This window comes from Pseudomonas oligotrophica, from assembly GCF_021726475.1.
Taxonomy (GTDB): Bacteria; Pseudomonadota; Gammaproteobacteria; order Pseudomonadales; family Pseudomonadaceae; genus Stutzerimonas; species Stutzerimonas oligotrophica.
In genome coordinates this window covers 56,067-110,971 of record NZ_JAKJRU010000006.1, presented here as the reverse complement: position 1 = coordinate 110,971, position 54,905 = coordinate 56,067, and the positions used below count along the sequence as shown (strand labels likewise).

Below are 54,905 nucleotides of genomic sequence, written 5' to 3'. Positions count from 1 at the left end.
CAAGGTGGCGCCACCGGCATCGGTCCAGGCTGCGCTGATTCCGCCGCTGGCACTCGACGCGCCGGTGCAGGCCGGGCCGCGCTTCGATGTCGCCGCCAATGACATGCCGGCGCGCGAATTCTTCCTCAGCCTGATGGACAGCGCCGGGCAGAACCTGCTGGTACATCCCGAGGTGACCGGCAACATCACCTTCAGCCTGCGCAACGTGACCCTCGAGGAAGTGCTCGCGGCGGTGCGCGACAGCTACGGCTATGATTTTCGCCGCACCAGCTACGGCTACCAGGTCCTGCCCAACCGCGTGGTCACGCGGACCTATGACCTCAACTACCTCAACCTGCAGCGCCAGGGCACGAGCGATACGCGGGTCAGCTCCGGGCAGGTCGCGGTCAGTGACAACACCGGCAGCGCGGCGACCGGAACCACCACCAGCACGACCTCGTCCACGGTCAACGCCAGCCAGTTGCTCACCACCACCAATGCCGATTTCTGGAGCGAGGTGCGCGAAGTCGTCGCGATGATGATCGGCGGCGAGGAAGGCAACAGCGTGGTGGTCAACCCACAGGCCGGGCTGCTCGTGGTACGCGCCTCGGCGACCGACCAGCAAGCCGTCGAGCACTTCCTCGAGCAGGCCCAGCGCAACCTGCAGCGCCAGGTGATCCTCGAGGCGAAGATCCTCGAAGTGAATCTCTCCGACGGCTTCCAGGCGGGCATCAACTGGTCGCAACTGGGCAGCTTCGGCAACGCCGACCTCACCCTCGGGCTGCAGGGCGATGCCCTCGCCGGTGCGCAGGGCATCGGCGGCGTGTTCAGTGCCATCGTGCAGAACGGGGACTTCACCGGCGTGCTGCAGCTGCTCGAGACCCAGGGCGACGTGCGCGTGCTGTCCAGCCCGCGCGTGTCGACCCTGAACAACCAGAAAGCGGTGATCAAGGTCGGCACCGACGAATTTTTCGTCACCGACGTGTCCACCACCACCACGACGCTGGCCGGCGGTACCACCGCCCCGGACCTGGACATCACCCTGACGCCGTTCTTTTCCGGGATCTCGCTCGACGTGACGCCGCAGATCGACGAAAACGACCAGGTCACCCTGCATGTCCGGCCCACCGTCAGCCGGGTCCAGGACCAGAACAAGACCATCCAGCTCGGTAGCGACGACAACGTCTTCAACCTGCCGCTGGCGCTGTCGACCACGCGCCAGTCCGACTCGATCGTGCGCGCCCGCAGCGGTCAGGTCGTGGTCATCGGTGGCCTGATGGAGAACCGCAACACCAATACCGACGCCAACGTGCCCTGGGCATCGAAGCTGCCGGTGGTTGGCGCGCTGTTCCAGCAGCAGCGCAAGGCGCTGCAGCAGACCGAACTGGTGATCCTGCTGCGCCCGCAGGTGATCGATGACCGCGTCTGGCTCGACGACCTGCGCAAGAGCGCCGAGTCGTTCAATCAGGTGGTGAGGTAAGTCCGTGTACGAGGCGTTCTTCGGCCTGCGCGAGAAGCCGTTCGCGCTCACGCCGAACACCGGCTTCCTGGTCCAGCTGGCGCCCTATCAGGCGTGCCTCAACCTGCTGCGCGTCGCCCTGGCCGAGGGCGAGGGCTTCATCAAGATCACCGGCGAGGTCGGCACCGGCAAGACGCTGCTGTGTCGCGCGCTGCTCAACGAGCTGGACCCTTCGCGCTACCAGCTCGCCTGGTTGCCCAACCCGTCGCTCAGCCCGCTGGCGCTGCGCCAGGCGCTGGCCCACGAGCTGCACGTGCCCGATGTCGAACAGCTGGATACGCACGGGCTGCTCGCCGCGCTGCATGCCCGGCTGATCGAGCTGGCTGGCGAGGGGCGCAGCACCGTCCTGCTGATCGACGAGGCTCAGGCGCTGCCGGTCTCGACGCTGGAGGGGCTGCGCCTGCTGACCAACCTGGAAACCGAACAGAACAAGCTGCTGCAGGTGGTGCTGTTCGGCCAACCCGAGCTCGACCAGACGCTGGCGCGCCAGGACCTGCGCCAGCTGCGCCAGCGCATCACCTTTTCCTATGCGCTGCGACCGCTGGATGTGGCCGATGCGACGCGCTATCTCACCGAGCGCCTCGCGGTGGCGGGCTATCGCGGCGAGCCGCTGTTCGGACGCCCGGCGGTGCGCCTGCTGGTGCAGGGCAGCCGTGGCATCCCGCGGCTGCTGAACATCCTGGCCAACAAGTGCCTGATGGCCGCCTTTGGCGAGGGCAGCCGAGGCGTGGAGGTCCGCCATGTGCGCCGCGCGCTGGCCGATACCGAGGGCAGCGCTTTGCCGCAGGGCTGGTCGCGGCGCCTGCGCTGGCCGCTGGCGGTGGCCGCCTCGCTGGCGGTCCTGGTCGGCGCCTGGCCATGGCTGTCGCGACTTGGCGAGGTGCTGCCATGAGCCTGGTCAACGACATGCTGCGCGATCTCGAAGCGCGCCGGGCGGCGCCGAGCGAGCGCGAACGCCTGGACGGCATGCACGCGGTCGACGAGAGCGCCGCGCGGCGGCGCGAGCGTAATGCCCGGTTCAGACGCTGGGGTTTGCTCGTCACGGGCGCGCTGATGCTGGCGCTGCCGGTCGCCTGGCTCGTCGGTGGGCGCCTCGAGGCCCCCGAGCCTCCGGCGCTGGCCACGCCGGCAGTCGCCGTGCCGAGTGAACCCGCCGACGCGGCGGTGCCGGTGGCCGGCAATCGCCTGCTCGAGGCACTGTCGCAGAACGAAGGCACGCGTTTTGTCCTGCAATTGCTGCTTGAGCGTTCGGTGAGTTACCAGCGCGTAGACCAGCAGGGCTTCGTCAGCCTGCGCCTGCCGGGCGTCGAGATGGCCGGCGAGCCGCGCAGCGGGCGGATCGAGCGTGAAGGCCAGAGCCTGTCCTGGCGGGTCGAGGCGCGGGGAGCGGATGTCGAAGTCGTGCTCATGGGCCTGGGCGACCGGCTCGACGTGCGTGATCGTCTGGAAATGGCCGGCGAGCGCTGGCAGCTGTGGCTCGACGTGCCACTGACCGGCACCCCCGAGGCCAGTCCCGAAACCGAGCTACCGGTGGCCGAGGAAAGTGCCGAGCCGGTGCCGCAGCTGCCCGAGTGGGTGACCCGGCCGGCGCCGGTCGAGCAGGGTACATCGCCTGCACCGCAGCCGATGGCCGAGCAGGCGCCTCCGCTCAAGGCCGAGGCCCGCCCCGTCGAGCCGCGGGTCGCCATCGGCAGCCACCGACCGGCGCCGCTGGAGCAGGCGCGCGCCGCGCTCGAGCGCGGCGACCTCTCGCAAGCGATCGACGAGCTGGAAGCGCTGCACAAGGCGAGGCCGAAGGACGGCGAGGTGAGCCGCTGGCTGGCCAGGGCGTACCTGGCGGCCAATCGCTCGGATCGCCTGCTGGCCTGGCTGCCCGGTGTGCTGCAGCAACACCCGCAGGACAGCGAGCTGCGCATGCTGCTCGCACGTGGCCAGTTGCAGGGCGGCGATCAGCTCGGCGCCATCACCACCCTGAAGGGCAACCTGCCGCCGCTGCAGCGCGACGCCGCCTACCACGCACTGCTGGCCGCGCTTTACCAGCAGGTCGGCGAATGGGGGGCAAGCGCCGATTCCTATCGCCGGCTGGTCGCCCTGCGGCCGGCGCAAGCCACCTGGCAGCTCGGTCTGGCCATCGCGCTCGAGCAGCTGGACCAGCCGGCGCAGGCCGCCCGCCATTATCGACTCGCGCTGCAGGGCCAGGGCCTGGATGCCGACGCCCGCCGTTTCGCCACCGAAAGGGCCGGTGCCCTGGGAGGTATCCGATGACCGTACTCGACAACCGCCAGCGCAAGATCCGCCTGGGGGACCTGCTCGTTCAGGCCGGGCTGATCAGCGAAGAACAATTGCAGCTTGCCCTGCAGGACCAGAAGCGCACCGGCTCCAAGCTCGGCCGCACGGTACTCGACCTCGGCTTCATCGATGAAGGCCGCCTGCTGCGCGCGCTGTCGGAGCAGTTGAACATCCCCTTCGTCGAGCTCAAGCACTACAAGTTCGACAACGGGCTGACCCAGAGCCTGCCCGAGGCGGTGGCCCGGCGCTTTCGCGTGATCGTGCTGTCGCGGCATGCCGACGGCGTACTGGTGGGCATGACCGACCCGCTGGACCTGTTCGCCCAGGACGAGATGGAGCGCCTGCTCGGCAAGCGCGTCTACCCGGCGGTGGTGCGGGAGAGCGAATTGCTCGGTGCGCTCGACCAGCTCTACCGGCGCACCAGCGAGATCGCCTCGCTGGCCGGCGAGCTCGAAGGCGAGCTGCAGGACAGCGACTTCGACCTGTCGCGCCTGGGTGCCGAGAGCAACAGCGATGCCCCGGTGGTGCGCCTGCTGCAGACGCTGTTCGAGGACGCGGTGCAGATGAAGGCCTCGGACATCCACATCGAGCCGGACGAAGGCGTGGTGCGCATCCGCCAGCGCATCGACGGCGTGCTCAACGAGCAGGTGATGAAGGAGCAACGGGTGGCCTCGGCGCTGGTCATGCGCCTGAAGATCATGTCCGGCCTGGACATTTCCGAGAAGCGCCTGCCGCAGGACGGGCGCTTCAACATCCGGGTGAAGAATCGCAACCTCGATGTGCGGGTCTCGACCATGCCGGTGCAGTTCGGCGAATCGGTGGTCATGCGTCTGCTCGACCAGAGCGGCGCCATGTTCAAGCTCGATGGCACCGGCATGCCACCGCTCATGCTCGAGCGCTTCCGCCGCCTGCTGCAGCGCCCGCACGGCATGGTGCTGGTCACCGGCCCGACCGGCTCGGGCAAGACCACCACGCTCTACGCCGGGCTTTCCGAGCTGAACAGCCCGGAGAAGAAGATCATCACCGTCGAGGACCCGGTCGAATACCGCCTGCCGCGGGTCAACCAGGTGCAGGTCAACGCGAGGATCGAGCTGACCTTCGCCCGCGTGTTGCGGGCCGCGCTGCGTCAGGACCCGGATATCGTGCTGGTTGGTGAGATCCGCGACCAGGAAACCGCCGAGATCGGCCTGCGTGCCGCACTGACCGGCCACCTGGTGCTCTCGACGTTGCACACCAACGACGCCCTGACCTCGGCCATGCGCCTGATCGACATGGGCGTCGAGCCCTTCCTGGTCGCCACCGCGCTCAATGCCGTGCTGGCCCAGCGCCTGGTGCGCCGGGTGTGCGAGAACTGCATGGAGGACGACCGGCCCGATCCGCGCCAGCTGGCCTGGCTGCAGGCGCTGCACGACGCGCCGCTCAGCGATTACCGCTTCAAGCGTGGCAGCGGCTGCCACCACTGCCACAACTCCGGCTATGCCGGCCGCGTTGGCGTCTACGAACTGCTCGAACTCGACGAGCCGATGGTCGCTGCCCTGCGGCGCGGTGATCCGCAGGGCTTCGCCGAGGCCGCGCGCCAGCAGCCACACTATCGGCCGCTGGCCGCCTGCGCGCTGGATTATGCGATCGCCGGGGTAACCAGCCTCGAGGAAGTGCTGAAGGTCTGCGCGACGCTTGCCGACGGCGAGGTGGCGGCATGATCCCGATAGCGCGTATGAACGGTCGCGCCTGCGCGGGGGAGGCGTCCGGCGATGCCTAGCTTCCGCTATACCGGCCGCGACCAGAGCGGTGCGCGGGTCAGCGGCGCGCTGGATGGCGCCAGCGCCGATGCCGTGGCCGGCGACCTGCTGGCGCGGCAGATCATTCCACTGACCATCGAAGCCGAGCAGGGCGGCGGGGAGTCGCTCGACCCGTTCGCCTTGCTGCGGGAAAAACTGCGGCGCAAGCGCGTCGACCTGGACGAACTGATCATCTTCAGCCGGCAGATGTACAGCCTCAGCAAGGCCGGCGTGCCGATCATCCGCGCCATCGGCGGGCTGGCCGAGTCCAATCGCAACCTGTATTTGCGCGAGGTCCTGCAGGATGTGCGTGCCAGCCTGGAGAGCGGCCAGTCGATGGCGGTGGCGCTCAATGCGCACCCCAGGGTATTCAACAGCCTGTTCGTCAGCATGGTCAGCGTCGGCGAGAACACCGGCCAGCTCGACCAGGCCTTCAAGCAGCTGTCGGCCTACCTCGAACTCGAGCGCGAGACACGCAAACGAATCAAGCAGGCCACGCGCTATCCGATCTTCGTGCTGGTGGCCATGGGCGTCGCCCTGGCGGTGATCAACCTGCTGGTGATCCCGGCATTCGCCAAGGTGTTCGCCCAGTTCCACGCCCAGCTGCCCTGGGCCACGCGGCTGCTGATCGGCACCTCCAGCTTCATGCGCGACTGGTGGTGGCTGCTGCTGCTCGGCATCGTCGGTGGGCTCTACGCCTTCTTCAAATGGATCGAAACCGATGCCGGCCGCTTGCACTGGGACCGCATCAAGCTGCGCCTGCCCATCGTCGGCGGCATCTTCGAGCGTATCGCCCTGGCGCGCTTCACCCGCACCTTCGCGATGATGTACCGCGCCGGCGTGCCGCTGTTGCAGACCCTCTCGATCAACAGTGCCAGCGTCGGCAACCAGCATATCGGCCAGGCCATTCTCGGCATCCGCGAAAGCGTCGAACGCGGCGAGGCACTGACCCGCTCGGCGCAGAACTCCGGCCTGTTCACCCCGCTGGTGCTGCAGATGATGGCCGTCGGCGAGGAAACCGGCGCGCTCGATGACCTGTTCGTCGAAGTCGCCGACTTCTACGAGCAGGAAGTCGACTACGACCTCAAGCAACTGGCCGACGCCATCGAACCGATCCTCATCGTCTGCATGGGCGTGATGGTGCTGGTGCTGGCACTCGGCGTGTTCCTGCCGATGTGGGAGCTGGGCTCGGCGGCGCAGGGGCGGGGCTGATGGGTATGCGAATCACGACAGTTCAGGCAAGGCAAGGAGACAGGATGCAGCGGCACAAAGGCTTCACCATGATCGAGCTGGTGGTGGTCATCGCCATTCTCGGCATTCTCGCCGCGGTGGCGCTGCCGCATTTCATCGATTCGGCCAAGGACGCCCACCGCGCCAGCGTGCGCAGCGCGGCCGGCGCGCTTACCTCGGCCGTGTCCCTGGTGCGCGGCCAGTACGAGCTCAATCGCGGCGGCGGCAGCAACGCCTGCCTGGCGGGTAATTGCCAGATCAATGTGCAGGGCTATGGCAACGGCGCCATCGACGTGAACGCCGCCGGCTGGCCCATCGGCACCGAGCGCAGTGGCAGCCCGCTCGCGGGGACGACCCTGTCGGAGGCCGAATGCCGCAACCTCTGGAGCAACCTGCTGCAGGCTTCCTCGCAGAGCCTGAGCGGCACCAGCCCGGCATTCACCGCCACGGCCCAGGGCACCCGCTGCCTGTACACCTACGAACTCGACGGCGGTGACGACGCCATCGAATACAACGCCGATACCGGCGAAGTCTTCGTCAACTTTCAATGATTCATAAACAAGGAGCGGCAACTATGAAGAAGCAGCAGAGCGGTTTCACCATGATTGAATTGATTATGGTGATTGTGATTTTGGGGATTTTGGCTGCGGTAGCTTTGCCGCGGTTTGTCGACTTCGGAGCCGACGCACGCGCGGCTTCAATTAACGGCGCTCTGGGCGCTGCTAAATCGGCTAACGCAATCGTTCATGCTGCTTTTCTGATCGGGCCAGCTGACGCCGCGAGCGTTACGCTCGAAGGCAATACCGTCATTAATCTGGCAAATGGCTATCCGGCGGATGCTTCGCAACTTTTGGTCGCCGCTGGGCTAGAAAGTGATTTTGAGGTGGTTAACACCAACCAAATCCAGCAGCGAGGGAATACCGCCGAAAATTGTCGATTTGTATATACCGCTGCTGGCGCTGATGGCACCCCAGCCTTCACAGGGACTGAGGCTACGGCTGCTAATGGCCAGACCCCGGCCAATCCAGATTTGCCGGTGGAGTCAACTGATTGCTGATGCGGCTTTGTATATGTGTGAGGCGGCCGCAGATGCTCCTAAGCCCGTCCGGTGCTCACTAGCCGCTTTCCACTGCATTGAGCCAATTGCACGTGCGAATTATCCAAAGCGGCTTCACCCTGGTTGAGCTGATCATCACGCTTGTCATCATGGGCATCCTCGCCGCCGTGGTGGGGCCGCGCTTTTTCGATCGCAAGGCATTCGACGAGCGCTTCTACTTCGAAGAAGCGCTCTCGGCTGTTCGCTATGCGCAGAAACTGGCGATTGCCAGCGGTTGTTCGATCGAGATACAGCTGGACCAGGACGGCTATCGAGCGGACTACGCCAACGATTGCGGCGATGCGCCAACCGACCCCAAGCGTGGTGACCCGGTCGCCGGCCCGGATGGAGGAGATCTGCAAGGCAACAACCCAGAGAAGGTCGGCATCAATCAGGAGCTGGCCGTTACGTTTAACGCTCTTGGCGCTGTCGACGCCCCGGCAAGTATCAAGTTTGCGCAGGGGACGTTCGAACTAATCGTTCATTCCACCGGTTTTATCGAGGCGCGGCCATGATTCGCAGCTCTTTCGCAGGACGAGGCAAACCCTCGATATGCGGCAGGGGGCGTCAGGGCGGCGTCGGTACGAATGGGTCATCACTGCGACCTAACTTGGGCGTTGCGGCGGTGCGGCGCAATGACAACCTGCCGCGCGCAAACCTAGGGTGGATGACGCTTCACCCATCCACCAATGTGCTCCGGGCCGCCGGTCATAATCCGTATCTGCGGTGGAAAACGCTGCGCGGTTTTCCACCCTACGGCCGTGCCACGGGACTGAGGTATCAGCCGTGATCCGACCGCAGCGCGGCATGACCCTGGTCGAGCTGATCATCACCATCGTCATCATCGGCATCGCCGCCGCGGCGCTGTACTCGGCCATGGCTGCGATTACCGGGCGCTCGGCCGATCCGCTGCTGCGCCAGCAGAGCGTGATGATCGCCGAAAGCTATCTGTCGTCAGCACTGGCGCTGCCCTATGACCAGCTGGGCAGCGCGGCGCAATCGGTCGCTGCCCCGCGGAATCTTGCCGGCGAACCGATTGCCGAGCTGGCCGGCTACTCGGTCGCGCTGGCGGTCGACGGCGCCGCCAAGCTGAACGGCGTGGCCGCCACGCGTATCGAGGTGACGGTGAGCGATCCCCAGCAGCAGTCGCTGCGGCTCTCCGGCTGGCGCACCTGCTACGGCGAGTACGATGCCGCGGGGAATTCCCTATGCCCCTGATACGCCCATGGGCGCGCCAGGCTGGGCGGTCGGGCGGCGCCACGGGCATCTGCGGCCAAGGCTTCAGGCAGACCGCGGGCAGGGCACTTGTCCGGCGCCCAGGAGGGTTCACCCTGGTCGAGTTGATCATGGTGATCGCGCTGGCCGGAATCGTCGCGGCGATGGTCGGCTCGGTGCTGTCCCGTCCGTTGCAAGGCTTCGCCGACAATAGTCAGCGGTCCGAACTGACCGATCTGGCGACGATCGCGCTCAATCGCCTGGCGCGCGATATTCGCCTGGCGGTGCCGAACTCGGTGAGCGTGGCCGCGGCCGGCGACGAGATCCGGTTCGTCCCGATTGCGGCCGCCGGGCGTTATCGGGCCAATCAGCCGATCCCCGATGGGCCCCGGCAGGACCCGCCGGCCTGCACCCAGCCGTCCGGCCCCTGTGTGATCGACATCCTCAGCCCGATCGAGCCGGCAGACAGCGAAAGCAAGCACTGGTTGATCATCTACAACACCGACGCGCTCGTCGGCCGCGCCGAGCCCGTCGATGGAGCGGTCTCGCCGGTATCACCCAAGGCCTTCACCTGGAAAGACGGCGTGCTCGAGGCGGAGCTCTCGGCTTTTCGCTTCGAGTTCGCCTCGCCGCAGCATCGGTTCTTCCTGGCCGACCGAGCCGTCGGCTATCGCTGCCAGGCCGGCGCGCTGGTTCGCGCCGAGTTCGACGAACTGGCTGCGTCCGACTATTCCACTGCCGCCACGGTGGTCGACCACGTCGATTGCAGCCAGAGCCGGTTCACCTACGAGCCCGGCAACAACTCCCGCCATGGCCTGGTGACGCTCAAGCTGGTACTGGCGGGTGCTGGCGGAACCCTCACCCTCTTGCAGCAGGTCCAGGTGGACAATGCGCCCTGATCCTCACTTCCTGCGCGGCGGCCAAGGCGGCTTCGGCCTGGTCGCCGCGATGTTCGTCATCATCGTCGTCGCCGGCGCGGTTGCCGCCATGGCGCGGATGTCCGAGACCCAGAACGCCACCAGTAGAATGGCGATCCAGCAGGCGCGCGCCTATCAGGCGGCGCGGGCGGGAATCGAGTGGGGGATCCATCGGGCGCTGGCCGGCGAATCCTGCAGCGATACCTTCACGCTCGAGGGTTTCGCGGTGGCGGTGCAGTGCGACACCGGCGCCGCCGTATCGCTGCCCGAGGAAGGCCGCAGCCCGCGCTTCGTCTCGCTACGGGCCAGTGCACAGTACGCCTCGCCGGGCAGTCCGGATCATGTGTACCGGCAGTTGAGTGCCGTGGTGGAAAAGGATGACTGACATGCCCGACAGACCCTGCAGTGGCGGCCGCCTGGCGCGCCGGGTACGGGCGAAGGCTTCGTCGCTGGCGGCGATCTGCCTGCTCGGTCTTGCCTGCCTGGGCAGCCCTGGCGCATGGGCGGCGCTCTGTTCCAACGTGTTTCCCCAGGATGCGACACCCGATACCGGCGCGACGCTCGACCTGGCGATCATGGATGGCCAGGCCTACGGTCCCTTTCCCTCCCGCGGCGTGGTGTACACCGCAGCAGGCGACTACTTCTACGACGCCGGCAAGCTGAACAATGGCGAGACGATCCAGGTGACGGCCGGCCAACCTGTGCGCATGTTCGTCGACGGCGATCTGGACCTCGCGCCGCATAGCAGGATCAACCCGGACGGCTCGGCCTCCGACCTGCTGATTGTCGTGCGCGGCAACCTGAGCATCGGCACCAAGAACGACATCAATGCCCTGGTGTATGTGACCGGCGACGTCACCGCCAATCCGGATGCCGGTATCGAGGGCGCTCTGACAGCCGAAGGCAGCATCGATACCAAGGTCAAGGACATCATCATCTACGACGAGGTCGCTGCCTCGGCCTTTGCCCAGGGCGACCTGTGCCAGGTTCCGGAAAACCTTCCGCTCTACCTGCGCTTCGACGAGGCCAGCTGGGGCATACCGGCCAACACCGGGCGAGGGGCGTTCGACATCCAGGTGCTCGGCGGGGCGAATACCGCCGGGGTTGATCCGGCCTGGCCCGTGGATCGCCAGGGCGAGGGAACCTGTCGATATGGGCGATTCGATGCCCCCGGGGCCGGATTACGGATAGATGACCAGAACGCCTTGGCTCTGGACCGCGAGTTGAGTGTCAGTTTCTGGCTGAAGGTGGAGGCCGCGCCCAGAGGCCGGGTTACTCTGCTGGCGAAGGGCGATACCTACCGGGTCGAACTGAACAGCGAGCGCAAATTGGTGTTGATTTCGCGCGTGCCGGGCTGGTTCGGGGCGAGCACCGAGACGTTGTCCGTCGCGTCCGCGCCCCTGTCGATCGGGAAATGGACGCATGTCGGATTCACCCTCAAGTTGCGCTTGATACCACTTTGGGTCGATGCGCTTGAGGGCAACCTGTACGTCAACGGTGTCAGACAATCGTCCGGCATCCGTCAGTTCATCTTTGGCGTGCAACCGGATGACAGTACCCCGTTGCTGATAGGCGCAGATTCCACTCAGGGTCTGGCAGGCGCCATCGATGAAGTTCGGCTGCAGCAGACGATATGGAGTGCGGCCGTTTTTCAGCAACAGATGGCATCGCGTCACTGGTGTGGCGCGACAGCCGGCATCGATCACTTCGAGTTCACCACCAGTGCCGCAGCACATACCTGCAGCCCGCAGACCGTCACGCTCATGGCCTGCACCAATGCAGCGCCCGGGACCTGCCAGCCGTACCAGGGCGACGTATCGGTGACCCTCAGGGGGGAGGCCTGGCTCGGTGGCAACCAGCAGACGCTCCGCGGTGGAGTCGGGACCTTGCAGCTACAGGGGCTGCAACTGCAGATGCCCTTGGCCGTCGATGCTGCGAACCCTCCGTCCACCGGCCAGACCCTCTGCCGCATTGGCGATGCGCCGCTGTCTTCCAACTGCCTGCTGGACTTCGCACAGAGCGGCTTCATCTTCGACGTGCCGGACATGCAGGCCGATCGCGGGCAGGTCAACGTCGCCATGCGAGCGGTCGTTGACGTCGGGGACGAGGGAAGCCCTCGCTGCGAGCCGGCGTTCACCGAGAGCACGCGCGGGGTGCGTTTCTGGAGCAGCTTCGTCACCCCCCAGGCCGGCGAGTTGTCGGATAGCACGCAACCGGTTCGGGTCAATGGCGATGCGGTCGCGCAGAGCCTCGCCGAAGCGCGGCCGCTCGCGCTTCGTTTCGACCAGAACGGCACCGCCTCGCTCGCGGTGAACTACGCCGAAGCCGGCCGGATGCTGCTCAACGCCTACTATCCGGGCAGTGCGGAGGAGGGGGACAGCGGACCGATGAGCGGCAGCGACGACTTCGTTTCCACGCCGGCGGGGTTCTGTATCGAACCGCCACAGACCTGTTCGGCGGGAGACAGCAGCTGCGCTGTGTTCCGGCAGGTTGGCCAGGCGTTTTCGACGACGATCAGGCCGGTGGCCTGGCGCGCCGATGGCAATCACTGCGCCGCTGAGACAACCCGAAACTATCGGCAGGATCAGCTACAGCTGCGCCCGGTGCTGCTGGCCCCCTCTCCAGCCATCGGCGGGGTGGCCGGGCGGCTGCTCAGCCCGGCGGACGGTCGCTATGACCACCTCCCTCCGGGGTTGCCGGCGAACTGGGACGGAAGGGTTGTCGAGGATGTGGCGCTATCGGAAGTCGGTGTGTTCCGTCTGCGTGTCGAGCCGCCTGCCTACCTCGGCGTGGCGGTGCCGGCCAGCGAGTCGGCCCCGGTCGGGCGGTTCGTCCCGCACCATCTGGAGGCCCGGATCGAAGGTGCGCTGGAGGCGGGTTGCGGCGTGTTCAGCTATCAGGGGCAGCCGATCGGCCTGGCCACGCCACCGGCGCTGACGATCACCGGCTACGGCATCGCGGAAGGCGCCGAGTACGTCACCGAGAACTATGATTTCGACGGTTTCTGGGGCTTCGATAGCCATCCCGCCCCGAGCTGGCTGGCGGCTGACAGGAATCTGGACCTGGGGGCCCGGCTGGTACAGGGAAACGGCGCCCCCGCCGAGCTGACCTGGCAACCGATCGCAGCCCTCGTGCCCAGTGAAAGCGGGAAGAACGACGGGAATGGCCAACGGACCTATGCCTGGAGCGCGGATTGGCTGCGTTACCTGCGGACTGCGCAACCAGGCGCCGATGACCATCCATTCCAGGTCCGCTTGCGCTTCGCCGGCGAAGCGCTAACCGACGCGGATGGCGTCTGTCATGGCAGCGGCTGCCAGGACGTCGAGGCGATCCTGGGCCAGAGCGAGTTTCGCCTGGGCCGGCTGCGGATCGGCAACGGCCATGGCTCCGAACTGCAGGGCCTCAGCCTGCCCTGGGCCATCGAGACCTGGCAGGCCTCGAATGTCTTTGTTCCTGAAGCCGGCGATGCCTGCAGTGCTCCGACTTGGGGCCAGGCGCAGGCAACCGAACAGAGGGGCAATCTTGCCGGCAAGACGCTACTGATCGAGGGTGGGCAGACCGGTTACGAAGGCAGCCTGACCATTGCCAGGCCGGATGCCACCGGCGAAGCCCGTATCGGCTTTCCGAATGTGCCCGAATGGCTCTGGTACGACTGGCAGGGAAAAGGCTGGGAGGCGAGCCGGGGGCTTGCCAGCTTTGGTATCTACCTTGGCCCCAAGCCCCTTATCTTCCGCCGCGAAGTCTACCGCTAGAAACCGCAAGGCCGCTTCGGGAGCGGCCTTTGTGGTTTCGCATAAAAGAGGGGATTCCCGGCCTGCCTGTACCGAGGTCCCCGAAACTGGTTGCCAGAGTCTATGCAGGGCATATGCCAGTTTCGTTGCAGTGTGGGGTGGTCAGGCAAAGGCTTGAGCGGACAGGGGTTGCCTGGCTTCGCCCGGGCGTGGCGGCGGCTGCAGGTGCACGCGTTGCTTGGAAAAGCGACCGCACGGGTGCAATTGGCGCCGCGATGCCCTGTTCTGGCGCTCAGTCCTGCTCCGGCCAGAAGCGGATCGGCTCGCCGTGGGCTGGCCACAGGCGCAGCTGGTCGATGCGCGAGACGTCCCAGCGCTCGACCTGGCCGAGCAGTTCGAGGAAGTGCTGCTCCTGGCGCATGATCGGTTCGGCGCAGAGCTTGCGGGTGCTGCCGATCTGGTCGAAGCGCAGCGTCTCGCCGTCCAGCCGGTAGCTGGCGAACCAGTGGTTGCAGCCGGCGTTGCCGTAGGCGCGATCGCCCGAGAGCGTCAGCGAGATCGGGGTGCGGCCGACCACGGCCTGGTCGCCGACCCATTCGGCGACATAGGTGACGTCGTTTTCCAGGGTCAGCGGTTCGACGGCGCAGCCGGCGGTTGCCAGGGCGGCGAGCAGTGGCAGGGTGTTGCGGTGCATCAGTCGGCTTCCTTGCAGGTGGGGCAGAAATGTCCGCCGTCGCGGCTGCTCCAGCCGAGTTCGGCGATGCGCGCTTCGGCGGCCGGGGCGCGGGCGGCTTCGCCGGCGGCGGCATCGACGGCGAATTCGAAATCCAGGCGCTTGCCGCAGCCATTGCAGTCGACCTGCCAGTTGAGGATCGCCAACTCGCGGAACACCGGCCCGCTGGCCACCGCCATCCACTGGCCGGGCGGGTTGATCAGGTGGCGGACCTTCTCCACGGTCAGGCGCTGCGACAGGTCGCGGCTGCCCTTGAGCGTGACCAGCAGGGTGTCGCCGCTGCGGATCGAGCCGCCGTTGCCGGTCACCTGGTAGCGGCCGGGCGCCAGGGCGCGGCATTCGGTCAGGGTGTGGGCTGGGCTGAGGAGGGAGTAGCGGAAATCGTGTTCGGCCATCGGGATGTTGCCTGGCTGCGTGGGCTGCGGCCGGCAATGCTAGCACGTCGCACCGCCACGCAGGGCGGCGCGGCGGTGCGGGTGGTGGTCAGTGGGAAGCGGCCGAGTTGACCTCGTGGATTTCCAGCATCCGCTCGAGCTCGCTGCGGATCAGCGGGTCCTGGCAGCCCGGCAGGTACTCGCGCAGCTTGCGGATGACCCACTGCTGGCCCTTGTCGATGAACGGCAGGCGCTCGTCCAGCGACTCGATGGCCATGGCCTTGCCGTAGAAGGTGCCGGTGTCCTTGTTCGGCTCGAGGCCCAGGTGCTTGAGGCAGGTGAGCAGGCGCTTGCAGCTTTCCACTTCACCCTCGCGGACCTGCTCGAGCAGCTGGCGCTGGGCCGGGTCGGTGGCCTGCGGCAGCGAGTCGCCGGCGACCTTCGCCCCGGCGCGTTCGGCGCTGAGCAGGTCCTGCAGCAGTTGCGCCTCGCCCTCGGGGGTATTGAGCGGGCTTTGGGGGGCAGTCATGTCGCGTCTCCTTGGTGGCCGGAGGGCGCAGCGGCGGCGCCGCTCCTGCGGATGGCGGGGCCGGGCGGGCCGGCCCCGGAGGGCTCAGAGCTTCTTGGCGGAAAGAATCTTCACCGGCTTGAGCGGTACGTTCTGCATCATGCCGCTGTTGCCGGTCGGCACCTGGGCGATCTGGTCGACCACTTCCATGCCGCGCACCACCTTGCCGAACACGGCGTAGCCGAAGTCGCGCGAGCCATGGTCGAGGAAGTCGTTGTCGCGGTGGTTGATGAAGAACTGGCTGGTGGCGGAGTTCACCTGCTGGGTGCGCGCCATGGCCAGCGTGCCGCGGACGTTGTGCAGGCCGTTGTCGGCCTCGTTCTTGATCGGTGCGCGGGTCGGCTTCTGGTTCAGCCCGTCGCTGAAACCGCCGCCCTGGACCATGAAGCCGGGGATCACGCGGTGGAACACGGTGTTGTCGTAGAAGCCGCTTTCCACGTAGCCGAGGAAGTTCTCGACGCTGATCGGCGCCTTTTCCGCTTCGAGTTCGACCTCGATCTCGCCGAGGGTGGTGGTCAGCAGTACGTGCGGCTTCTCGGCCGCCAGCAGGTTGCCGGCCAGCAGCAGGCTGCAGGCGGCGAGGGCAAGACGTTTGAGCATGGCGTGGTTCCTGATGGTTTTGCGAATGCGCTCAGCCCCGGGCGGGCGGGGCCTGCTCGGCATCGTACGTGCGGATCAGCTCGATGAGAATCCGCGTGGCCGGTCCGAGCGGTCGGTCGGGGTTAGTGTAGAGATAGAACAACGGCTTGCGGATGCTACCTTGGATCAGCGGCAGCGGCTTGAGCAGGCCCTCGGCCAGCTCGCGAACGATCATGTGCCGCGGCAGCCAGGCGAAGCCCAGGCCGCTGCTGACGAAGGCTACCGAGGTCGCCAGGCTGCCGACCGTCCAGCGCTGTTCGGCGCCCAGCCAGCCGGCATCGCGCGGCTGGCGCACACCGGTGTCGCGGACCACCACCTGCATCTGGCCCTGCAGGTCCTGCACGCTGAGCTTGCGGCCCAGCTGGTGCAGCGGGTGCTCGGCATGGGCGACGGCGACGAACTCGACGGTGCTCAGCTCGGCACCGAGGTAGCCGGTGATGTCCAGCGCGCTGATGGCCAGGTCCGCGGTGCCGTCCTTGAGCACTTCCTCGACGCCGGACAGCACCTCTTCGCGCAGCCGCACGCGGCAGCCGCGGCTCTTGGGCATGAAGGCCGAGAGCGCGCGGATCAGCTTGTCGTTGGGGTAGGCGGCATCCACCGCCAGGCGCACCTCGGCCTCCCAGCCCTGTTCCATGTGGTGGGCCAGTTCCTCCAGCTGGCTGGCCTGGTTGACCAGCTGGCGCGAACGGCGCAGCAGCACCTCGCCGGCCTCGGTGAGCACCGCCTTGCGCCCCTCGATGCGCAGCAGCGGCACGCCGAGCTGCTCCTGCATGCGCGCCACCGTGTAGCTGACCGAGGATTGCGAGCGGTGCAGCACCTCGGCGGCCTGGGCGAAACCACCGCTGTCGATGACCGCCTGCAGCGTGCGCCATTGCTCGAGTGTCACCCGTGGCACTTTCATCTACGTCGGCTCCTGTGCCGGTGGTCTGCTACGCTGGCGGCCCCGAAGGAGACCGCCCGATGAAACGTATCTGCCTCTGCCTGCTCGCCCTGCTGCCGCTGGCCGCCACGGCGGCGAGCTATCCGATCGACGTCGAGCAGCAGCTCAACGGTGCCGAGATCAGCGCCACGCCGCAGGCCATCGACCGCGACCTGGCGGCCGTCGAGCTGCACAACTATGGGCAACAGGCCGCGGTCTGCAGCCTGGTGTTTCGCAACGGCCCGGAAGCGCCGCGTACCCGGCGTGTCGAGCTTGCCCCCGGCGAGCGCAAGGCGCTGTCGAACAAGTTCAGGCGCGACGTCATCCGCCTGCGCCTGCAGCTCACCTGCGAGCCGAAGTAAGGCGTATCGGCCGCTCACTCCAGTACGTTCTCCAGGATTTCGTAGATGATCCCGCCGGCGGCGATCAGCAGCAGGTCGCGGCCGACCTGGCGCCATTCGTAGCCCGAATAGTGCGGCAGGCGATCCACCAGGCGCTGGTCGAGCTTCATCGCGATGCCCGGCGGCAGCGGCTTGCCCCGCGCCAGGTTCTTGCGCACCCCCGGCGGCAGCGGCGCGGCCGGCTGGTACAGGTCGCGGTGCAGTTGCAGGGTATGGCGCACCGCACGGATGTCGATCGACGGGCCCTGCTCGTAGCGCGAGTGCTCCGGCTGGCTGTAGGGCTGGCCGCCCTGGCCGGGCTTGCCGTTCTTCGGCTCGGCCAGCGCACCGGCGCTGGCCAGGGCGAGCGTCAGCGCGACGGCGCCGAGGATGCGAATATGGCTCATGGGGGACTCCAGGCATTAATCCGGGTTGGTTTTTTTTGCAGCTTAGCGCCTGTCCCGCATGCCGAACATGCTGGCCATTGCAGAACGCGCCTTTGCCGGTGGAAGCGGTTAACCTATGCCATCGTTTCCCGCCATGCCCCGAGGTTGCCCTTGTTTGATCAATTCGCCCTGCACGAACGCCTGCTCAAGGCCGTAGCCGAACTCAAGTTCGTCGAGCCGACCCCCGTGCAGGTCGCGGCCATCCCGCCGGCGCTCGAAGGCCGCGACCTGCGCGTCACCGCGCAGACCGGCAGCGGCAAGACCGCCGCCTTCGTGCTGCCCATGCTCAACCGCCTGATCCGCGATGCCCAGCCGCGCACCGATGTGCGCGCGCTGGTGCTGCTGCCGACCCGCGAACTGGCGCAGCAGACGCTCAAGGAAGTCGAGCGCTTCGCCCAGTTCACCTTCCTCAAGGCCGGGCTGATCACCGGCGGCGAGGACTTCAAGGTCCAGGCGGCGATGCTGCGCAAGGTACCGGACGTGCTGATCGGCACGCCGGGCCGGCTGATCGAGCATCTCAACGCCGGCAACCTGGTGCTGCGCGATGTCGAGATCGTCGTGCTCGACGAGGCCGACCGCATGCTCGACATGGGCTTCGCCGAGGACGTGCAGCGCCTGGTCGACGAATGCGGCAAGCGCCAGCAGACCCTGCTGTTCTCCGCCACCAGCGGCGGCGCGGGGCTGCGCGAGATGGTCGGCAAGGTGCTGCGCGAGCCGCTGCACCTGCAGCTCAACCGGGTCAGCGAACTGAACGAGGCGACACGCCAGCAGATCATTACTGCCGACGACCCGGCGCATAAGGAAAGGCTGGTGCACTGGCTGCTGGCCAACGAGACCTACCAGAAGGCGGTGATCTTCACCAACACCCGCGCCCAGGCCGATCGCCTCTATGGCCATCTGGTGGCCAGCGAGGTGAAGGTCTTCGTGCTGCACGGCGAGAAGGACCAGAAGGAGCGCAAGCTGGCCATCGAGCGCCTGAAGCAGGGCGGGGTCAAGGTCCTGGTAGCCACCGACGTGGCGGCGCGCGGGCTGGATATCGAAGGCATGGACCTGGTGATCAACTTCGACATGCCGCGCTCGGGCGACGAGTACGTGCACCGCATCGGCCGCACCGGGCGCGCCGGCGGCGAGGGCCTGGCGATCTCGCTGATCGGCCACACCGAATGGAACCTGATGTCGAGCATCGAGCGCTACCTCAAGCAGCGCTTCGAGCGGCGGGTGATCAAGGGCCTCAAGGGCCACTACCAGGGGCCGAAGAACGTCAAGGCCTCGGGCAAGGCCGCCGGCAGCAAGAAAAAGAAGGTCGAGAAGAAGAAGGGTGCCACCGAGAAGAAGGCCCGCCCGGCCGCCAAGCGTCCGAAGCAGGCGCCTTCGGCGGTGGTCAACGTCGACGGCACGGCGCCGCTGCGGCGCCGCAAACCGGCCGCCGAGTAAGGCGGCCGCAGCGCATCTACCGGCCCGACGGCATGTCCGCCTGCCGTTCGGCCTCCTCCAGCTGGCGCATGCGCCGGTCATAGGCCTCGCACTCGTCGCCCAACTGCTCGGCGGTGCGCTTGTCGTCTTCCTGGCGGATCGCCTCGTTCAGCCGCTTAGCACGTTCCGGGTCGTTGCGGGTCAGCTGGTTGACCCGTTCGGCCAGCTGTTCGGCCTTGGCGGTGACCTCGTCCGGCGTGCAGGCGGCGTGCACGCCGGGGCTGGCCAGCAGGGCGACGGCGAGCGATGCGAGCAGGGTTTTCATGGCAGCGTCCTCGTGCGGTTGCGTAGACGGTGGATTGCCGCGCAGCCGCTTTAGTTCAGCGAACCGGGCGCGCGACGAGGGGTCGGACATAACAAGACCGCCACGTTGCGAGGAGACCGTCATGCGCTACGACTGGGAACTGCTGCTGCGCCTGCTGCGCGAGGTGCAGCAATCGGCCAACCACAGCTTCAAACCGCGTCGCTACGCCGAGGAACATGCGCTGGAGCTGGAAGGCCGCGGCGAGCCGATGCCCAACCTCGACAGCCTGCGGGCCGAGGCGGCGGACTACGAGAGCATCCTGTTCGAGGGCGGCTTCATGGTGGCGCGCCCGGAGGAGGAGGGCGGCACCGGCGAGAACTTCGTGCTCACCGAGCGAGGCCAGCGCCTGCTGGAAATCCTCGACGGCCGCCATCCGCAGAGTGCCGGCCTGCGCCAGCGCCTGGACGACCAGGGCGCGGCGGCGCTGGTGCCGGAAACCTTCGACGGCCTGCTCGCGCGTCCCTGAGCCGGCTCAGCGTACCTGGCGCAGGCTGCTGACGGTCAGCTCCAGGGCGCGGTGCATGTCCAGCCGCGCCGAGCGGCCGATATCGGCGTCGTCCAGGCGCTGCTCGCGCTCGGACGGCAGGATCGGTGCGGTCAGGTCGTCGGCGTCGGCCGGTTCGAAGTCCGACTCGCCGCCGACAGTCATGGCGCTGCGGCGCAGCAGCTCGCGGACCTGCTCGGGTTGCAGCTGCGGGTTGATCGAGAGCATCGCCGCCACCGTGCCGGCCACCAGCGGCGTGGCGTAGGAAGTGCCGCAGTGCACCTCGCCGTGCATGCCGCGCTCGCGCGTCGCGGCGCGGACGCAGGCGGCCGCGGTGATGTCCACCCGCATGTCGAGGTTGGACGACGGCCGCCGGGTCACGTGCCCCGGGTGCTCGACAGGCAGGTTGCGGCCGCGGGTGCGCTGGTGGCCGCCGACCACCAGCAACTGCTCGGTGATGAACGAGGACGGCAGGCGGTAGTCGTCGCGCCCCGAACGGGCCGAGCCATTGCCGGCCGAGTTGATGACCAGCACGTCCGGGTGCTCGCGCCGCAGCCAGCGAAAGAATTCCTCCAGCAGCTCCTCGTAGCCGCTCATGGCGACTCCCGAACGCAGCAGCGAATCCACCGGTTCGCCGTCGGCGTCCAGGGTGCCGACCCGGTGGATGCCCCAGCTCCAGTTGAGGATGCGCGCACCGTCCTCGACCAGGTTCACCGAGGCGGCGATGTTGGCGGTGATGCCGGCGTCGGAGTTGCGCTCGACGATCACCTCGAAGCCCGGGCCGGTGCCATCCAGCGCGCTGAGAAAGCCCAGGTCGCGACTGTCCTCGCCATGCGCGGCGAGCAGCCCGGCCACGCTGCTGCCGTGGCCTTCGGGGCGCTCGGCATCGCGGCCATAGAGGCAGGTGCGCTGCTGCGCCGGCTCGCAGGGCGCGAGAAAGTGGCGAAACACCGGCGCGTCGAAATCCAGGTCGCGCTCGATCACGCCGATGCGCACCGGCGTGGTGGCGATCGGCGCCTCGCGCGATGCGATCCGGTGCCGGTAGTAGGCCACCGCATCGAGAAAGCGGTTGGCCGCGCGCTCCTGCTCTCGTTCCTGGTGTGCGGCGCGCTCGGCCTCGTGCGCTTGGGCGCCGGTCTCCTCGATCACCACGGCATCGACCCCGGGCTCGTTGTCCAGGCGCAGCACTAGCGCGTCGCGTTCGGTCAGGTCCTTCACCGGCAGGCGCAACTGGTAGGTGTTGAGCGGCGGGATCGCGCCCACCACCTGCGCGCCGTAGCGCTCGGCCAGGCGCCGCGCGGTCGGCAGGCCCTTCTGGTCCTCCTCGATGACCAGGCTGACCAGGTCGATGTAGCTGGGCAGCCCGTCGCTGTTGCGCGCGATGCGTTCCTCGCTGGCCGCGACCACATGGCTGCGGCCGAACGACAGCCACACCGGGTTGCTGCGCTGGCCGTCCTGCTCCAGCCACAGCGGGCCGCTGCGCCAGTGCGCGGCATCCAGCCTGAGGCGCAGTCCGCTGTCGTTGTGCTCGATGTGCTGCTCGTCGATCGCCTGGCCGGCCAGGTGCAGGCTGTAGGGCAGGCCGGCGGTGCCCTCGCTGCGCAGGCAGAAGGTCAGTTCGCGTTCGGCCAGCAGATCGCCGCAGCGCTGCAGCTGGGAGAGGCGCAGGGTCGATTCGGCCAGCGCCGGGGTTGACAGCAACAGCAGGGCGGACAGGCCGAGGGCTGGCCCGGGAAGGTGCATGAACATGGCTAGGACCGCTGGACGAGACGGGCTGGAGGACGGCACCCGGCGCTGTCGGCCGGGCCGGGGGCGGCGGATCGGCGCGGCATCAGCGGTCGCGCGCCAGGCGCAGCCCGGCGAACGGCCAGCGCGCCGCCGGCGGGAAGAAGTTGCGATAGGTCGCGCGGATGTGCGACGCCGGTGTGGCACAGCAGCCGCCACGCAGGACCATTTGCCCGGACATGAACTTGCCGTTGTACTCGCCCAGGCTGCCCGGTAGCGGGCGGAAGCCGGGGTAGGGCAGGTAGGCGCTGGCGGTCCATTCCCAGGCATCGCCGAACAGCTGCGCCGGCGCGTTGCCGGCGGGCGGGCTGGCCACCGGCTGCAGGTGGTCGCTTTCCAGGAAGTTGCCCTGGTGCGGCTGGCCGGCGGCGGCCAGCTCCCATTCGGCTTCGCGCGGCAGCCGGGCGCCGGCCCAGCGCGCGTAGGCGTCGGCCTCGTAGTAGCTGATGTGGCAGACCGGCGCCTGCAGATCGAGCGGGCGCAGGCCAGCGAGGGTCATCTCGTGCCAGGCGTCGTAGTCGCGCTGCCAGTAAAGCGGCGCATGCCAGTCGCCCTGCTGCACCTGCGCCCAGCCGTCGGACAACCACAGCTCGGTGCGCGCATAGCCGCCGTCAGCGATGAAGGCCAGGTATTCGCCGTTGGTGACCAGCCGTTCGGCGAGCTGGAAGTCCTCGACGAACTCGCGGTGGCGCGGGGTTTCGCAATCGTAGGCGAAGGCCTCGCCGCCATGCCCGATCGCCACCACGCCGCCGGCGTAGTCGAACCAGCGCAGGCGCTGCGGAGCGACCACGGGCGGTGCCTGCAGGTCGGCCCGGTAGACCGGCTGCAGCGGGTTCTGCGCGAGGATGTGCTTGATATCCATCAGCAGCAGCTCCTGGTGCTGCTGCTCATGCTGCAGGCCGAGTTCGACGCGCCGGGCGATCTCCTCGCGATGCTCGGCCGGCGGCCGGCCCAGCAGCTCGGCCATGGCCTGGTCGACGTACGCGCGGAAGCGGTAGACCTCGGCCACCCCCGGGCGCGACAGCAGGCCGCGGCGGGCGCGCGGGAAGGGCGTGCCGTGGGTCTCGTAGTAGGAGTTGAACAGGTGGTCGAAGGCCGGGTCGGGCGTCCGGTAGCCCGGCAGGTACGGCTTGAGCAGGAAGGCCTCGAAGAACCAGCTGACATGCGCCAGGTGCCATTTCGGCGGGCTGACATCGGGCATGCTCTGGATGACGTGGTCCTCGACCTGCAGCGGTGCGCAGATCGCCTCGCTGGTCGCGCGCACCTTGCGGTAGCGCTCGTGCAGATCCGCCAGCGCGCCGTGCGCGGCCGGCTGGTGCGCCAGATTGCCCATGACTTCCCCTCGGCCTGTCGAATGCAGCGGCACGGGCCGCATCAGATAGCGACCCGCAGCGCTGCGCAAAGTTTCTGCGCGCCACCTTGCACCAAGGTTGGCTTGCCCCGCTGCGGCGGCTCCGCTCAGTAGTTTGGCGTGATCGCCGGGATGGCGCTGTCGTCGGTGATGAAGGGCATCGACCAGTCGTCCAGCGCGCAGCCCTTGCGATGCAGTTCACGGCGATGTTGCTCGAGCGTCTCGGCCATGCGCAGCGGGTCGGCATAGTGCTGCCGGTCGATCCGCGGTACGCGCAGCAGTTCCTCGCCGTCGCCGTTCATCACCGTCAGGCCGAAGCTGTCGTCGTCGGGGTTGGCCCCGGTCACGCAGCCATAGGGCAGGAAGGCCTCGGAGGCGATCTTCATGGCGTTGTCCAGGGTCAGTGCAGTGGTGGTCATGCCAGTGGTCTCCGTCGGGGTACTGGCCGATAGACCCGTGTCGGCGCCCACCGTTTCCCGCCGGCGACCGGCTGTCGATTGTCGACTGCCGCGGCCGGCAGCATATTCGTGGCATGAGCGACAGCACCCACGACGCCCTGGCCGGCTTCCACCCCGCGGTCGCCGGCTGGTTCACCCGCACCTTCGGCCAGCCGACGCCGGCGCAGGCGCGCGCCTGGCCGTTGATCCGTGCCGGCCGCTCGACCCTGGTCGCCGCACCGACCGGCTCGGGCAAGACGCTGACCGCCTTTCTCGCCGCGCTCGACGCCCTGGTGCAGCAGAGCCTCGCCGACGGCGGGCTGCCGGACGAGACCCGGGTCGTCTACGTGTCGCCGCTCAAGGCGCTGTCGAACGACATCCACCTGAATCTCGAGGCGCCGCTGGCTGGCATCGCCGACGAACTGGTGCGGCTCGGCCTGCCCGCACCGGGCATCCGCACCGCCGTGCGCACCGGCGACACCCCGCAGGCCGAGCGCGCGGCGATGCGTCGGCGGCTGCCGCACGTGCTGGTCACCACGCCCGAGTCGCTCTACGTGCTGCTTGGCTCGGCGTCCGGCCGCGAGATGCTCAAGGACGTGCGCAGCCTGATCGTCGACGAGATCCACGCGGTGGCTGGCAACAAGCGCGGCAGCCACCTGGCGCTGACCCTCGAGCGGCTCGAGGCGCTGTGCGCGCGACCGCTGGTGCGGGTCGGGCTGTCGGCTACGCAGAAGCCGGTCGAGGCGGTGGCCGGTTTTCTCGTCGGCGCCGGGCGCAGCTGCGAGATCGTCGACATCGGCCACGGCAGGGCGCGCGACCTGGCGCTGGAAGTGCCGCCGGTGCCGCTCGAGGCGGTGATGAGCAATCAGGCCTGGGAAGCCGTCTACGACCGCCTCGCCGAGCTGGCGCGCGAGCACCGCACCACGCTGGTGTTCGTCAACACCCGGCGCATGGCCGAGCGCACCGCGCGGCACCTGTCCGAGCGCCTCGGCCAGGCGGTGGTCGGTGCGCACCACGGCTCGATGGCGCGCGAGCACCGCTTGCGCGCCGAGCAGCAGCTCAAGGCCGGCGAGCTGCGCCTGCTGGTCGCCACCGCCTCGCTGGAGCTGGGCATCGACATCGGCGAGGTGGAGCTGGTCTGCCAGCTCGGTTCGCCGCGTTCGATCTCGGCCTTCCTGCAGCGCGTCGGCCGCGCCGGGCACCAGGTCGCCGGGGTGTCGAAGGGGCGCCTGTTTCCCACCTCGCGCGACGACCTGGTCGAGTGCGCGGCGCTGCTCGACGCGGTGCGCCGCGGCGAGCTGGATCGTCTGCAGATTCCCCGTGCGCCGCTGGATGTGCTGGCCCAGCAGATCGTCGCCGAGGTCGCCTGCGCCGAATGGGGCGAGGACGAGCTGCTCGCGCTGATCCATCGCGCCGGGCCCTATCGTGAACTCGACGTCGGACACTACCAGGCGCTGCTCGAGATGCTCGCCCAGGGCTACAGCACCCGCCACGGGCCGCGTGGCGCCTACCTGCACCGCGACAGCGTCAGCCGCAGCCTGCGCGGCCGGCGTGGCGGGCGCACCACGGCGCTGACCTCCGGCGGCACCATCGCCGACAACGCCGACTACGCGGTGCTGCTCGAACCCCAGGGGCTGAACATCGGCACGGTCAACGAGGACTTCGCCGTCGAAAGCCTGGCCGGTGACATCTTCCAGCTTGGCAACACCTCCTACCGCATCCTCAAGATCGAGTCCGGCCGGGTGCGCGTGGAGGATGCCCGCGGCCAGCCGCCGAATATCCCGTTCTGGATCGGCGAGGCGCCCGGGCGCAGCGACGCGCTGTCGCTGGCCGTGGCGCGGCTGCGCGAGGAGGTCGGGCAACGTCTGGCGCAGGCGGCCGGCGAGCTGCAGGTGGCGCTCGCCTGGCTGGTCGAGTCGCTCGGCCTGCCCGAGGCCGGCGCACGGCAGATCGTCGAATACCTGGCGCGCGCACGCGCTGCGCTCGGCGAGCTGCCGACCCAGCAACGGCTGGTCATGGAGCGCTTCTTCGACGAATCCGGCGGCACCCAGCTGGTCATCCATTCGCCGTTCGGCAGCCGCCTCAACCGCGCCTGGGGCCTGGCCTTGCGCAAACGGTTCTGCCGCACCTTCAACTTCGAGCTGCAGGCGGCCGCGACAGAGGACGCCATCGTGCTGTCGCTGTCGACCAGCCACAGCTTCCCGCTCGAGGAGGTCTGGCGCTACCTGCATTCGGCCACGGCCGAGCAGGTGCTGGTCCAGGCGCTGCTCGATGCGCCGCTGTTCGCCGTGCGCTGGCGCTGGAACGCGGTCACCGCGCTGGCCCTGCCGCGCATGAGCGGCGGCCGGCGGGTGGCGCCGCAACTGCAGCGGATGAAGAGCGAAGACCTGCTGGCCACGGTGTTCCCCGACCAGGTCGCCTGCCTGGAGAACATCGTCGGCGAACGTGAGATTCCCGAGCATCCGCTGGTCGCCCAGACCCTCGACGACTGCCTGCACGAGGCGATGGACAGCGAGGGCTGGCTGGCCCTGCTGCGGCGCATCGAAGGCGGCGAGGTGGAGTTGCTGACCCGCGACCTGCCGGCGCCCTCGCCGCTGGCGATGGAAGTGCTCGGCGCGAGGCCCTATGCCTTCCTCGACGACGTGCCGCTGGAAGAGCGACGCACCCAGGCGGTGCTGGCGCGGCGCTGGAGCGAGCCGCAGGGCAGCGAGGACATGGGCGCGTTGGACGCCGAGGCGATTGCCGCGGTACGCGAACAGGCCTGGCCCGAGGCGCGCAGCCGCGACGAGATGCACGAGGCGCTGGTCGGGCTGGGCTGCCTCGCCGAAAGCGAGCTGCAGGACGGCTGGCACGCCTGGCTGGCGGAACTGGCGCAGGGCGGCCGGGCCACCTGCCTGGCGGTCGCCGAGGGGCGCCGCCTGTGGGTCGCCCGCGAGCGCCTGGCCCTGCTGCGTCGCTTGTACCCGAACGCGCCTGCCGAGCCGGCGCTGGAGGTACCGGCCTGCGCCGATGACGAGGACGCTGCGGGGGTCGAGCTGCTGCGCGCCCGGCTCAGCGGCGTCGGCCCGCTGCCGCTGGCGCTGATCGCGCGGCCACTGGCGCTGCCGGCTTCGCAGGTGGCCCAGGCGCTGCTGGCGATGGAGCGCGAGGGCTACGCCATGCGCGGGCGCTTCAGCCCCGCTGCGAGCCAGGACGAGTGGTGCGAGCGGCACCTGCTGGCGCGTATCCACCGCTACACGGTCAAGCGCCTGCGCCGCGAGATCGAACCGGTGGAGCCGGCCGCCTTCATGCGTTTTCTGATCGACTGGCAGCACCTCGGCGCGCAGACGCGGCTGCGCGGCCGCGAGGCGCTGGCCCTGGTGCTCGACCAGCTCGAGGGCTTCCAGGCCGCTGCCGGCGCCTGGGAAAGCGACCTGCTGCCGGCGCGGCTGGATGAGTACAGCCCGCTCTGGCTGGACGAGGCCTGCCGCTCCGGGCGCATCGTCTGGGCGCGCCTGGCCGGGCGAACCCGCGCCGCGGCCGGCCCGGTGCGCGGCACGCCGATCGTCCTGCTGCCACGCCGTGCGCTGAGTGCCTGGCAGGCGCTGTCGAGCGGAGAGGGCGAGGCCGAGCCTTCGCCGCGGGCGGCCAAGGTGCGCGATACGCTGGCCCGGCATGGTGCGCTGTTCTTCGACGAACTGCAGCACGAGGCGCACCTGTTGCGCAGCGAGCTGGAGGACGCCCTCGGCGAGCTGGTCGCCCTTGGCCTGGTGAATGCCGACGGCTTTGCCGGGTTGCGTGCGCTGCTCGCCCCGGCGAGCCGGCGCAACCGCGAATCACGGCGGCGCCACGGCGGGGCCTTCATGGGCGGCATGGCCGACGCCGGCCGCTGGGCCTTGCTGCGCGGCGGCGGCGAAGCGCCGAGTGAAGACGAGCGCCTGGAGCAGGTCGCGCGGGTACTGCTGCGGCGCTATGGCGTGGTGTTCTGGCGCCTGCTCGAGCGCGAGGCCGACTGGCTGCCCCCCTGGCGCGAGCTGCTGCGCGTCTATCACCGCCTGGAAGCGCGCGGCGAGATCCGTGGCGGGCGCTTCGTCGCCGGCATGTCGGGCGAGCAGTTCGCCCTGCCCGAAGCGCTTGGCCCGCTGCGCGAGGCGCGCCAGCGCCCGGCCACGGGCGAGCTGCTGGTGGTCTCGGCGGTCGATCCGCTCAACCAGCTGGGCAGCGTGTTGCCCGGCACGCGGTTGCCGGCGCTGGCCGGCAACCGCATCCTCTATCGCGATGGCATGCCCCTGGCCGTGCGGCTGGGCGACAAGGTGCAGCTGCTCGCCGAGCTCGACGAGCAGGCCCAGCGCGAGGTGCGGCAGCGGTTGGTCATCGGGCGCTGAGGCCGCTCAGCTGCATTGCAGCTCGGAAAGATCGCGCTGCAGGGCGGCCAGGCGCTGCTGCAGGTGGCGGCGCTGCTCGGCGCCCGCCAGGGTGTGCAGGTCGGCGAGCAGGGCGACGGTGGCCTGCTCGGCCTGGCGCGAGGCCTGCCGCACCTCTCTGGACATGGCGCTCTCGCGGTCCTGCAGCAGGCCGGCCAGGCGCGCCGGGAAATCCGCCTGCTCGCGTTGCGCCAGCGCCGCCAGCAGGGCCGCCTGCCACTGGCCGCGGCCGTCCAGCCAGTGGCGGTTCTGCTCGCCGAGGCTGTGCGACCAGGCCAGCACCCGCTGGCGCTGGGCGGCATCCAGCGGGCCGAACCAGTGTTCCAGGCGCTCGCTGGCCCGGTCGGCACGCTGGCGCACCTGCTGCGCCAGCGGTGCCTGCAGGTAGCGCTCGGCATCGGCCTCCTGGCGCTCGGCGAAGGCCGCGCGCAGGTGCTCGACCTGGCTGTCGTCCAGCTCGCGCAGCAGGGTCACCGCCGAGGGCGTGATGCGCTCGCCGAGGGTCCGCAGCGCCAGCCGGAGCTGCGCGTGGGTCGGCTGCAGGTCGCGCGCGGCGAGGCGCCCGTCGTCGAGCTGCCGGCGCAGTTGCGCCAGCTGCTCGACGTAGCGGGGCAGCTGGCTGCGGCAATGCCAGGCCAGGTGCTGGTCGAGGTGCGCCGCCAGTTGCCGCCGTTGCGCGCCGTCGAGCTGCAGGTAGTCGTCCAGCGTCCAGGGAATCAGCAGGTCCAGGTTGCGGTAGGCCAGGCCGATGCGGTTGCAGCCGGCCAGGGCCGCGGCCAGCAGCAGGGCGATCAGCAGTCGGGCGAGGCATGGGCGCATACGCGATCTCCCCTGGCGAACCTCACGGTAGAGCGCCGGCAGGCCCGCCGGTTCGCCATGCGCTTGATCGGCGAAGGCGAGAAAAACCGGCGGCGCGGCGGTCTGCATGCTGAGGCCGCCGGTTTTCGGCGGCGCCAGTCGGAGAATGCCCATGAGCCTGCAGATCAAGCAACTGAGCGGAGACGACGTGCCCAAGGCGTGGCGCCCGACCTGGGCGGTGTGCTGGGTGGTGGAACTGGACGGCACCGTGGTCGGCGGCCCCTACAACGACGAGCAGCAGGCCCGCGCGGTGGCCGAAGGCCGCGAGCCGCCGCGGCTGTTGCAGACGCCGGCGCCCTGAGCCCGGCCGGCGCTACTCCTGGCGGCAGTAGTGCGGGCAGCGCGGCGCGTAGCTGGCGCTTGGCGGTGGCGGCTCGACCAGTTCGGAGACCAGCGCCAGCGCCTTCTCGAAGGACGGATAGCCGCTCTGCGCGACGTCCAGCTCGGTATAGGCCTGGCGGTAGGCGTCGGCCTTGTCGAGGTCGCGCGCCTCGATCAGGTAGGGCTCCTGGTGGATCTTGTAGAGCAGCGCGATGGCGTGGGGATGGCCCTTCTTGCCGGCCTTCTCCAGCAGGCGCAGGACTTCTGAAGGCTCCGGTCCCTGGCGGATCAGCAGCAGCGCCTGGTAGAACTCGATCTCGCCGCGCCGGTCCTGCGGGGCGCTGCGCTCGAGCAGGACGTGGGCCAGTTCGTAGCCTTCCTCCTGGCCGGCGGCGATGAGGATCTTGGCCTGCAGCAGGTCGTTCTGGTAGAGCAGGCGGTCGGCGCGGCAGCTGGCGCCGCTCCAGGGTTCGTCGCATGACGTCGTGGCGCAGCCGCCCAGGGCCAGGGCCATCGCGATCAGCAGTGCTTTGTTCATCGCAGTCTCGTCGTTCGTTGCTGCCGGTCAGTATGTGCGTGGGGGCTTCGATCCGCCATCGGGCTGTTGCGTTCCCCGGCCATTCAGTGCTGCACGCCGATCGGCTTCAGCCCATGGCGGTCGAGCAGCTCGTGCCAGCTGGCTTCGCCGGGCAGTTCGGCGGCGCGCTGCTGCAGCCAGTCGCAGGCCTCGGCGCTCAGCGCGGCGCTGCACAGCAGGCGTCGTTCGATGAAGTAGAGCGGCTGCGCGGAGGCGTGCAGCGTCTGCGCCGCCACGCCCTGACGGCTGTAGTAGAGCCACGCGGAGCGCGGCATCAGGGCGATATCCAGGCGCCCGGCGAGCAGCTTGTGCAGGTTCTGCAGGTCGCCCTGGACGTCCTCGCGGCGAATGCGCCCGGCGGCGATCTCGCCCTCCAGGTCGAGGTAGCGATGACCGAGCACGCCGCCCAGGCGCAGGCCGGCCAGCGACGCCGGTGCCCGGTACTCCACCGGCCGTTCGCGCAGGGAGATCACGTCCTGGCGGTCGAGCAACAGCGGCCGTGACCAGCGCTGCGGCGCATCCGCCTCGGCGAAGAAGCGCGGCGAGGCCCACAGCACCACGCCCGGCTGGCCACGTCGCAGCTGGAGGTCGAGGCGCTTGCGCGGCAACTCGCGCAGGGCGAAGGCAAAACGCCCGGCATTGAGTGGGTGGCGGTTGAGCAGTTCGACAAAGGCGGCGGACAGGCCCTGGCCGTCGGCGGTATGAAAGGGCGGCGAGAGATGGTACGACCAGACGTCGATGTGCTCGGCAGCGAGTAGCGGCAGGCTCGCCGACCAGGCAAGGCACAGGCGCAGCAGGAACTTCATCGACATCGGCAATCCACCGGACGGGCTGGTGAGTCCAGCGTGGCCCGGCGGCGGGCGCGGTGCAAGTCGCGCGTTGGCGGTCAGAAGCGCTCGTGCTCGCCGAGCAGGCGCCACTGGCCGGCCGGCAGCTTGCCCATCGGCAGGCGGCCGAAGCGGATGCGCCTGCAGCCGATCAGCGTCAGGCCGACGGCTTCGCATAGCGCCGCCACGTCGCCCGGGCGCGAGTTCTTGAGTACCAGGCGCAGGCGCTGTTCGCTCTGCCAGCTGGCCTTGGCCAGCGGCAGCGGCCGGCCGCGGCGCTCGAGCCCCTTGGCGAGCCGGGCCAGGGCTGCCTCGCTGGCCTCGCCGCGGACCTCGACGACGAACTCCTCCTCCAGCGGCTTGCGCGTGTCGCCCAGACGGCGGACCACCTCGCGCTGCTGGGTCAGGATCACCAGCCCGGCGGCCGCGGCGGCCAGCGGCAGGACGACCTGCTGGCGCAGCAGGTGGCGCTTGAGCGGGGCGATGCGGCTCGGGTCGTCGGCCCAGTGCCCGGCCTGCTGCAGCCAGTCGAACAGCTCGGCCGGGGCGGTGGGCAATTCGAGGTTTGCCGGCTTGTGCAGCAGCAGCGTTACCGGTGGCACCTCCTGCGCCACGGCGCCGGGCAGCAGCTCGATGCGTTGGCCGGGCTCGACTTTGTGGAATGGCGTCTCGACCAGTTGGCCAGCGACGCGCACCCAGCCGCCTTCGATATACAGCTCGGCCTCGCGGCGGGAGCAGCCCTGCTGTTCGGCGAGCAGCTTGGACAGGCGGATGGCATCGGTCATCGGGAAGGCTCGGGCGGGAAGGCGGAGGCGAGGGCGGCGGGCCTGGCGCCCGCCCGGGGAAGGCGTGGGAGTCGCTTACTGCTTGCGGCTGATGGTGATCTGGCGCGACGGGGTCTGGCTCTGGCCGCTGACACCGGTCGGGATCTGCTGGATCTCGCCACCGGACTTGAGAAAGGCTGCCATCTGGGCGGCGAGCGATTCGCTGGTTTCGACGGCAGGTTCGGACTTGCGGCTGGACGCGGTAGCTTTGGACGCCATGGTTTCGCTCTCTGTCGGTACGAAAAACCGCGCATTATACACGGCTGGTTAATTTTTGTACATTGATCGTTCGCGCAGTCATGTTTTGATGCGTTTGCGCGACGCGCGCGGCGGCCGGATGCGCTTGACTGGCAGGCTGGGCATTGACGCCATCAGGAGGGTTTCATGTTGCGTCTCGCGTTGTGCCTCGGTCTCGCCGGGTTGCTGTCGGCCGGCCTGGCCCTGGCGGCCGAACGGCGCCAGCCCTCCGAGCTGGGCGACGTGGAGGTCGGCGAGATCGCCGCCGGGCTGGAGCATCCCTGGGCGCTGGCCTTCCTGCCCGGCGGCCGGCAGTTGCTGCTGACCGAGCGTCCCGGCCGCCTGCGCCTGGTCTCGCTGGACGGCCAGGTTGGCGCGCCGATCGCCGGCGTGCCGTCGGTATTCGCCCGCGGGCAGGGTGGCCTGCTGGATGTCGCGCTGTCGCCCGGCTTCGCCCGTGACCGCCTGGTCTACCTGAGCTACGCCGAACAGGGCCGCGACGGCATGGCCGGCACCAGTGTCGGCCGTGGCCGGCTCAGCGAGGACGCCAGCCGCCTGGACGGCTTCGAGGTGATCTTCCGCCAGCTGCCGCGGCTGTCCGAAGGGCTGCACTTCGGCTCGCGCCTGGTATTCGATCACGACGGCTTTCTCTACATCGCCTTGGGCGAGAACAACCAGCGGCCGGCCGCGCAGCAGCTGGACAAGCTGCAGGGCAAGCTGGTGCGCATCCGCCCGGATGGCCGCGTGCCAGAGGACAACCCCTTCGTCGGTCGCGACGACGCGCGACCGGAAATCTGGTCCTACGGGCATCGCAACCAGCAGGGTGCGGCGCTCAATCCCTGGAGCGGCCGGCTCTGGACTCACGAGCATGGCCCGCGCGGCGGCGACGAGATCAACATCCCGGTGGCCGGCGGCAACCATGGCTGGCCGCGGGCGACCCACGGCATCAACTACAGCTTCCTGCCGATTCCAGAGGCCGAGGGCGAGGCGGTCGAGGGCACCATCGCTCCGCATCACGTATGGAAGAAGTCGCCGGCCATCAGCGGCATGGCCTTCTATGACGCCGCGCGCTTTCCGGCCTGGCAGCACAGCCTGTTCATCGGCGCGCTGGCCGGCCAGGCGCTGATCCGCCTGCTGCTCGACGGCGAGCGCATCGTCCACGAGGAGCGCCTGCTGGAATCGCTGGGCGAGCGCATCCGCGACGTGCGGCTGGGGCCGGACGGCTTTGTCTACCTGCTCACCGATGCGGCCAATGGCCGGCTGCTGCGGGTGGGGCTGGCCGGGGACTGATTTTTTCGCGTGCCGGGGAGCGATCGCCGCGCGCGTCGGTCCACTGTCCAGGCCGCTTCGGTGGCGGCCGGCATTCATTGCAGGGGAGGGCAGGTGGTGGCGGTCGTCATCAGCGGCGTGTTCAGCATGCTCCTTGGCCTGGCGCTGGTGGTCGGCGGCGTGCGGGTGTTCGATCTCGGCGGGACCGGGTACTTCGCCGCCATTGGCGCAGGATTCCTGCTGGTGGGCATCCTGCTGCTCAGGCGTCGGCGCGCAGCGCTCTGGCTCTATGCGCTGTTGATGCTCGCGGCGCTCGGTTGGGCGCTCTACGAAGTCGGGCTGGACTGGTGGCAGCTGGCGCCGCGCGGCAGCCTGATGGCGCCCTTCGGGCTCTGGCTGCTGATGCCCTGGATCGTGCGCCGGCTGGGCTGGCAGGCCTACGGCGTCCGGCCCTGGGGTGGCGCCGCGCTGCCGCTGTTGCTGGCCGTGCTGCTGTGGGGCGCCATCGCGGTGCTGGCCCTCGGTCGCGATGTGCACGACGTGAAGGGCATGCTGCCGCCGCCCCTGGCCGAAGCGCCGGCGGCCGGGCATGGCGAGGAGGCCGACGGCGACTGGCCAGCCTATGGCCGCACCCAGCTCGGCCAGCGCTATTCGCCGCTGGCGCAGATCACGCCGCAGAACGTCGAGCGCCTCGAGCCGGTCTGGCACTACCACACCGGCGACCTGCGCCGGCCGACCGACCCTGACGAGACCACCTACGAGGTCACGCCGCTGAAGGTCGATGACAGTCTCTACCTCTGCACGCCGCACAACCTGGTCATCGCCCTGGACGCCGAGACCGGCCAGGAGCGCTGGCGCGTCGACCCGCAGGTGCCCGATTCGAGCAACCGCCAGCACCTGACCTGCCGCGGCCTGGCCTACCACCTCGACGAGGCGGCGCCGGCCGGCGCGCAATGCCGGCAGCGGCTGTTCATGCCGACCGCCGATGCCCGCCTGCTGGCGCTGGATGCGAAGACCGGCGAGCGCTGCGCGGGGTTCGGCGCGGACGGCCAGGTCGACCTCTGGGCCAACATGCCCAACGTCAGGGAAGGCTTCTATTACTCCACCTCGCCGCCGGTGGTGGCGCGCGACCTGGTGATCGTCGGCGGCGCGGTGAACGACAACGTGCGCACCACCGAGCCGTCCGGAGTGATCCGCGCCTACGACGCCCGCAGCGGCAAGCTGCGCTGGAACTTCGACCCCGGCAACCCGGAGCGTACCGAGCCGATCGGCGCGGGCGAGACCTACAGCCAGAGCAGCCCCAACAGCTGGAGCATCTCCAGCGCGGACGAGGCGCTGGGGCTGGTCTACGTGCCCTTTGGCAACCAGGTGCCGGACCAGTGGGGCGGGCGGCGCAGCGAGAACAGCGAGCGCTTCTCCTCCTCGGTGGTGGCGCTGGAGGTCGACACCGGGCGGCTGCGCTGGGTGTTCCAGGCCGTGCATCACGACCTCTGGGACATGGACGTGCCGGCGCAGCCGAGCCTGGTCGACATCCAGACCGATGCCGGCCCGGTGCCGGCGCTGGTGGCCCCGACCAAGCAGGGCGATATCTATGTGCTGGACCGCCGCAGCGGCGAGCCGGTCCTGCCGGTGCGCGAGGAGCCGGCGCCGCAGGGCGCGGCCGAGGGCGACTGGACGGCGCCGACGCAGCCGGTCTCGGCGCTGTCCTACGAGCCGCCGAAGCTGACCGGCAAGGACCTCTGGGGTGTGACGCTGATCGACCAGATGCTCTGCCACATCCAGTTTCACGGGCTGCGCTACGAGGGCCGCTACACCCCACCGTCGACCCAGGGCACGCTGGTCCATCCGGGCAACTTCGGTGTGTTCAACTGGGGCGGGGTGGCGGTCGACCCGGTGCGGCAGATGGTCTTCAGCACGCCGGCCTACCTGGCCTTCACCTCGACCCTGGTGCCGCGCGAGGACGATGACCGCACGCTGGTCTCCGACAAGCCGCCGTATCTCAACGAGAACTTCGGTGCGCCCTTTGCGGTGGAGCTCAAGCCGTTCGTCTCGCCGCTCGGCCTGCCCTGCACCGCGCCGCCGTGGGGCTACGTCGCCGGTGCCGACCTGCGCACCGGCAAGACCCACTGGCTGCGCCGGAACGGTACCGTGCGCGACCGGGCGCCCGTGCCGCTGCCGCTGAAGATGGGCGTGCCGAGCCTCGGCGGGCCGATGCTCACCGCCGGCGGCGTAGCCTTTCTCAGCGGCACCCTGGACTACTACCTGCGTGCCTACGACAGCGCCACCGGCCGCGAGCTGTGGAAGGCGCGCCTGCCGGCCGGCGGGCAGGCCACGCCGATGACCTACCGGAGCCCGTCCGGGCGGCAGATGGTCGTGGTGGTCGCCGGCGGCCACGGCTCGCTCGGGACCGCCGCGGGCGACTCGGTGATCGCCTACGCGCTGCCCCGCTGAGCGCGGGGCGCTGTAGAATCGCCGCTTTGACTTCGGAATCGCACCATGGCCGCCATCGGACGCTTCAACAGCCTGCAGATCGTCAAGCACACCGGTTTCGGCCTCTACCTGGACGGCGGCGCCGACGGCGAGATCCTGCTGCCCAAGCGCTACATCCCCAAGGACGTGCCGACCGAGGAGGGCGAGTGGCTGAATGTCTTCGTCTACCTCGACAGCGAGGACCGGCTGATCGCCACCACCCAGCGGCCGAAGGTACAGGTCGGCGAGTTCGCCAGCCTCAAGGTGGTGGAAATCAACCGTATCGGCCTGTTCCTCGACTGGGGCCTGCCCAAGGACCTGCTGCTGCCGCATTCGGAGGAGAAGCGCCCGCTGCAGGTCGGCGATTACTGCGTGGTGCATGTCTACCTCGACCCGCGCACCCGGCGGATCACCGCCACCGCGCGGCTCGACCGCTACCTGGACAAGACGCCGGTGCGCTACCGGGTGGGCGAGGCGGTGGAGCTGCTGATCGTCGAGCAGACCGACCTCGGCTTCAAGGCGATCATCAATGGCCTGCACTGGGGGCTGATCCACAAGAACGAGGTGTTCCGCTTCCTGCGCCCGGGCATGCGCGAGCGCGGCTACATCCGCGAGCTGCGCGCCGACGGCAAGATCAGCCTGAGCCTGCAGCCGCTCGGCAGCGAGGCGGCCGACTCGCTGCAGGCGCTGATCCTGCAGAAACTCGAAGAGCAGGGCGGGGTGCTGGCGCTTTCCGACAAGAGCCCGGCCGAGGAGATCGCCCGGCTGTTCGGCGTCAGCAAGGGCAATTTCAAGAAGGCCATCGGCGGCCTCTACAAGCAGGGCCGGATCGTCATCCACTCCGACCGCATCGAGCGCACCTGAGCGCTACAGTTCCAGGCGGCCCTGGCGCTCGGGGCGCGCCGGCTCGCCGCGATCCGGCTCGTAGCTAAGCTGCCCGTCGACGAGGCGTGCCGGCGCGGTGTAGGGGTGCGGCTCGGCCGGGTTCTCGTCCTGGATGTGCAGCACCTCGATGCCGCGCACCTTGAGCACGTCCGACACCAGCGAGCGGTGGCAGCGCCACCAGAGCACCTCGGCGCACATCATCGCGGTGCGCCGGCTGGCCGCCAACTCCAGCAGCCGCTCGAGTCCGGCGGCGAACTCGGCGCTGGCCAGGTGATCGGCGTAGCCGCGAAACGACGCGTTGCGCCAGGCCACGTTGGCTGAATCCGCCGCCGGCCGACGGCGCCCACCCAGTTCGCCGATCCAGCGATAGTCGATGCCGGCTTCGGCCAGGCTCTGGCACAGCGCCTGCTCGCCGAACTGCGGCAGGCGCCGCGAACCGGGAAAGCGCCGCACATCGGCGATGGCCTCGATCCGGTGCGCCTGGAGCAGGGCGATGAAGGCCTCGATCGTCCGCGTCGAATGGCCGAGCGTCCAGATGCAGGCGGGCGTCTTCACGGCAGTTTCCTCAACGCCTCTTCCTTGTGCATGGCGATGTGTTCGCTCTTGTCGCTGCGGATCTCGTACTGCGGCGCCTGCGGGCTGGCGTGGCGCCGGTGGCCCTTGTAGTCGGTGTCGCGGGTATGCACGCGGATGATCACGCCGCTGACCTGGCCGGCCTCGGAATTCCAGCCGACATGATCGCCCACCTTGTACTTGCTCATGCTCCTTACTCCGTGACGATTCGGTTGCAGCGGTGGACCTTTTTATGCGCAAAGAGGTTTCTGCTGTCGTTTTGCTATTAGCGAATATAACCACCGTTCGTCGGAGGCCAAATAGAAACAGGCGAAACGGTAGTTGCAACTAGTTCAAAAAAATGGCGCTGACAAATTGTAAAGAGGCGCTTTAAAGCGTCGCTTCGCTTCGCTTGGAGTGCTGGCTATTGGCCGGCTAATGATGGCAATAAGATAGCGTATACGGCTATATGCCGGATTTTCGACGCCAGATCGACGCCAAATAAATTTTGAACTGTCATGGAAAACTATTTATAAAGCCGCCACGCAACGAGATTGCCCGGGTTGTTCGACCGAACAGCAGCAGTCCTCGCTGCCGCGGTTCGTTCAGTTGTGCATTGAGCAGTTCTCCACGAGACACCTCCCTCACGACTCAATGAGCTCCCGCCAACTTTTTTAAAGGCAGCCGAAGCCGCCTTTAGCCGTACTAAGTTCGGAGAGACACATGTCCATTAATGTCTTCGCTGGTGCTCGCAAGGCCCTGGCTGCTTCCATCACCATCGCGGTCCTCGGCTCCTTCGGCGCCATCACTCCGGTCCAGGCGGCCGACAGCACCCTGACTGCTTCGCAGACTGTGGCGACCGCCAAGATCAACGCCTTCACCAATACCGACTGGCTCAACGGCGTGTTCCGCCGTGCGCCGGCGGTGTCGATCCCCAACAGCACGGCGAACAAGGCAGCCTTCGGCGTCGGTTCGGCCGTGCGCCTGGCCGATGGCCAGGTCCGCAAGGTCACCAAGGTGTATGAAGTCGGCGCCAACCTCAGTGTGTTCTTCGACGGCGCCCTGCTCGACGGCGGCAAGGTCGGCGCGCCCAACAGCGTGAGCACCGGCAGCACCAGCACCACGACGACCACCAGCAGCACGACTACCAGCAGCACCACCACCATCGGCGTGGTGCACACCTCGGCGATCAATGCCTTCACCAACACCGATTGGCTGAACGGCGTGTTCCGCCTGAAGCCGGGCTTCTCCATCGCCGCCAGCGAGGCCAACAAGGCCGCGTTCAAGGTCGGTGTCTCGGTCAAGCTGGCTGACGGCCAGGTGCGCAAGATCACCGTCGTGCAGGTCGTCGGCAGCAACATGAGCGTGTTTGTCGACGGCGCCGTGGTCAACGGCAACCTGGTCGGCGCGCCGAAGACGCTGGCCGTGCTCGGCACCACCACCAGCAGCTCCACCACGACGACCGCACCGGCGACCAGCACCACCAGCACGGTGAGCTCGGCGATCAACGCCTTCACCAACACCGACTGGCTGAACGGCGTGTTCCGCCTGAAGCCGGGCTTCTCCCTGGTGGCCAGCGAGGCCAACAAGGCAGCCTTCAAGGTTGGTGCCACGGTCAAGCTGGCCGACGGCCAGAGCCGCAAGATCACCAGCGTCCAGGTGGTCGGCAGCAACATGAGCGTGTTCGTCGACGGCGCAGTGGTCGACGGCGCGGTGGTGGGCTATCCGAAGACCATCAGCGTGGTCAGCAGCACCTCGTCGGGTACCACCTCCGGTGGTACGACCAGCACCGAAACCGCGCTCACCCAGCCGGTCACCAGCAGCCCGAGCACCAGCACCGGCACCCCGATCAAGCTGGTCGGCGTGAACCTCTCCGGCGCCGGCTTCGGCCCGTCGGTAGTGCCCGGCGTGCACGGCACCAACTACATCTATCCGGCCGAGTCGTACTACAAGAAGTACGCCGACAACGGCATGAACCTGGTGCGCCTGCCGTTCCTCTGGGAGCGCATCCAGCCGCGCCTGAACACCGAGCTGAACTCGGCCGAGCTGGCCCGCCTGATCCAGTCGCTGGACTATGCGCAGAAGCACGGCGTGAAGGTCATCCTCGACCTGCACAACTACTACCGCTACTTCGGCAAGCTGATCGGCTCGGCTGAAGTCCCGATCAGCTCCTTCGCCAACGTCTGGCAGCGCCTGGCGCAGAAGGTCCTCAACCACCCGGCGGTCTACGGCTACGGCCTGATGAACGAGCCTTACTCCACCAACGGCCTGTGGCCGCAGGCAGCCCTGGCCGCCGCCAAGGCCGTGCGCCAGGTGGATGCCAGCCGCTGGATCTTCGTCGCCGGCGACCGTTGGTCGAGCGCCTGGCACTGGCCGTACTACAACTCCAAGCTGATCGCCGACCCGTGGATGCGTGATCCGAGCAACAACCTGGTGTACGAAGCGCACATGTACATCGACAAGGATTTCTCGGGTAACTACTTCGACAAGACCGAGACCTTCGCCCCGAACATCGGTATCGAGCGCGTCAAGCCCTTCGTCGAGTGGCTCAAGGCCAACAAGCTGCGCGGCTACATCGGCGAGCACGGCATCCCGGACTACTCGAGCTCGGCGCAGGTGGCGATGGACAACCTGCTGGCCTACCTGCGGCAGAACTGCGTGCCGTCCACCTACTGGGCAGCCGGTCCGTGGTGGGGTGAATACGCCCTCTCGCTGGACGTCTCGAGCAACAAGTACCGCCCGCAGCTGGCGATCCTGAAGAAGCATGCCGCCGCCGCCAGCAGCTGCACCACCATCGGACCGCTGATGTAAGGTCCGGGCAGGCCACGCGGCCTGCCACAACTTCGGCAACAAAAAAGAAACGGGCCCTGGTGGCCCGTTTCTTTTTGTCTGTTTTTATTTGACGACCAACTATGCCGGCACTTTGCCAAGTTGTTCGGCCACGCCCGTCTATATGGCCGATGGCGCTTCGCTTTGCCGTTTCGCTTTAACGAAGCGCTCGGAAAAATTGTTTTGGTAGATTCGTGAAGTTCCGGTGTGCTTGGCTGAAGGCCCCGTCACAGAAGGGCTGGCGAACTCTACAACCTCTCGTCGCATTGTTTTGGCAGCGCTTGTACCGTTCGCCGAAACAACGGAACTCGAAATAGACCACCCGGTCCCCTTTTATGTGCGCACTGCAATTGCACGCCCTGCGGCAACGTCGCAAGGCCGTGTATTCAACGGACCGTGGTCATCCGGCCAGAACCCGATAAAGGTGGATCAAATGACGACACCCGATGAAGAAATCACAGGTTACGGCGGCATAGCCAAGACCGGTTCCACGACCCCACAGGCCGATCGCACGATCGGCAGCGGCACGCCCCACAATGCGACTCCATCGAGCCCGGCCTACCAGGCGCAGACGGGCTCGGCCCAGGGCGGCCGCGTCGGCAGCGACACGCCGCCCAGCGAGGACCTCAAGGCCAAGGCCCGCCAGGCCGCCGAGCAGGTACAGAACCAGGGCAAGGCGCATCTGGACAGTTATCGCGGCACCGCTGCCGACGAGTTGGAGAAGGTCGCGCAGAGTGCCAAGGCCGCGGCGGCGGAACTGGAGAACCAGGACCGCGCCGACCTCTCGCGCTATGTCGCGGACATGGCCCAGGGCATCACCCGCTTTGCCGACGACCTGCGCGGCCGCAGCGTGGACGAGCTGGTCGGCGACCTCAATCGCATGGCGCGCAACAACCCGGCGCTGTTCATCGCCGGCAGCGTGGCCCTGGGCTTCGGCCTGACCCGCTTCGCCCGGGCGTCCAGCCATCGCCCGGCCGAGGACTACCATCGGCCCGGCCAGCATGACGAACGCTACACCGGCTCGTATGGCGACAGCAGCCACCTGCCCAGCCAGAGCGAGATCAACGAGCACATCGCCAGCGGCGAGCCGCGCGCCAGCGTCGGCAGCCTGAGCAACACCAGCACCGCGACCTCGAGCCCCACGCCGCGCAGCAATGGCCTGGGCACCAACGGCAAAGGCACCAACGGAGGGCTCGTTCCATGAGCGAACAACGCAAGTTCGACACGACCTACCAGACGCAGACACTGCATCCCGAGCAGGACCATTCCGTCGGCGGCCTGTTGCGCCAGCTGACCCGCGAAGTGCCGGCGCTGTTCACCAAGGAGCTGGCGCTGGCCAAGGCCGAGCTCGGCGAATCGCTGCGGGCCACCAAGGCCGGCGTGGCTAGCGTGGCTACCGGCGGCGCGGTATTGCTGGCCGGCTTCATCGTCCTCCTGTTCGCCGGGGTCTACGGCCTGGCGACCATGATGCCGGCGTGGCTGGCGGCGCTGATCGTCGGCGGCATCGTGGTGATCATCGGCATGGTGATGGTCGCGGCCGGCAAGAAGAAGTTCGAGGCCTCCTCGTTCAAGCCCGATCGCACCATCCATTCGCTGAACAAGGATAAAGAAGCCGTAAGGGGGCACACATCATGAGCACGCACCACGAGATTGACGCCCAGGCCCAGAAAGACCCGGAAACCCTCGAGCGCGAGATCGACCAGCAGCGCGCGGAGATCGGCAACATCGTCGAGGAGCTGGAGAGCAAGTTCTCGCCGGGCCAGTTGATCGACACCGCGCTGGGCTACGCCAAGGGCAATGGCGGGGAATTCCTGCATAACCTCGGCGACACGCTCAAGGCCAACCCGGTGCCCACGGTGCTGACCTCCATCGGTCTGGTCTGGCTGATGGCCGGGCAGAACCGCCGGCCCGACTATGGGGTTGGCGTGTCGAGCGGCCCGAGCATGGGCGACAAGCTGTCGGCCAAGGCCGCTGGCTTGAAGAGCCGCGGCGCGGACGTTCGCGACAAGGCCGGGCAGGTCCGCCAGGACATGTCCGCCTCGCTCGGCAACGCCCGGGCTCGGGTCAGCGAGAGTGGCCGGCATGCTGGCGAGCGTCTGCGGCATACCGCCGACCGGACGCGCAGCGGCTTCAGCCACCTGCTCAACGAGCAGCCCCTGGCGCTCGGCGCCATGGGCATCGCGCTCGGTGCGCTGCTGGCCGCGGCCGTACCACCGACCCGTCGTGAGGACGAGCTGCTGGGCCAGCAGAGCGACGAGCTCACCGGGCGCCTGAAGCGCAAGGCCGAGGAGGGCTATCGCCAGGTCAGCGCCAAGGGTGAAGAGATGGCCCACCGCGTGCAGGAGGAGATGAGCCAGCCGTCCCAGACGCAGGCCCAGACCCGCCCGACGGCCTCCGGGCCGCACTGAGGGAAAATATGCGGCCGGGCTTGAGTCCGGCCGCATAACCCCGGATAATCCGCGCCCGGCGCCGGTGTAGCTCAGTCGGTAGAGCAGCGCATTCGTAATGCGAAGGTCGCAGGTTCGACTCCTGTCTCCGGCACCATTAAACAGTTTCATGCAGTGCCAAGCAGTGCCATGAACCCCTCAAGAAGCCCGCCTAGTGCGGGCTTCTTGTTTCATGCGGTGCCATCCAGTCTCATCCAAGCGCTTGTCTTCTGAGTACCTCTGCGAGTACCTTTGGATTGTTCAATAATCTATAGGTACTCGGCATGCCTTTGACGGCCTTGCAGGTAAAGAATGCTGCGCCACGGGAAAGAGACTATGGGCTTGCCGATGGCGGCGGTCTGTTCCTCTGGATTCGTGCTGCAGGTGGCAAATCCTGGCGCTTCCGATTTCGCCTGGATGGCAAGCAGTCGCACATTTCCCTTGGCACCATCGACAAGGTAACGCTGGCACAAGCGAGGCAGCTCGCGTCCGACGCTCGCCAGCTTGTCGCGCAGGGGCGGCATCCTGGGCTTGAGCGGAAGGTTGCGCGCGCCCAGGCGGCAATATCTCGCGCCAATACATTCAAGAGCCTTGCATTGGAGTGGCATCAGCATAAGTCGTCGCGCTGGTCGGCAGGTTATGCCGGTGACGTTATGGAGGCTTTCGAGCTGGACATATTTCCCCAGGTGGGGAACTTGCCGCTAACCGAAATCAAGCCTATGCACTGGCTACAGGTTTTCCGTCGCATCGAGGCGCGCGGAGCCCTGGAGAAGCTGCGCAAGGTTCGGCAACGTTGCCAAGAGGTTTACCGTTTCGCGATTGCCACGGGACGCGCTGAGTACAACCCAATCGCGGACGTGGGAGGGGCGCTGCAGACCCCTACGTCCCGACACTACCCCTTCTTGCCCATTGCTGAAGTTCCGGAGTTGATACGCAGCATTCAGGCGTGTCCGGGGCATGACGTCGTAAAGATCGCTACCCGTCTGCTAATTCTGACAGGGGTACGAACGGCCGAGCTGAGAGGGGCACCATGGGCTGAGTTTGACCTCGATAGGGAACTCTGGCTGATCCCCGCTGCGCGTATGAAGATGCGCCGTGCTCACCTTGTCCCGCTCTCCAGGCAGGCGGTCGCCGCGTTGCGTGAACTGCAAGGCATCACTGGCGGCTACACGCTGGCATTCCCGGGCCGTAACGACCCAGCAAAACCTATGAGCGAGGCTGCCATCAACCAACTGTTGAAGCGTTCCGGCTACAACGGGCGCGCTACTGGTCATGGATTTCGCCATACGATGTCAACCACCCTGCACGAACAGGGGTACCCCAGCGAGTGGGTCGAAACCCAGTTAGCGCATGTGGACAAGAACAGTATTCGCGGCACCTACAACCATGCTCAATATCTGGAGGGGCGACGAGAGATGCTGCAATGGTATGCCAACCATCTGGATGAGCTGCATGACTAGCCCTCAAGCCGCCCCCATTAAGCGCCGGCCACTTGTCACGCGTTGTGATCCGCTTCGGCTGTGCGATTTCATTGGCTACTACAGGCAGGAGTTGGGCTGCAGCGATGAGGAGGCAGCCTTTGCGACAGCAGATATCTTTCGGAGGCTTGAGACCAAATATCCGCAACTGAGCGCTAACACATGCTGGGCTGCAGAGGTGCTCGACCCAACCGCTCGACGCAGCTCCCGGGGATTTCAGACCGCCCGGATCGTCAGGTACTTTGAGCTTCAGGCTCTTAGTAAGAGCAAACGCGAGCCGTTTATCTTGATCGAAGACGATCTGGACGAGGAGTGCCGTGCCTCTGATGCAGCTGTCTACTTTTCACCATCGGTGTTGACCAGGCTAATCGAGGAATATTGGGGCTGGGATCAGATACCTCGCTTCATTCACTCGGATGTATCAGGCAGCAAGCAAGGTGAAAACGCCCAGCCAGTAGCAAGAGCGCACCTGAACACACGAGAGCTACTCACTGTGCAGCGACTCACTGGGGCTCTCATGGCGATGCTTACTGCGAGCGCCAACCAAGAGAGTGCGCGGCGCACGATCTTGAACTCGACACTTTGCTCAAAAGGAGTCCAGAACCAGGGGCCTTTCTCAGCCGCTCAAGGCCTTACATACATTGCCGATCGACTGGGTATCAGCGACTTCCCCGACACCGATACGGTGGCGAAGTACCTTCCGACGAAACAGGGTGAGACATAGAGCATCGCATCTGTTTTCCCGAATTCGGTTTTTTCTGCCGGCGCGTGCCATTCAATCCAGAGCCATCTCAACAGGACTCATGGAGACCTCGAATGGCACTGGCATCCCCCTTAACTCCCGCACTGATACGCCTCCCCGGTGTTTGCACACAGGTTGGTTTGAGCAAGTCACAGATCTACCGACTCATCCGTAGTGGCGAGTTCCCGCCCCCGGTACGGCTTGGCCCGAATTCGGTCGCCTGGCCTGCTGAGCATGTCCATGCTTGGATCGCAGACAAGGTTCTTGCGTCAGCTGGACAAAGGCCTTGATGAGTCGTCATGAGGAGCGCATTGCAAAGATTCGTCGCGGGCCTGGGAACGCTGCCAAATCCGCGCAGGTAGCGCCCCGCTCACGCCAAGAGAGCTCTCATGACGGGAAAGGAGAAGCTGCTTCCCGCCACATGTTCTTGCCCGGTTTTGCCATCGGGGCCTTTCCAAACCACCTCAATCGGTCGAGCCTGATTGCCCCGATCGCTCGCAATAAGCGGAAAGAACACTCGAAGACCAGGATGGTGACACGCCGAGATTGCGTCCTGGAGTACAGGGGAGAGCAGCTGGATGAGGCGGATGGAGACTTAATCATGGCGTTGATCGCGTTCGCCCAGCCGTTCCCGCTTGGCGACCCCGTTCTGCTGAATCGCAAACAACTGCTCAGGAAGATCAAACGTGGAGTCATCGGCAGCTCGCAATACGAGTGGCTTTATCGAAGCATGAAGCGTTTACGCCAGGCCACGTTGTTCCTCGAGGCGCTCAAACCAGATGGGTCTACCCGATACACGGTTGGGATGATGGAGTCATTCAACATTCTTAAGAGCCTCAGCTATGACAACGAGACCTACTGCTACACGCTCGACCCGCATTGGATTCTGATGTTCGGAAATCGGGAGTACAGCCTGATTGACTGGGGAAAGCGTTTACAGATCCGCCGCGGGCTGGACATGGCCAAAACGCTGCAGCGACTGATCGCCACGTCCTCTGACCGAGTGCAACGTTACGCACTTGAGGGACTCAGGGCCCAAATGGCATATGGCGGGCGCCTAAGAGACTTCCGTGACAGCCTTGGTCGAGCTGTATGCGAGCTGGAGCGTCTGGAGATCATCGTAAGGGGCTGCATTCAGGACAGCAGCCGGGGCAAGCCACAGTTGGTTCTATGGCTGCCTCCCGAGCGTTTTGACGCAGCGGCATAGCGCCGCGCTTCTGATGGCATAGCGTCGCTCCAGGGTGGCATAGCGTCGCGCAGCAGTGGCATAGCATCGCAGAGAGCGCTTATAACAATTTGATTTTATTAATAAAAAAAGAGAAAAACTGGCTACTACCTTTTATCTACCTTACTTCTACGCACAGAGCCTGTGGATAATATCCTCCTCCTTCGGCTCACTTGCCCAAGACGCCATGAAAGGCCTCGAAGCACGCGTTTATTCGCGTCGAACCTTGTCCAGCAAAGCCACGACCTGCTCTTCAGTCATGTCTGCCAGGGCTGCTACACCGGCACGGACAACATCCGAACGAGAGGCCCGGAATCCACGCGGAATCAGACTGAGGCGATCAATTTCCTCACTGATTTGGTCTGTCAGCGAGAAGGTGACGCGCTTAAAGACTGCTGCGCTCTGTGTTGGGGTATTCGGTTTGACCATCGTGTTGCCCTGATTGTTATTTAAGAGCAGCAACTTACGTAAGTGAGGTGCGCTTTTCAACCTGTGAAGGCCTTCGCTCGGTTGATCGCACCGCAACAGACTGGTTTCAGGCCAAGCGGGTAGCATGTTGAAAACGACGCACTTACGTAAGTTGCTTAAGTTAAGCAGATCACCTATGATTCCTCTACAGCAGGTCGCCCCATGTCTGCTCGCCGGAATCTGCCGGCCAGGAGGCGCATCATGGTTGTTGCTGAGTTCACGCTTGATGCAGGGCTCGTCGTGTCTAACGAGTTGCCGATCCTGGATGAAGGTGAGTCGATCATGTTCCGTGGGTGCAGCTACAGAGGTCGGGCCTCAATGCTCATCGAGGTACTGAGCGATGGGCGCGTAGCAGACTCAATTGTCTTTCCGGGACTGGTCGCCGGCCGGTTTCCGATAGAGCTGTCTCAGTTGTAGGCGCGTTGGCTAAGTGGAGCGGACGGTGGCCCTGAATTCGCAGTTTCACGACATCTACCTGTCCATGCCGATGGAAGCCACCCTGCTGCCCGAGCTCCAAGGCCTTTCGTACTGGGGGCGGACAGTCCACGAGATTCTTCAAGAGGTTAATCCGCGCCTCATGGGTCAACTGGCAAAAGGTCAGGGGTTGCGGACATATATCGAGCGGAAGCAGGGCTATCTCCAGATTGAGGCTGCTCGGCTTGAACGGCAGTGGCGGCGGCTGCACCCGCTGAGTGCTGATGCCGGCTACCTGGCTCGCGCCAATTGGCAGCGACACTGCAAGCTGGCTGTGCGGGAAATGCTGATCGATGAGCTCGCCAAGAGCCTGAGCGGCAGCACAGTCGATATGTAGGAATCGATCGTTCAAATCCATTGATGGCAAAGGAGTTGCGGCTATGTCGGCAGTCAGATCTTTCCTTGGGGCGGTTTGGTCGTATGGCGTTTCACTGCCGCTGTACGTGATGTGGAGCCTCATCGTCAGTTCCGTGAGAGCAGCCTTCGATTTCTTCTACCCGCGTGGCTACAGGCCTTGCAATGAGCTGGCGGATGCGTTCGTCGAGGAATGCGCCAATCGCCCTGCCGGGCAGTCCGTCCGTTTGCCTTGGGTGGATAGCTCGGCAACCCACTCGGTGGTGATGAACAACACGGGGCGCCTGCTCTCCTATGTGGCTATCGCCCGCGGCTGGTTTGGGGTGGCAGTGAAGAATTCCGGTACCCAGTACCAGCCCAAGCGTACCTATCGCTACTACTACCGCCGCAGCCTGACCGGTAACTGGTTTGCCGAAATCTGGTCGGTGCCGAAGTCCGGCTTCATTGCTGCCGCGCTGGCCATTCCGTTCGTGGACATGGCGCGGGACGTGATGCGGGGGCGCACCTTCGTCAAGCAGGACTCCTTTTCCATCGGAGAGTGGGTGCCGCTGCCTGGATATGAGGGGCTGATGCTGTTGATGGCCGGGTTGCTGCTGGTGATCTGCTTCCTGCCTCGGGCCCTCCTGGGGCGTGGCACTCACTTCGCGGCGATAGCGCCGATCAATGGCGGTGCCTTTGGTGGTTATGGCTGTGCCCAGGTCATCAACTGGGCGGCGGCAATGGCGGGTCTTTCCTACCTGTGGCTGGCGATGGGCGCCGAGTGGGATGTGGGGGCGGTGGTGAGCTTCATCACCAGTGGCTTCTCGGCCTTCGTGAGCGAGTTCATGGCGAGCATGGTCAATCCGGGACCGCAGGTTCTGTTGATGATCCCTGTCGTGATTGCGGTGGGAATCCTGTTTGGCATGGCCTGGACGGTGATCCCGGCAGCAGCTTTCTGGTACGTCTCCCTGCGCTTTATTGCTGCACGCAACGCCAAGGCACAGCTTGAGGCTCTGCCGTTCAACTCTACCCAGGCTGCCATGTACCTGGGCAGCGACTTCGAGAAGCTCGCCGAGCTGCGTGCTCCGCAGGTAACCCTCGGCTACCTGATGTACATAGGCCTGATGGTCGGCATCATCCTCTACCCCATCCAGACTTGGGTGCGCTCGCTTTTCTGATCTCTCCAGACGCGCTATGCGATGAAAGCCCCACACAGTGGGGCTCTTCCCGGGCTCACTGGCTCGGAAAATCAGCACCTTAGCCGGTCCCGGCTACTGGCCCGAAGCTATCCAACCGGTTAAGGTGCGGCATCGATCACACATAGCTCGCAGGGAAGTGTCGCGGCGCCGCCTTCCCCGCACAGTGGAAGGAATACAGCGTGAACCAGCAAAACCTCGCCGACTTCATCTGGAACGTGGCCGACGTGCTGCGCGGCGACTTCAAACAGTCCATCTACGGCCGCATCATTCTGCCCTTCACCTTGCTGCGCCGGCTGGAGTGCGTGCTGGAGCCGACCCGCGACAAGGTGCGCAGCCAGTACGAGAGCATGAAGGCCAGTGGCGTGGACATGGACCTGATCCTGCCAACCACCGCAGGTGCCACCTTCTACAATGTCTCGCAGTTCTCGTTGGCGAGCGTGGGCTCCACCAGTACCCGCGCCAACCTGGAGGACTACATCGCCAAGTTCTCCGCCAACGCCCGCCAGGTGTTCGAGCACTTCGCCTTCTCCGACTGGCTGGTGCAGCTCGACAAGGCCAACCTGCTGTACTTGGTGACGCAGAAGTTCGCCAGCATTGACCTGCATCCGGAAACCATCAGCAATCACGAGATGGGCCTGGTGTTCGAGCACCTGATCCGCAAGTTCGCCGAATCCGCCAACGACACCGCAGGGGAGTTCTTCACCCCGCGTGACGTGGTGCGCCTGGCCACCACCCTGGTGTTCGCCCCGGATCATCAGGCGCTCAACGGCGAAGGCGTGGTGCGTACCGTGTACGACTGCGCCGCCGGCACCGGCGGCTTCTTGTCCTCGGCCATTGAGCAGGTGGCCGAGTGGAACCCCAATGCTCGCCTGGTGCCCTACGCCCAGGAACTCAACCCGGAGACCTACGCCATCTCCGTGGCGGACAAGCTGATCCAGGGCTTCGAGACCCGCAACATCAAGCTCGGTAACACCCTGTCCAACGACCAGCTGCCTCATGAGCAATTCGACTACTGCCTGGCCAACCCGCCGTTCGGTGTGAAGTGGGAGAAGGTGCAGAAGCAGGTACAGGACGAGCACAGCCAGCAGGGCTACGCAGGCCGCTTCGGCCCCGGTCTGCCGCGGGTGGGCGATGGCTCGCTGCTGTTCCTTATGCACCTGCTGTCCAAGCGCAAACCCGTTGAGCTGGGCGGCAGCCGCATCGGCATCGTGCTGTCCGGCTCGCCGCTGTTCAATGGCGGCGCCGGCTCCGGCGAGTCGGAGATCCGCCGCTGGATTCTGGAAAACGACTGGCTGGAGGCGATCATCGCGCTGCCCACCGACCTTTTCTACAACACCGGCATCGGCACCTACATCTGGGTGCTGTCCAACCACAAGGACGCGCTGCGCAAAGGCAAGGTGCAGCTGATCGACGCATCCGGCATGCACGCGCCGATGCGCAAGAGTCTGGGCAGCAAGCGCAAATACCTGTCGGACGCACAGATAGCAGAGATCGCCAAGCTGCATGAGGCGTTCGAGGAAGGCCCGAACTCCAAGATCTTCGCCACCACCGACTTCGGCTACCGCCGCATCACCGTCGAGCGCCCGCTGCGTCTGCGCTTCTCGGTCACCTCGGACAAGCTCGCCGCCTACCAGAACACCAAGGGCGCCGATCAGGTCGAGGCCTTTGCCGGTGTGCAGGACGAGTTCGACAACCTGCCGGCTTTCCTCAAGGCCGCCGGCATCAAGAAGCTCGGCAAGGGCGCGCTGAAGGCCGCACTGGCCTGCTTCGGCGAGCGTGACGCCAGCGCCCAGTCGGTGCTGGACGACAAGGGCAACCCGCAGGCCGACTCCGACTTGCGCGAGTTCGAGAATGTGCCGCTCAACCAGAACATCGACGACTACTTCGCCCGCGAAGTGTTACCCCATGTGCCGGATGCCTGGATCGACGCTGGCAGGACCGACGCGAAGGACGGCCAGGTCGGCATCGTCGGCTACGAGATCAACTTCAATCGCTACTTCTACATCTACCAGCCGCCGCGCCCGCTGGCCGAGATCGATGCCGACCTCAAGGCCGTGGAGGCCGAGATCGCCGCGCTGCTGGGTGAGGTCACGGCATGAGCAATTACAAGCCCTATCCGGCCTATAAGGACTCCGGGGTGGAGTGGTTGGAGCGGGTGCCGGAGCATTGGGATACCCAGCGTATTCGGTCCCTGATTGACTCCGCTCAGAACGGCATTTGGGGTGATGATCCTGACGGCGGAGTTGATGATATTCCCTGCGCGCGTGTCGCTGACTTTGATCGCAACAATTTCACTGTTAAAGGGGAGCTTCCCACGCTGCGTAAAGTGCCTGAGGCTCAGCGTCTATCCCGTCAGGTTAATCCCGGTGACCTCCTTATCGAGAAGTCAGGTGGCGGTGAGCAAACCACGGTTGGAGTTGTCGTTCAGTACCAGGGGGTGGAACCGGTCATTTGCTCCAACTTCGTCGCCGTGGTTAAGCCCAAAAAAGGGGTCTTTCCGCGTTGGCTCTGCTATACCAACGCGCATTTGTATTCGGTCGGTGTGAATGTTCGCTCCATCAAGCAGACCACAGGAATTCAGAATATCGATTCTGACCAGTACTTTTCTGAGCGAGTGGCAGTGCCGCCGGAAAGTGAGCGTCAGGCTATTAGTGCCCACCTCGACCGCGAAACCGCCCGCATCGACGCGCTGATTGAAAAGAAAACCCGCTTTATCGAACTGCTGCGCGAAAAGCGCCAGGCGCTGATCACCCATGCCGTCACCAAGGGCCTCGACCCCAGCGTGAAGATGAAAGACTCCGGCGTGGAGTGGTTAGGAGAAGTGCCGGAGCACTGGGAGGTTCGTTCCGTTTCCTCCGTGAGCACCAAAATCACAAACGGCTATGTTGGGCCAACCAGAGATATCCTGGTTGAGGAGGGAGTGCGTTACCTTCAGTCGCTTCATATCAAGGGCAATCAAATCAAGTTTGATGTCCCTTACTTTGTGACGGATGAGTGGAGCAATCAGCACCGGAAGTCCATCCTTGAGACCGGGGATGTGCTGATTGTTCAGACTGGTGATATTGGCCAGGTTACTGTCGTAACCGATGAGTTTGCTGGCTGCAATTGCCACGCTCTCATTATCGTTGCGCCTGAGCGAAGCATCATCGCGGGGGAGTGGATGTCGTGGGTTTTCAATTCCAGCTACGGCTATCACACGCTGCTATCCATCCAGACCGGTGCCATGCACCCGCATCTGAACTGCGGCAATGTCAAAGATGTGTTGCTCCCGCTGCCGCCACTCACCGAGCAGCGTGAAATCATGAAGCACATTGAGCATGAGGAGCGGAGAGTTGCTGCTTTGGTTGGCAAAACCGAGCGCAGCATCGAACTCCTAAAAGAGCGCCGCTCTGCCCTGATCACCGCTGCCGTCACCGGCCAGATCGACCTACGGGAGGCGGTATGAGTCAGGGCCGCAGTCTGCGCCTGTTTCTGGTGGATGGCACGCCCAATGGCCTGCTCACCGCCGAGATCATGAACTGGACCGGCCATGTACTGACCGGACCGCGTTCCAAGCTGGCCGAACTGGTACAGCGCCCCGAATGCGCGCGCACCGGCGTGTACTTTCTGGTCGGCCCCGACCCTGACAACAGCCTGCGTTCAAAGGTGTATATCGGCGAGTCGGACGATGTGGCCAAGCGCCTGAAGATCCATAACCGCCCGGAGGATGCCGGCGGCAAGGACTTCTGGGAGCGCGTGTGTCTGGTCACCAGCAAGGACCAGAACCTGACCAAAGCCCATGTGAAATATCTGGAAAGCCTGCTGATCGGCATCGCCGGCAACCTCGGCCGCTGCGAGCTGGTCAACGGTACAGCGCATGAGTACGTCAGCCTGCCCGAGTCCGACCGTGCTGATATGGCATTCTTCCTGGAGCAGATCCGTACCGTACTGCCGGTGCTGGGCTTCGATTTCCTGCGCGAGCTGACCAAGCCTTCCGCGCCCGCTGCTGCCAGCACGGCGTCACCGGTCAGCCGCTCCCCGCGCTTCAGCCTGGAGGTGCCACGCTACCGACTCAGTGCTCAAGGTCAGGAAATCGACGGCGAATTCTTCGTGCTTAAAGGCTCCAAGGCTCGCGCGGAATGGGTAGGCACCGAGCGCGGCTACCAGGGCTTGTTCAAGCAACTGGTTGACGAAGGCGTGCTGGTCACCGATGGCGGCGAGCACTTGACCTTCAGTGATGACTACGCCTTCAGCAGCCCTAGTGCGGCGGCGGCTGTGGTTTGTGGTCGTTCTGCCAATGGTCGAACCGCCTGGGTGGTGGAGGGTAGCGGCGAGACCTATGCAGCGTGGCAAGATCGTCAGCTAAGTGCTGCTGATGTTGCGAGTGTGAGCGAGGCGGCTGATGAGTAAGGCTCAGTCGACGCAGCGCCTGATCCTAGTGGACTACGAGAACATCGGCAAGATCGACCTGTCGCTGCTCGACGCCTCCTATCGGGCCATCATTTTTGTGGGAGCCAAGCAGAACACGCCCAAGGCTTCGCGCAAGCCTTCTGCGGCACATCGTTTCTCGCGTGTGGACTTCCAGAAGATTGAAGGCGTGGGCAAGAACGCGCTGGACTTTCACATAGCCTTTCAGCTGGGGCGTACCTTTGAGACTGCGCCGGAAACGCAATGCATCGTCCTTTCCAAGGACAAGGGTTTCGACCCGCTGCTGGCCTACCTGAATAAGAACGGCTTGGCGTGCCAGCGCATTGCTGCGCTTGAAGAATTGGCGGCGGAAGAACTGCCTGAGCCAGTAGCTCTATCCCCAGAAGATGCCTGCGGACGCTGCGGCAAGGCCAGTTGCGTGGAGCACCTGGGAGGCCAGTGGTGCAGCCATTGCGGCCATTTCTCAAGCCCGCCGGATCCACAACAGATGCCTTCACGCCAGGCGAAGTATCGCGAGAAGAAAAAAGAAAGTTACGGCTATGAGCCGCTAATGGGCACGTGTGCCTGGTGCCACCAGCGTACCGACATGAGCGGCGGCATCTACGACGACGGTGAGTGGATGTGCCCAGGCTGTATCAGCGGATACGCCAGGTAATTTGAATTTAGACCTTTGGATTTGTCGCAGTAAGGGATTAGGCGTCGATGAAACTCACCACCAGCTGGTTGAAGCCACCCTATGCGAGTGGCGGTATTGATCACCTCGGCACTCAGGCGCCTTGCGTAATGATCTATGGTCAGTTACTGCCTGGCATTACCAATGTCACTGATCGGGCGCGCTATTACTCGTTCTATCCCTGGTTGGTATGGTCATATGACCAGCGTTATGCGAAGGACGATTACAACCACTTCGTCGAGAGGTTTCGGCGTGCTGATTGCCTGTTTACTCTGATTGCCGAACGGCACGCACAGGTGACCGACCTCAGTAACGAGCGACACGGCATCGCTATGGTCGGTCGCACCAAGCTGGTTCCCTCGCTCGCCAGTCTGAAGGCCGGTGAACAGCTACGGCTATCGCTCTACGCGACGACCGAGGATTCTCCCCAGCGCTACTTCATGAATCGGTTGGGTGGTCTTTCGCAGTACTACGCAGGCACTCTGGCCGACCTGCAACTGATGGAGTCCTCCGGTCGATCCTGGAGCTTCTATAGCAGCCAGTATGGCGCACCGCTTGCGCAAAGCGTTGATGCGTCGGTGCCTGGTGAGCGGTTCTGGGAGGTTGTCGAGGACGACTCGGTGACGCTCGATGATCTCGACGAGCTGAGCCCATTTTGTGCTTGCAATATTTCCGGCAGCCTGAGCGAGCATCAGCAGCTCATTGATATTTTTTTCGATACTGGCAACCGATATTCAGAGGAAGGCGCTCAGCGACGCCGAAGCCTAGGTCTGATACAGCAACTGGCGGAAGCTCTGCCGGACGAATGGGATCTGACCGAGGAAGTGTTCCGCGGTTGTGTCTATAGCGCCACTCTGCCTACTGGCGAGGCGTGGGAAATTCCCGATGCCTTGCAATCCACTCAGGCGCACTGGGCCGTCTATGTGCGCAATGACCTTATGTCGGTCGCCTTCCAGACGATCCTCGCCATCTGCCTGCAGGAACTGCAACCGCAATCGGCGGCGCAGCGGCGGGTATTTCACAGTGTCGAGGCTTTCGCCGACTGGTTTGCCGGCTCGGCAACGGTTGCCGGAGTACTGAGTGATCTGGGGGCGGGCAGTTTTGGCGACCTAGTTGCCAGCAGCCGGACGAACGCCCCTGCGGTCACTGACTGGACAAACGATGCGCATGAGATTCAGCTGGGTTGGCAGTTGATTGGTGGCTGGCAGCCGGGCGTGGACATTGCGCCGCTGCTTTCACATAGCCTAAGCCTGCTGGCTATGCTGGTTGCTCGCGATGAAACAGGGCAGCAGCCGTATTCAGGGCTGGCGATCACTCTTGAGGCGCTCAGGGACTATCCGATCAATCTCATAAGCTTTCGCAGCCGTTGTGCCGACTGGCAGACGATGCCTCTCGAGCATGTAGTGGCCGATTTGGTCGTTTGGTGTCTGGACACCCATCTTCGAGTGGCGCTGCGCAAACTCCGGCAGTCCAACCGCTCGACCTTCCATTTGCGACCGTCCGAGCGAGGCCTGGAAGTGGTGGGCGACCAAGTCCCGCCGCCATCCTCGACCACTCCTCGTTTCCGGCAGGCGGTGCAGATCCTTCGCGACCTCGGAATGCTGGCGCGTGATGACAGCAACATGATCAGGTTGACTGCATCTGGTCGGACGCAGATGGAGGTCGCCAGTGTCTGACGAAGTCTCTCTTCTAGAAGTGGGTCAAGCGTGGAGGTTATGAGGCTTCGCTGATCACCACCTTCAACGCGACGCTGCCTTTCTACGAGGAGGTATTGCTGCGCAA

At 66.2% G+C, this 54,905-nt stretch carries 54 protein-coding genes and 1 tRNA gene (2 of these 55 cut by a window edge); 37 read left to right on the top strand and 18 right to left on the bottom strand.

The features are described from left to right. The 12 genes from mshL to L3N39_RS13640 form a co-directional block, all read left to right on the top strand. On the top strand, positions 1 to 1,459 hold the 3' portion of the coding sequence (gene mshL, locus L3N39_RS13695; RefSeq protein ID WP_237258008.1) for a pilus (MSHA type) biogenesis protein MshL. The gene continues 143 nt to the left of window position 1, outside the view; 1,459 of the gene's 1,602 nt are visible here — the last part of the coding sequence; its start codon lies beyond the left edge, outside the window; the stop codon is at positions 1,457 to 1,459. Positions 1,460 to 1,463: 4 nt separating this feature from the next. Continuing rightward, positions 1,464 to 2,390, top strand: a complete 927-nt coding sequence (locus tag L3N39_RS13690) for an ExeA family protein (protein WP_237258006.1) — start codon at positions 1,464 to 1,466, stop codon at positions 2,388 to 2,390. Further along, a complete protein-coding gene (locus L3N39_RS13685; protein ID WP_237258004.1) occupies positions 2,387 to 3,763 on the top strand; it encodes a tetratricopeptide repeat protein in 1,377 nt (458 codons plus the stop codon). Before L3N39_RS13690 ends, L3N39_RS13685 begins: the two co-directional genes overlap by 4 nt. Further along, complete coding sequence (locus tag L3N39_RS13680) at positions 3,760 to 5,487, top strand: GspE/PulE family protein (protein WP_237258003.1); 1,728 nt, start codon at positions 3,760 to 3,762, stop codon at positions 5,485 to 5,487. Before L3N39_RS13685 ends, L3N39_RS13680 begins: the two co-directional genes overlap by 4 nt. A gap of 51 nt (positions 5,488 to 5,538) precedes the next feature. Next, positions 5,539 to 6,777 (top strand): type II secretion system F family protein, encoded by a 1,239-nt coding sequence (locus tag L3N39_RS13675; protein WP_237258002.1) that lies wholly within the window; start codon positions 5,539 to 5,541, stop codon positions 6,775 to 6,777. 44 nt (positions 6,778 to 6,821) lie between these two features. After that, positions 6,822 to 7,346 (top strand): type II secretion system protein, encoded by a 525-nt coding sequence (locus L3N39_RS13670; protein WP_237258000.1) that lies wholly within the window; start codon positions 6,822 to 6,824, stop codon positions 7,344 to 7,346. A gap of 23 nt (positions 7,347 to 7,369) precedes the next feature. Beyond that, positions 7,370 to 7,852: a pilin gene (locus L3N39_RS13665; protein WP_237257999.1), complete on the top strand. Its 483-nt coding sequence runs from the start codon at positions 7,370 to 7,372 to the stop codon at positions 7,850 to 7,852. Between the two features lie 92 nt (positions 7,853 to 7,944). Further along, entirely contained in the window at positions 7,945 to 8,406 is a 462-nt protein-coding gene (locus L3N39_RS13660) for a prepilin-type N-terminal cleavage/methylation domain-containing protein (protein WP_237257997.1), read from the top strand. Positions 8,407 to 8,677: 271 nt separating this feature from the next. Continuing rightward, a complete protein-coding gene (locus L3N39_RS13655; protein ID WP_237257995.1) occupies positions 8,678 to 9,109 on the top strand; it encodes a prepilin-type N-terminal cleavage/methylation domain-containing protein in 432 nt (143 codons plus the stop codon). Continuing rightward, positions 9,100 to 10,005 carry a prepilin-type N-terminal cleavage/methylation domain-containing protein gene (locus L3N39_RS13650; RefSeq protein ID WP_348983403.1) on the top strand — a complete coding sequence of 302 codons (906 nt, stop codon included), beginning with the start codon at positions 9,100 to 9,102 and terminating at the stop codon, positions 10,003 to 10,005. Before L3N39_RS13655 ends, L3N39_RS13650 begins: the two co-directional genes overlap by 10 nt. Further along, complete coding sequence (locus L3N39_RS13645; protein WP_237257992.1) at positions 9,995 to 10,408, top strand: pilus assembly protein MshP; 414 nt, start codon at positions 9,995 to 9,997, stop codon at positions 10,406 to 10,408. Before L3N39_RS13650 ends, L3N39_RS13645 begins: the two co-directional genes overlap by 11 nt. A gap of 1 nt (position 10,409) precedes the next feature. Further along, positions 10,410 to 13,775: a LamG domain-containing protein gene (locus L3N39_RS13640; protein WP_237257990.1), complete on the top strand. Its 3,366-nt coding sequence runs from the start codon at positions 10,410 to 10,412 to the stop codon at positions 13,773 to 13,775. 271 nt (positions 13,776 to 14,046) lie between these two features. Here the strand turns inward: L3N39_RS13640 and L3N39_RS13635 are convergent, their stop codons facing one another. The 5 genes from L3N39_RS13635 to L3N39_RS13615 all read right to left on the bottom strand — a co-directional run bounded on the left by L3N39_RS13635 (position 14,047) and on the right by L3N39_RS13615 (position 16,969). Further along, a complete protein-coding gene (locus L3N39_RS13635; protein ID WP_237257988.1) occupies positions 14,047 to 14,448 on the bottom strand; it encodes an META domain-containing protein in 402 nt (133 codons plus the stop codon). After that, complete coding sequence (locus L3N39_RS13630; protein WP_237257986.1) at positions 14,448 to 14,882, bottom strand: hypothetical protein; 435 nt, start codon at positions 14,880 to 14,882, stop codon at positions 14,448 to 14,450. The genes L3N39_RS13635 and L3N39_RS13630 overlap by 1 nt, the downstream gene beginning before the upstream one ends. A gap of 88 nt (positions 14,883 to 14,970) precedes the next feature. Further along, positions 14,971 to 15,390, bottom strand: a complete 420-nt coding sequence (locus L3N39_RS13625; protein WP_237257984.1) for a DUF6306 domain-containing protein — start codon at positions 15,388 to 15,390, stop codon at positions 14,971 to 14,973. Between the two features lie 84 nt (positions 15,391 to 15,474). Then, positions 15,475 to 16,029, bottom strand: coding sequence for a peptidylprolyl isomerase (locus tag L3N39_RS13620; RefSeq protein ID WP_237257983.1), 555 nt, complete (start codon positions 16,027 to 16,029; stop codon positions 15,475 to 15,477). Between the two features lie 31 nt (positions 16,030 to 16,060). Beyond that, positions 16,061 to 16,969, bottom strand: coding sequence for a LysR family transcriptional regulator (locus L3N39_RS13615; protein ID WP_237257981.1), 909 nt, complete (start codon positions 16,967 to 16,969; stop codon positions 16,061 to 16,063). A 59-nt stretch (positions 16,970 to 17,028) separates the two neighbouring features. Here L3N39_RS13615 and L3N39_RS13610 point away from each other — a divergent pair, with 59 nt between their 5' ends. Next, positions 17,029 to 17,349 (top strand): 3-phosphoglycerate kinase, encoded by a 321-nt coding sequence (locus L3N39_RS13610; protein WP_237257979.1) that lies wholly within the window; start codon positions 17,029 to 17,031, stop codon positions 17,347 to 17,349. Positions 17,350 to 17,363: 14 nt separating this feature from the next. Here the strand turns inward: L3N39_RS13610 and L3N39_RS13605 are convergent, their stop codons facing one another. Continuing rightward, positions 17,364 to 17,774, bottom strand: coding sequence for an anti-virulence regulator CigR family protein (locus L3N39_RS13605; RefSeq protein ID WP_237257978.1), 411 nt, complete (start codon positions 17,772 to 17,774; stop codon positions 17,364 to 17,366). 150 nt (positions 17,775 to 17,924) lie between these two features. Between L3N39_RS13605 and L3N39_RS13600 the strand changes: the two genes are divergently transcribed. Continuing rightward, positions 17,925 to 19,247, top strand: a complete 1,323-nt coding sequence (locus L3N39_RS13600; RefSeq protein WP_237257976.1) for a DEAD/DEAH box helicase — start codon at positions 17,925 to 17,927, stop codon at positions 19,245 to 19,247. A gap of 16 nt (positions 19,248 to 19,263) precedes the next feature. Here L3N39_RS13600 and L3N39_RS13595 read toward each other — a convergent pair whose 3' ends face one another. Further along, positions 19,264 to 19,551, bottom strand: coding sequence for a hypothetical protein (locus tag L3N39_RS13595; RefSeq protein ID WP_237257974.1), 288 nt, complete (start codon positions 19,549 to 19,551; stop codon positions 19,264 to 19,266). Positions 19,552 to 19,672: 121 nt separating this feature from the next. On the opposite strand from L3N39_RS13595, the gene L3N39_RS13590 reads away from it, so the two are divergent. Continuing rightward, entirely contained in the window at positions 19,673 to 20,056 is a 384-nt protein-coding gene (locus tag L3N39_RS13590; protein ID WP_237257972.1) for a transcriptional regulator, read from the top strand. A gap of 6 nt (positions 20,057 to 20,062) precedes the next feature. On the opposite strand, the gene L3N39_RS13585 is transcribed toward L3N39_RS13590, so the two are convergent. The 3 genes from L3N39_RS13585 to L3N39_RS13575 form a co-directional block, all read right to left on the bottom strand. Then, positions 20,063 to 21,817: a S8/S53 family peptidase gene (locus tag L3N39_RS13585; protein ID WP_431978032.1), complete on the bottom strand. Its 1,755-nt coding sequence runs from the start codon at positions 21,815 to 21,817 to the stop codon at positions 20,063 to 20,065. An 88-nt stretch (positions 21,818 to 21,905) separates the two neighbouring features. After that, positions 21,906 to 23,192 (bottom strand): ergothioneine biosynthesis protein EgtB, encoded by a 1,287-nt coding sequence (egtB, locus tag L3N39_RS13580; RefSeq protein ID WP_237257964.1) that lies wholly within the window; start codon positions 23,190 to 23,192, stop codon positions 21,906 to 21,908. A gap of 125 nt (positions 23,193 to 23,317) precedes the next feature. Next, entirely contained in the window at positions 23,318 to 23,629 is a 312-nt protein-coding gene (locus tag L3N39_RS13575; protein WP_237257962.1) for a hypothetical protein, read from the bottom strand. A 113-nt stretch (positions 23,630 to 23,742) separates the two neighbouring features. On the opposite strand from L3N39_RS13575, the gene L3N39_RS13570 reads away from it, so the two are divergent. Continuing rightward, positions 23,743 to 28,011 carry a DEAD/DEAH box helicase gene (locus tag L3N39_RS13570; protein WP_237257960.1) on the top strand — a complete coding sequence of 1,423 codons (4,269 nt, stop codon included), beginning with the start codon at positions 23,743 to 23,745 and terminating at the stop codon, positions 28,009 to 28,011. Between the two features lie 6 nt (positions 28,012 to 28,017). On the opposite strand, the gene L3N39_RS13565 is transcribed toward L3N39_RS13570, so the two are convergent. Then, on the bottom strand, positions 28,018 to 28,869 hold the full coding sequence (locus L3N39_RS13565) for a DUF6279 family lipoprotein (protein WP_237257958.1): 852 nt from the start codon (positions 28,867 to 28,869) through the stop codon (positions 28,018 to 28,020). Between the two features lie 151 nt (positions 28,870 to 29,020). Here L3N39_RS13565 and L3N39_RS13560 point away from each other — a divergent pair, with 151 nt between their 5' ends. Further along, complete coding sequence (locus tag L3N39_RS13560) at positions 29,021 to 29,209, top strand: hypothetical protein (protein ID WP_237257956.1); 189 nt, start codon at positions 29,021 to 29,023, stop codon at positions 29,207 to 29,209. A 12-nt stretch (positions 29,210 to 29,221) separates the two neighbouring features. Here the strand turns inward: L3N39_RS13560 and L3N39_RS13555 are convergent, their stop codons facing one another. The 4 genes from L3N39_RS13555 to L3N39_RS13540 form a co-directional block, all read right to left on the bottom strand. Further along, complete coding sequence (locus tag L3N39_RS13555; protein WP_237257954.1) at positions 29,222 to 29,767, bottom strand: hypothetical protein; 546 nt, start codon at positions 29,765 to 29,767, stop codon at positions 29,222 to 29,224. Positions 29,768 to 29,850: 83 nt separating this feature from the next. After that, a complete protein-coding gene (locus tag L3N39_RS13550) occupies positions 29,851 to 30,618 on the bottom strand; it encodes a PAAT family amino acid ABC transporter substrate-binding protein (RefSeq protein WP_348983402.1) in 768 nt (255 codons plus the stop codon). Positions 30,619 to 30,692: 74 nt separating this feature from the next. Next, a complete protein-coding gene (locus L3N39_RS13545; RefSeq protein WP_237257953.1) occupies positions 30,693 to 31,418 on the bottom strand; it encodes an RNA pseudouridine synthase in 726 nt (241 codons plus the stop codon). Between the two features lie 75 nt (positions 31,419 to 31,493). Next, positions 31,494 to 31,676 carry a hypothetical protein gene (locus L3N39_RS13540; RefSeq protein WP_237257952.1) on the bottom strand — a complete coding sequence of 61 codons (183 nt, stop codon included), beginning with the start codon at positions 31,674 to 31,676 and terminating at the stop codon, positions 31,494 to 31,496. Positions 31,677 to 31,841: 165 nt separating this feature from the next. Between L3N39_RS13540 and L3N39_RS13535 the strand changes: the two genes are divergently transcribed. From L3N39_RS13535 to L3N39_RS13525, 3 genes are all read left to right on the top strand, one after another. Beyond that, positions 31,842 to 32,984 carry a PQQ-dependent sugar dehydrogenase gene (locus tag L3N39_RS13535; RefSeq protein WP_237257950.1) on the top strand — a complete coding sequence of 381 codons (1,143 nt, stop codon included), beginning with the start codon at positions 31,842 to 31,844 and terminating at the stop codon, positions 32,982 to 32,984. Between the two features lie 96 nt (positions 32,985 to 33,080). Further along, positions 33,081 to 35,414, top strand: coding sequence for a membrane-bound PQQ-dependent dehydrogenase, glucose/quinate/shikimate family (locus L3N39_RS13530; RefSeq protein ID WP_237257949.1), 2,334 nt, complete (start codon positions 33,081 to 33,083; stop codon positions 35,412 to 35,414). A gap of 45 nt (positions 35,415 to 35,459) precedes the next feature. After that, entirely contained in the window at positions 35,460 to 36,296 is an 837-nt protein-coding gene (locus L3N39_RS13525) for a CvfB family protein (protein WP_237257947.1), read from the top strand. A 3-nt stretch (positions 36,297 to 36,299) separates the two neighbouring features. On the opposite strand, the gene L3N39_RS13520 is transcribed toward L3N39_RS13525, so the two are convergent. After that, the gene (locus L3N39_RS13520; RefSeq protein WP_237257946.1) at positions 36,300 to 36,872 is read right to left on the bottom strand and encodes a DUF488 domain-containing protein; all 573 of its coding nucleotides are present in this window, start codon (positions 36,870 to 36,872) and stop codon (positions 36,300 to 36,302) included. Beyond that, entirely contained in the window at positions 36,869 to 37,078 is a 210-nt protein-coding gene (locus L3N39_RS13515) for a hypervirulence associated TUDOR domain-containing protein (RefSeq protein WP_237257945.1), read from the bottom strand. Before L3N39_RS13515 ends, L3N39_RS13520 begins: the two co-directional genes overlap by 4 nt. 514 nt (positions 37,079 to 37,592) lie before the next feature. Between L3N39_RS13515 and L3N39_RS13510 the strand changes: the two genes are divergently transcribed. The 9 genes from L3N39_RS13510 to L3N39_RS13470 all read left to right on the top strand — a co-directional run bounded on the left by L3N39_RS13510 (position 37,593) and on the right by L3N39_RS13470 (position 45,551). Continuing rightward, entirely contained in the window at positions 37,593 to 39,680 is a 2,088-nt protein-coding gene (locus L3N39_RS13510; protein ID WP_237257943.1) for a glycoside hydrolase family 5 protein, read from the top strand. A gap of 451 nt (positions 39,681 to 40,131) precedes the next feature. Continuing rightward, a complete protein-coding gene (locus tag L3N39_RS13505) occupies positions 40,132 to 40,902 on the top strand; it encodes a hypothetical protein (protein WP_237257942.1) in 771 nt (256 codons plus the stop codon). Next, a complete protein-coding gene (locus tag L3N39_RS13500) occupies positions 40,899 to 41,333 on the top strand; it encodes a phage holin family protein (RefSeq protein WP_237257941.1) in 435 nt (144 codons plus the stop codon). Before L3N39_RS13505 ends, L3N39_RS13500 begins: the two co-directional genes overlap by 4 nt. After that, positions 41,330 to 42,106 carry a DUF3618 domain-containing protein gene (locus L3N39_RS13495; protein WP_237257939.1) on the top strand — a complete coding sequence of 259 codons (777 nt, stop codon included), beginning with the start codon at positions 41,330 to 41,332 and terminating at the stop codon, positions 42,104 to 42,106. Before L3N39_RS13500 ends, L3N39_RS13495 begins: the two co-directional genes overlap by 4 nt. A 60-nt stretch (positions 42,107 to 42,166) precedes the next feature. Next, positions 42,167 to 42,242, top strand: a tRNA-Thr gene (locus L3N39_RS13490). A gap of 166 nt (positions 42,243 to 42,408) precedes the next feature. Then, positions 42,409 to 43,584 (top strand): tyrosine-type recombinase/integrase, encoded by a 1,176-nt coding sequence (locus tag L3N39_RS13485; RefSeq protein ID WP_237257938.1) that lies wholly within the window; start codon positions 42,409 to 42,411, stop codon positions 43,582 to 43,584. Next, positions 43,577 to 44,326, top strand: coding sequence for a hypothetical protein (locus tag L3N39_RS13480; protein ID WP_237257937.1), 750 nt, complete (start codon positions 43,577 to 43,579; stop codon positions 44,324 to 44,326). The genes L3N39_RS13485 and L3N39_RS13480 overlap by 8 nt, the downstream gene beginning before the upstream one ends. A gap of 92 nt (positions 44,327 to 44,418) precedes the next feature. After that, positions 44,419 to 44,634 carry a helix-turn-helix transcriptional regulator gene (locus L3N39_RS13475; protein ID WP_192315274.1) on the top strand — a complete coding sequence of 72 codons (216 nt, stop codon included), beginning with the start codon at positions 44,419 to 44,421 and terminating at the stop codon, positions 44,632 to 44,634. 311 nt (positions 44,635 to 44,945) lie between these two features. Next, entirely contained in the window at positions 44,946 to 45,551 is a 606-nt protein-coding gene (locus tag L3N39_RS13470) for a hypothetical protein (protein ID WP_237257936.1), read from the top strand. 228 nt (positions 45,552 to 45,779) lie between these two features. Here the strand turns inward: L3N39_RS13470 and L3N39_RS13465 are convergent, their stop codons facing one another. Further along, on the bottom strand, positions 45,780 to 46,058 hold the full coding sequence (locus tag L3N39_RS13465; RefSeq protein ID WP_139134158.1) for a ribbon-helix-helix domain-containing protein: 279 nt from the start codon (positions 46,056 to 46,058) through the stop codon (positions 45,780 to 45,782). 421 nt (positions 46,059 to 46,479) lie between these two features. On the opposite strand from L3N39_RS13465, the gene L3N39_RS13460 reads away from it, so the two are divergent. The 8 genes from L3N39_RS13460 to L3N39_RS13425 form a co-directional block, all read left to right on the top strand. Then, a complete protein-coding gene (locus L3N39_RS13460) occupies positions 46,480 to 46,848 on the top strand; it encodes a hypothetical protein (protein WP_237257934.1) in 369 nt (122 codons plus the stop codon). A 43-nt stretch (positions 46,849 to 46,891) separates the two neighbouring features. Beyond that, on the top strand, positions 46,892 to 48,022 hold the full coding sequence (locus L3N39_RS13455; RefSeq protein ID WP_192315281.1) for a hypothetical protein: 1,131 nt from the start codon (positions 46,892 to 46,894) through the stop codon (positions 48,020 to 48,022). A gap of 200 nt (positions 48,023 to 48,222) precedes the next feature. Beyond that, positions 48,223 to 50,142: a type I restriction-modification system subunit M gene (locus tag L3N39_RS13450; RefSeq protein WP_237257931.1), complete on the top strand. Its 1,920-nt coding sequence runs from the start codon at positions 48,223 to 48,225 to the stop codon at positions 50,140 to 50,142. Next, on the top strand, positions 50,139 to 51,488 hold the full coding sequence (locus L3N39_RS13445) for a restriction endonuclease subunit S (protein ID WP_237257930.1): 1,350 nt from the start codon (positions 50,139 to 50,141) through the stop codon (positions 51,486 to 51,488). The genes L3N39_RS13450 and L3N39_RS13445 overlap by 4 nt, the downstream gene beginning before the upstream one ends. Further along, positions 51,485 to 52,432, top strand: a complete 948-nt coding sequence (locus tag L3N39_RS13440; RefSeq protein WP_237257929.1) for a GIY-YIG nuclease family protein — start codon at positions 51,485 to 51,487, stop codon at positions 52,430 to 52,432. The genes L3N39_RS13445 and L3N39_RS13440 overlap by 4 nt, the downstream gene beginning before the upstream one ends. After that, positions 52,425 to 53,105, top strand: a complete 681-nt coding sequence (locus tag L3N39_RS13435; RefSeq protein ID WP_237257927.1) for a PIN domain-containing protein — start codon at positions 52,425 to 52,427, stop codon at positions 53,103 to 53,105. The genes L3N39_RS13440 and L3N39_RS13435 overlap by 8 nt, the downstream gene beginning before the upstream one ends. Before the next feature lie 47 nt (positions 53,106 to 53,152). Further along, the gene (locus L3N39_RS13430) at positions 53,153 to 54,799 is read left to right on the top strand and encodes a hypothetical protein (RefSeq protein WP_237257926.1); all 1,647 of its coding nucleotides are present in this window, start codon (positions 53,153 to 53,155) and stop codon (positions 54,797 to 54,799) included. Positions 54,800 to 54,894: 95 nt separating this feature from the next. Continuing rightward, a protein-coding gene (locus L3N39_RS13425) for a phospholipase D-like domain-containing protein (protein ID WP_237257924.1) crosses the window boundary here: on the top strand, positions 54,895 to 54,905 show its beginning. Its footprint extends 2,437 nt past the window's final position; 11 of the gene's 2,448 nt are visible here — the first part of the coding sequence; the start codon lies at positions 54,895 to 54,897; its stop codon lies beyond the right edge, outside the window.

What these genes read in the sequence shown, in the direction of transcription:
- L3N39_RS13685 (WP_237258004.1), top strand. Translation starts at nt 2,387, where the DNA reads ATGAGCCTGGTCAACGACATGCTGCGCGATCTCGAAGCGCGCCGGGCG.
- L3N39_RS13680 (WP_237258003.1), top strand. Translation starts at nt 3,760, where the DNA reads ATGACCGTACTCGACAACCGCCAGCGCAAGATCCGCCTGGGGGACCTG.
- L3N39_RS13675 (WP_237258002.1), top strand. Translation starts at nt 5,539, where the DNA reads ATGCCTAGCTTCCGCTATACCGGCCGCGACCAGAGCGGTGCGCGGGTC.
- L3N39_RS13670 (WP_237258000.1), top strand. Translation starts at nt 6,822, where the DNA reads ATGCAGCGGCACAAAGGCTTCACCATGATCGAGCTGGTGGTGGTCATC.
- L3N39_RS13665 (WP_237257999.1), top strand. Translation starts at nt 7,370, where the DNA reads ATGAAGAAGCAGCAGAGCGGTTTCACCATGATTGAATTGATTATGGTG.
- L3N39_RS13650 (WP_348983403.1), top strand. Translation starts at nt 9,100, where the DNA reads ATGCCCCTGATACGCCCATGGGCGCGCCAGGCTGGGCGGTCGGGCGGC.
- L3N39_RS13645 (WP_237257992.1), top strand. Translation starts at nt 9,995, where the DNA reads ATGCGCCCTGATCCTCACTTCCTGCGCGGCGGCCAAGGCGGCTTCGGC.
- L3N39_RS13640 (WP_237257990.1), top strand. Translation starts at nt 10,410, where the DNA reads ATGCCCGACAGACCCTGCAGTGGCGGCCGCCTGGCGCGCCGGGTACGG.
- L3N39_RS13635 (WP_237257988.1), bottom strand. Translation starts at nt 14,448, where the DNA reads ATGCACCGCAACACCCTGCCACTGCTCGCCGCCCTGGCAACCGCCGGC.
- L3N39_RS13630 (WP_237257986.1), bottom strand. Translation starts at nt 14,882, where the DNA reads ATGGCCGAACACGATTTCCGCTACTCCCTCCTCAGCCCAGCCCACACC.
- L3N39_RS13625 (WP_237257984.1), bottom strand. Translation starts at nt 15,390, where the DNA reads ATGACTGCCCCCCAAAGCCCGCTCAATACCCCCGAGGGCGAGGCGCAA.
- L3N39_RS13620 (WP_237257983.1), bottom strand. Translation starts at nt 16,029, where the DNA reads ATGCTCAAACGTCTTGCCCTCGCCGCCTGCAGCCTGCTGCTGGCCGGC.
- L3N39_RS13615 (WP_237257981.1), bottom strand. Translation starts at nt 16,969, where the DNA reads ATGAAAGTGCCACGGGTGACACTCGAGCAATGGCGCACGCTGCAGGCG.
- L3N39_RS13610 (WP_237257979.1), top strand. Translation starts at nt 17,029, where the DNA reads ATGAAACGTATCTGCCTCTGCCTGCTCGCCCTGCTGCCGCTGGCCGCC.
- L3N39_RS13605 (WP_237257978.1), bottom strand. Translation starts at nt 17,774, where the DNA reads ATGAGCCATATTCGCATCCTCGGCGCCGTCGCGCTGACGCTCGCCCTG.
- L3N39_RS13595 (WP_237257974.1), bottom strand. Translation starts at nt 19,551, where the DNA reads ATGAAAACCCTGCTCGCATCGCTCGCCGTCGCCCTGCTGGCCAGCCCC.
- L3N39_RS13590 (WP_237257972.1), top strand. Translation starts at nt 19,673, where the DNA reads ATGCGCTACGACTGGGAACTGCTGCTGCGCCTGCTGCGCGAGGTGCAG.
- L3N39_RS13585 (WP_431978032.1), bottom strand. Translation starts at nt 21,817, where the DNA reads ATGCACCTTCCCGGGCCAGCCCTCGGCCTGTCCGCCCTGCTGTTGCTG.
- egtB (WP_237257964.1), bottom strand. Translation starts at nt 23,192, where the DNA reads ATGGGCAATCTGGCGCACCAGCCGGCCGCGCACGGCGCGCTGGCGGAT.
- L3N39_RS13575 (WP_237257962.1), bottom strand. Translation starts at nt 23,629, where the DNA reads ATGACCACCACTGCACTGACCCTGGACAACGCCATGAAGATCGCCTCC.
- L3N39_RS13570 (WP_237257960.1), top strand. Translation starts at nt 23,743, where the DNA reads ATGAGCGACAGCACCCACGACGCCCTGGCCGGCTTCCACCCCGCGGTC.
- L3N39_RS13565 (WP_237257958.1), bottom strand. Translation starts at nt 28,869, where the DNA reads ATGCGCCCATGCCTCGCCCGACTGCTGATCGCCCTGCTGCTGGCCGCG.
- L3N39_RS13560 (WP_237257956.1), top strand. Translation starts at nt 29,021, where the DNA reads ATGAGCCTGCAGATCAAGCAACTGAGCGGAGACGACGTGCCCAAGGCG.
- L3N39_RS13555 (WP_237257954.1), bottom strand. Translation starts at nt 29,767, where the DNA reads ATGAACAAAGCACTGCTGATCGCGATGGCCCTGGCCCTGGGCGGCTGC.
- L3N39_RS13550 (WP_348983402.1), bottom strand. Translation starts at nt 30,618, where the DNA reads ATGTCGATGAAGTTCCTGCTGCGCCTGTGCCTTGCCTGGTCGGCGAGC.
- L3N39_RS13545 (WP_237257953.1), bottom strand. Translation starts at nt 31,418, where the DNA reads ATGACCGATGCCATCCGCCTGTCCAAGCTGCTCGCCGAACAGCAGGGC.
- L3N39_RS13540 (WP_237257952.1), bottom strand. Translation starts at nt 31,676, where the DNA reads ATGGCGTCCAAAGCTACCGCGTCCAGCCGCAAGTCCGAACCTGCCGTC.
- L3N39_RS13535 (WP_237257950.1), top strand. Translation starts at nt 31,842, where the DNA reads ATGTTGCGTCTCGCGTTGTGCCTCGGTCTCGCCGGGTTGCTGTCGGCC.
- L3N39_RS13525 (WP_237257947.1), top strand. Translation starts at nt 35,460, where the DNA reads ATGGCCGCCATCGGACGCTTCAACAGCCTGCAGATCGTCAAGCACACC.
- L3N39_RS13515 (WP_237257945.1), bottom strand. Translation starts at nt 37,078, where the DNA reads ATGAGCAAGTACAAGGTGGGCGATCATGTCGGCTGGAATTCCGAGGCC.
- L3N39_RS13510 (WP_237257943.1), top strand. Translation starts at nt 37,593, where the DNA reads ATGTCCATTAATGTCTTCGCTGGTGCTCGCAAGGCCCTGGCTGCTTCC.
- L3N39_RS13505 (WP_237257942.1), top strand. Translation starts at nt 40,132, where the DNA reads ATGACGACACCCGATGAAGAAATCACAGGTTACGGCGGCATAGCCAAG.
- L3N39_RS13500 (WP_237257941.1), top strand. Translation starts at nt 40,899, where the DNA reads ATGAGCGAACAACGCAAGTTCGACACGACCTACCAGACGCAGACACTG.
- L3N39_RS13495 (WP_237257939.1), top strand. Translation starts at nt 41,330, where the DNA reads ATGAGCACGCACCACGAGATTGACGCCCAGGCCCAGAAAGACCCGGAA.
- L3N39_RS13485 (WP_237257938.1), top strand. Translation starts at nt 42,409, where the DNA reads ATGCCTTTGACGGCCTTGCAGGTAAAGAATGCTGCGCCACGGGAAAGA.
- L3N39_RS13480 (WP_237257937.1), top strand. Translation starts at nt 43,577, where the DNA reads ATGACTAGCCCTCAAGCCGCCCCCATTAAGCGCCGGCCACTTGTCACG.
- L3N39_RS13475 (WP_192315274.1), top strand. Translation starts at nt 44,419, where the DNA reads ATGGCACTGGCATCCCCCTTAACTCCCGCACTGATACGCCTCCCCGGT.
- L3N39_RS13470 (WP_237257936.1), top strand. Translation starts at nt 44,946, where the DNA reads ATGGCGTTGATCGCGTTCGCCCAGCCGTTCCCGCTTGGCGACCCCGTT.
- L3N39_RS13455 (WP_192315281.1), top strand. Translation starts at nt 46,892, where the DNA reads ATGTCGGCAGTCAGATCTTTCCTTGGGGCGGTTTGGTCGTATGGCGTT.
- L3N39_RS13445 (WP_237257930.1), top strand. Translation starts at nt 50,139, where the DNA reads ATGAGCAATTACAAGCCCTATCCGGCCTATAAGGACTCCGGGGTGGAG.
- L3N39_RS13440 (WP_237257929.1), top strand. Translation starts at nt 51,485, where the DNA reads ATGAGTCAGGGCCGCAGTCTGCGCCTGTTTCTGGTGGATGGCACGCCC.
- L3N39_RS13435 (WP_237257927.1), top strand. Translation starts at nt 52,425, where the DNA reads ATGAGTAAGGCTCAGTCGACGCAGCGCCTGATCCTAGTGGACTACGAG.
- L3N39_RS13430 (WP_237257926.1), top strand. Translation starts at nt 53,153, where the DNA reads ATGAAACTCACCACCAGCTGGTTGAAGCCACCCTATGCGAGTGGCGGT.